54 protein-coding genes and 1 pseudogene (2 of these 55 running past the window's edge) are annotated in these 57,671 nt (G+C 58.7%); 48 read left to right on the forward strand and 7 right to left on the reverse strand.

Annotated elements, in window-relative coordinates; translation table 11 throughout:
* The 23 genes from H522_RS0106235 to H522_RS0106345 all read left to right on the forward strand — a co-directional run.
* On the forward strand, window positions 1–47 hold the end of the coding sequence (locus H522_RS0106235) for a stage V sporulation protein D (protein ID WP_483756915.1). 1,891 nt of this gene lie to the left of the window's left edge; only the last 47 of its 1,938 coding nucleotides appear in the window; the start codon falls outside the window, past its left edge; its stop codon occupies window positions 45–47.
* Window positions 48–126: 79 nt separating this feature from the next.
* Window positions 127–1,608: a UDP-N-acetylmuramoyl-L-alanyl-D-glutamate--2,6-diaminopimelate ligase gene (locus H522_RS0106240; protein ID WP_026961661.1), complete on the forward strand. Its 1,482-nt coding sequence runs from the start codon at window positions 127–129 to the stop codon at window positions 1,606–1,608.
* Window positions 1,609–1,626: 18 nt separating this feature from the next.
* Window positions 1,627–2,598 (forward strand): phospho-N-acetylmuramoyl-pentapeptide-transferase, encoded by a 972-nt coding sequence (gene mraY, locus H522_RS0106245; RefSeq protein WP_026961662.1) that lies wholly within the window; start codon window positions 1,627–1,629, stop codon window positions 2,596–2,598.
* Window positions 2,599–2,631: 33 nt separating this feature from the next.
* A complete protein-coding gene (murD, locus tag H522_RS0106250) occupies window positions 2,632–3,987 on the forward strand; it encodes a UDP-N-acetylmuramoyl-L-alanine--D-glutamate ligase (RefSeq protein ID WP_026961663.1) in 1,356 nt (451 codons plus the stop codon).
* 87 nt (window positions 3,988–4,074) lie between these two features.
* Complete coding sequence (gene spoVE, locus H522_RS0106255) at window positions 4,075–5,157, forward strand: stage V sporulation protein E (RefSeq protein WP_051343981.1); 1,083 nt, start codon at window positions 4,075–4,077, stop codon at window positions 5,155–5,157.
* Window positions 5,158–5,190: 33 nt separating this feature from the next.
* Complete coding sequence (gene murG, locus H522_RS0106260) at window positions 5,191–6,318, forward strand: undecaprenyldiphospho-muramoylpentapeptide beta-N-acetylglucosaminyltransferase (protein WP_026961665.1); 1,128 nt, start codon at window positions 5,191–5,193, stop codon at window positions 6,316–6,318.
* Window positions 6,319–6,394: 76 nt separating this feature from the next.
* Window positions 6,395–7,318: a UDP-N-acetylmuramate dehydrogenase gene (gene murB, locus H522_RS0106265; RefSeq protein ID WP_026961666.1), complete on the forward strand. Its 924-nt coding sequence runs from the start codon at window positions 6,395–6,397 to the stop codon at window positions 7,316–7,318.
* Complete coding sequence (gene murA / locus H522_RS0106270; protein WP_342664386.1) at window positions 7,318–8,580, forward strand: UDP-N-acetylglucosamine 1-carboxyvinyltransferase; 1,263 nt, start codon at window positions 7,318–7,320, stop codon at window positions 8,578–8,580. The genes murB and murA overlap by 1 nt, the downstream gene beginning before the upstream one ends.
* Before the next feature lie 114 nt (window positions 8,581–8,694).
* A complete protein-coding gene (locus tag H522_RS0106275) occupies window positions 8,695–9,480 on the forward strand; it encodes a cell division protein FtsQ/DivIB (protein ID WP_026961668.1) in 786 nt (261 codons plus the stop codon).
* Window positions 9,477–10,238 (forward strand): DUF881 domain-containing protein, encoded by a 762-nt coding sequence (locus tag H522_RS17935; protein ID WP_051343965.1) that lies wholly within the window; start codon window positions 9,477–9,479, stop codon window positions 10,236–10,238. Before H522_RS0106275 ends, H522_RS17935 begins: the two co-directional genes overlap by 4 nt.
* Before the next feature lie 16 nt (window positions 10,239–10,254).
* Window positions 10,255–10,980, forward strand: a complete 726-nt coding sequence (locus H522_RS0106285; RefSeq protein ID WP_026961669.1) for a DUF881 domain-containing protein — start codon at window positions 10,255–10,257, stop codon at window positions 10,978–10,980.
* The gene (locus tag H522_RS0106290; protein WP_026961670.1) at window positions 10,980–11,357 is read left to right on the forward strand and encodes a small basic family protein; all 378 of its coding nucleotides are present in this window, start codon (window positions 10,980–10,982) and stop codon (window positions 11,355–11,357) included. Before H522_RS0106285 ends, H522_RS0106290 begins: the two co-directional genes overlap by 1 nt.
* A gap of 164 nt (window positions 11,358–11,521) precedes the next feature.
* Entirely contained in the window at window positions 11,522–12,754 is a 1,233-nt protein-coding gene (ftsA, locus tag H522_RS0106295; protein ID WP_026961671.1) for a cell division protein FtsA, read from the forward strand.
* A gap of 164 nt (window positions 12,755–12,918) precedes the next feature.
* Complete coding sequence (gene ftsZ / locus H522_RS0106300; protein ID WP_026961672.1) at window positions 12,919–14,064, forward strand: cell division protein FtsZ; 1,146 nt, start codon at window positions 12,919–12,921, stop codon at window positions 14,062–14,064.
* A gap of 220 nt (window positions 14,065–14,284) precedes the next feature.
* Window positions 14,285–15,301 carry a sigma-E processing peptidase SpoIIGA gene (gene spoIIGA / locus H522_RS0106305; RefSeq protein WP_035452880.1) on the forward strand — a complete coding sequence of 339 codons (1,017 nt, stop codon included), beginning with the start codon at window positions 14,285–14,287 and terminating at the stop codon, window positions 15,299–15,301.
* Entirely contained in the window at window positions 15,246–15,950 is a 705-nt protein-coding gene (gene sigE / locus H522_RS0106310; protein ID WP_425387004.1) for an RNA polymerase sporulation sigma factor SigE, read from the forward strand. The genes spoIIGA and sigE overlap by 56 nt, the downstream gene beginning before the upstream one ends.
* A gap of 180 nt (window positions 15,951–16,130) precedes the next feature.
* Window positions 16,131–16,910 carry an RNA polymerase sporulation sigma factor SigG gene (gene sigG, locus H522_RS0106315; RefSeq protein WP_026961675.1) on the forward strand — a complete coding sequence of 260 codons (780 nt, stop codon included), beginning with the start codon at window positions 16,131–16,133 and terminating at the stop codon, window positions 16,908–16,910.
* Between the two features lie 214 nt (window positions 16,911–17,124).
* On the forward strand, window positions 17,125–17,418 hold the full coding sequence (locus H522_RS0106320) for a YlmC/YmxH family sporulation protein (RefSeq protein ID WP_026961676.1): 294 nt from the start codon (window positions 17,125–17,127) through the stop codon (window positions 17,416–17,418).
* A gap of 58 nt (window positions 17,419–17,476) precedes the next feature.
* On the forward strand, window positions 17,477–18,325 hold the full coding sequence (gene pgeF, locus H522_RS17940) for a peptidoglycan editing factor PgeF (RefSeq protein WP_051343966.1): 849 nt from the start codon (window positions 17,477–17,479) through the stop codon (window positions 18,323–18,325).
* 1 nt (window position 18,326) lies between these two features.
* Window positions 18,327–19,025, forward strand: coding sequence for a YggS family pyridoxal phosphate-dependent enzyme (locus H522_RS0106330; RefSeq protein ID WP_051343967.1), 699 nt, complete (start codon window positions 18,327–18,329; stop codon window positions 19,023–19,025).
* Between the two features lie 10 nt (window positions 19,026–19,035).
* Window positions 19,036–19,320 carry a YggT family protein gene (locus H522_RS0106335; RefSeq protein WP_026961678.1) on the forward strand — a complete coding sequence of 95 codons (285 nt, stop codon included), beginning with the start codon at window positions 19,036–19,038 and terminating at the stop codon, window positions 19,318–19,320.
* Window positions 19,317–20,090: a YlmH family RNA-binding protein gene (locus H522_RS0106340; RefSeq protein ID WP_026961679.1), complete on the forward strand. Its 774-nt coding sequence runs from the start codon at window positions 19,317–19,319 to the stop codon at window positions 20,088–20,090. The genes H522_RS0106335 and H522_RS0106340 overlap by 4 nt, the downstream gene beginning before the upstream one ends.
* Before the next feature lie 95 nt (window positions 20,091–20,185).
* The gene (locus H522_RS0106345; RefSeq protein ID WP_026961680.1) at window positions 20,186–20,692 is read left to right on the forward strand and encodes a DivIVA domain-containing protein; all 507 of its coding nucleotides are present in this window, start codon (window positions 20,186–20,188) and stop codon (window positions 20,690–20,692) included.
* Between the two features lie 81 nt (window positions 20,693–20,773).
* Here the strand turns inward: H522_RS0106345 and H522_RS21440 are convergent, their stop codons facing one another.
* Complete coding sequence (locus H522_RS21440) at window positions 20,774–20,950, reverse strand: hypothetical protein (RefSeq protein ID WP_155836229.1); 177 nt, start codon at window positions 20,948–20,950, stop codon at window positions 20,774–20,776.
* Between the two features lie 235 nt (window positions 20,951–21,185).
* On the opposite strand from H522_RS21440, the gene H522_RS17945 reads away from it, so the two are divergent.
* Window positions 21,186–21,788: a TraR/DksA C4-type zinc finger protein gene (locus tag H522_RS17945; RefSeq protein ID WP_035452918.1), complete on the forward strand. Its 603-nt coding sequence runs from the start codon at window positions 21,186–21,188 to the stop codon at window positions 21,786–21,788.
* A 12-nt stretch (window positions 21,789–21,800) separates the two neighbouring features.
* Here the strand turns inward: H522_RS17945 and H522_RS0106360 are convergent, their stop codons facing one another.
* Window positions 21,801–22,631, reverse strand: coding sequence for a phosphosulfolactate synthase (locus H522_RS0106360; protein WP_051343968.1), 831 nt, complete (start codon window positions 22,629–22,631; stop codon window positions 21,801–21,803).
* Window positions 22,632–22,743: 112 nt separating this feature from the next.
* Between H522_RS0106360 and lspA the strand changes: the two genes are divergently transcribed.
* The 9 genes from lspA (at window position 22,744) to pyrE (ending at window position 33,175) form a co-directional block, all read left to right on the forward strand.
* Window positions 22,744–23,229, forward strand: a complete 486-nt coding sequence (gene lspA, locus H522_RS0106365; RefSeq protein ID WP_026961682.1) for a signal peptidase II — start codon at window positions 22,744–22,746, stop codon at window positions 23,227–23,229.
* Window positions 23,210–24,145, forward strand: coding sequence for an RluA family pseudouridine synthase (locus tag H522_RS0106370; RefSeq protein WP_425387006.1), 936 nt, complete (start codon window positions 23,210–23,212; stop codon window positions 24,143–24,145). Before lspA ends, H522_RS0106370 begins: the two co-directional genes overlap by 20 nt.
* Before the next feature lie 295 nt (window positions 24,146–24,440).
* On the forward strand, window positions 24,441–25,007 hold the full coding sequence (gene pyrR, locus H522_RS17950; RefSeq protein WP_051343969.1) for a bifunctional pyr operon transcriptional regulator/uracil phosphoribosyltransferase PyrR: 567 nt from the start codon (window positions 24,441–24,443) through the stop codon (window positions 25,005–25,007).
* The gene (gene pyrB / locus H522_RS17955; protein ID WP_081411931.1) at window positions 25,004–26,002 is read left to right on the forward strand and encodes an aspartate carbamoyltransferase; all 999 of its coding nucleotides are present in this window, start codon (window positions 25,004–25,006) and stop codon (window positions 26,000–26,002) included. The genes pyrR and pyrB overlap by 4 nt, the downstream gene beginning before the upstream one ends.
* Window positions 25,999–27,285 (forward strand): dihydroorotase, encoded by a 1,287-nt coding sequence (locus H522_RS0106385; protein WP_026961684.1) that lies wholly within the window; start codon window positions 25,999–26,001, stop codon window positions 27,283–27,285. Before pyrB ends, H522_RS0106385 begins: the two co-directional genes overlap by 4 nt.
* 66 nt (window positions 27,286–27,351) lie before the next feature.
* Window positions 27,352–28,476, forward strand: coding sequence for a glutamine-hydrolyzing carbamoyl-phosphate synthase small subunit (carA, locus tag H522_RS0106390; RefSeq protein ID WP_026961685.1), 1,125 nt, complete (start codon window positions 27,352–27,354; stop codon window positions 28,474–28,476).
* Window positions 28,460–31,750 (forward strand): carbamoyl-phosphate synthase large subunit, encoded by a 3,291-nt coding sequence (carB, locus tag H522_RS17960; protein WP_081411932.1) that lies wholly within the window; start codon window positions 28,460–28,462, stop codon window positions 31,748–31,750. Before carA ends, carB begins: the two co-directional genes overlap by 17 nt.
* Window positions 31,743–32,522: an orotidine-5'-phosphate decarboxylase gene (gene pyrF, locus H522_RS0106400; protein WP_035452882.1), complete on the forward strand. Its 780-nt coding sequence runs from the start codon at window positions 31,743–31,745 to the stop codon at window positions 32,520–32,522. Before carB ends, pyrF begins: the two co-directional genes overlap by 8 nt.
* Window positions 32,522–33,175, forward strand: a complete 654-nt coding sequence (gene pyrE / locus H522_RS17965; RefSeq protein ID WP_035452929.1) for an orotate phosphoribosyltransferase — start codon at window positions 32,522–32,524, stop codon at window positions 33,173–33,175. The genes pyrF and pyrE overlap by 1 nt, the downstream gene beginning before the upstream one ends.
* 63 nt (window positions 33,176–33,238) lie before the next feature.
* On the opposite strand, the gene H522_RS17970 is transcribed toward pyrE, so the two are convergent.
* A complete protein-coding gene (locus tag H522_RS17970; protein ID WP_051343970.1) occupies window positions 33,239–33,880 on the reverse strand; it encodes a QcrA and Rieske domain-containing protein in 642 nt (213 codons plus the stop codon).
* A gap of 207 nt (window positions 33,881–34,087) precedes the next feature.
* Window positions 34,088–35,377, reverse strand: a complete 1,290-nt coding sequence (locus tag H522_RS0106415; RefSeq protein ID WP_051343971.1) for a Glu/Leu/Phe/Val family dehydrogenase — start codon at window positions 35,375–35,377, stop codon at window positions 34,088–34,090.
* A gap of 279 nt (window positions 35,378–35,656) precedes the next feature.
* Between H522_RS0106415 and H522_RS22100 the strand changes: the two genes are divergently transcribed.
* On the forward strand, window positions 35,657–37,147 hold the full coding sequence (locus H522_RS22100) for a DUF2254 family protein (RefSeq protein ID WP_026961688.1): 1,491 nt from the start codon (window positions 35,657–35,659) through the stop codon (window positions 37,145–37,147).
* A 32-nt stretch (window positions 37,148–37,179) separates the two neighbouring features.
* Here the strand turns inward: H522_RS22100 and H522_RS17975 are convergent.
* Window positions 37,180–38,880, reverse strand: a pseudogene (locus tag H522_RS17975) (Rqc2 family fibronectin-binding protein); the annotation flags it as partial.
* Between the two features lie 109 nt (window positions 38,881–38,989).
* Between H522_RS17975 and H522_RS17980 the strand changes: the two are divergent.
* Window positions 38,990–41,725, forward strand: coding sequence for a calcium-translocating P-type ATPase, SERCA-type (locus H522_RS17980; protein ID WP_051343975.1), 2,736 nt, complete (start codon window positions 38,990–38,992; stop codon window positions 41,723–41,725).
* Window positions 41,726–41,895: 170 nt separating this feature from the next.
* Here H522_RS17980 and H522_RS17985 read toward each other — a convergent pair whose 3' ends face one another.
* Both H522_RS17985 and H522_RS0106440 read right to left on the reverse strand, forming a co-directional pair.
* Window positions 41,896–43,527 (reverse strand): DHA2 family efflux MFS transporter permease subunit, encoded by a 1,632-nt coding sequence (locus H522_RS17985; RefSeq protein ID WP_051343976.1) that lies wholly within the window; start codon window positions 43,525–43,527, stop codon window positions 41,896–41,898.
* A gap of 17 nt (window positions 43,528–43,544) precedes the next feature.
* Entirely contained in the window at window positions 43,545–44,204 is a 660-nt protein-coding gene (locus H522_RS0106440; RefSeq protein WP_026961689.1) for a beta-barrel domain-containing protein, read from the reverse strand.
* A gap of 263 nt (window positions 44,205–44,467) precedes the next feature.
* Between H522_RS0106440 and H522_RS0106445 the strand changes: the two genes are divergently transcribed.
* The 13 genes from H522_RS0106445 to rsgA form a co-directional block, all read left to right on the forward strand.
* The gene (locus tag H522_RS0106445) at window positions 44,468–45,355 is read left to right on the forward strand and encodes a YicC/YloC family endoribonuclease (protein WP_051343977.1); all 888 of its coding nucleotides are present in this window, start codon (window positions 44,468–44,470) and stop codon (window positions 45,353–45,355) included.
* Between the two features lie 94 nt (window positions 45,356–45,449).
* Entirely contained in the window at window positions 45,450–45,716 is a 267-nt protein-coding gene (gene remA, locus H522_RS0106450) for an extracellular matrix/biofilm regulator RemA (protein ID WP_026961691.1), read from the forward strand.
* Window positions 45,717–45,721: 5 nt separating this feature from the next.
* The gene (gmk, locus tag H522_RS0106455; protein ID WP_425387007.1) at window positions 45,722–46,348 is read left to right on the forward strand and encodes a guanylate kinase; all 627 of its coding nucleotides are present in this window, start codon (window positions 45,722–45,724) and stop codon (window positions 46,346–46,348) included.
* A 35-nt stretch (window positions 46,349–46,383) separates the two neighbouring features.
* Complete coding sequence (rpoZ, locus tag H522_RS0106460) at window positions 46,384–46,587, forward strand: DNA-directed RNA polymerase subunit omega (protein WP_026961693.1); 204 nt, start codon at window positions 46,384–46,386, stop codon at window positions 46,585–46,587.
* A gap of 84 nt (window positions 46,588–46,671) precedes the next feature.
* Window positions 46,672–47,883 (forward strand): bifunctional phosphopantothenoylcysteine decarboxylase/phosphopantothenate--cysteine ligase CoaBC, encoded by a 1,212-nt coding sequence (gene coaBC / locus H522_RS0106465; RefSeq protein ID WP_245578038.1) that lies wholly within the window; start codon window positions 46,672–46,674, stop codon window positions 47,881–47,883.
* A complete protein-coding gene (gene priA / locus H522_RS0106470) occupies window positions 47,873–50,368 on the forward strand; it encodes a primosomal protein N' (protein WP_211230654.1) in 2,496 nt (831 codons plus the stop codon). The genes coaBC and priA overlap by 11 nt, the downstream gene beginning before the upstream one ends.
* Before the next feature lie 52 nt (window positions 50,369–50,420).
* A complete protein-coding gene (def, locus tag H522_RS0106475; RefSeq protein ID WP_026961696.1) occupies window positions 50,421–50,903 on the forward strand; it encodes a peptide deformylase in 483 nt (160 codons plus the stop codon).
* Window positions 50,903–51,856, forward strand: a complete 954-nt coding sequence (gene fmt / locus H522_RS17990) for a methionyl-tRNA formyltransferase (RefSeq protein ID WP_035452884.1) — start codon at window positions 50,903–50,905, stop codon at window positions 51,854–51,856. Before def ends, fmt begins: the two co-directional genes overlap by 1 nt.
* The gene (rsmB, locus tag H522_RS17995) at window positions 51,853–53,220 is read left to right on the forward strand and encodes a 16S rRNA (cytosine(967)-C(5))-methyltransferase RsmB (RefSeq protein WP_035452886.1); all 1,368 of its coding nucleotides are present in this window, start codon (window positions 51,853–51,855) and stop codon (window positions 53,218–53,220) included. Before fmt ends, rsmB begins: the two co-directional genes overlap by 4 nt.
* Before the next feature lie 34 nt (window positions 53,221–53,254).
* Window positions 53,255–54,310, forward strand: a complete 1,056-nt coding sequence (rlmN, locus tag H522_RS0106490) for a dual-specificity RNA methyltransferase RlmN (RefSeq protein ID WP_026961697.1) — start codon at window positions 53,255–53,257, stop codon at window positions 54,308–54,310.
* Window positions 54,311–54,325: 15 nt separating this feature from the next.
* The gene (locus tag H522_RS0106495; protein ID WP_026961698.1) at window positions 54,326–55,087 is read left to right on the forward strand and encodes a Stp1/IreP family PP2C-type Ser/Thr phosphatase; all 762 of its coding nucleotides are present in this window, start codon (window positions 54,326–54,328) and stop codon (window positions 55,085–55,087) included.
* Window positions 55,084–57,126 carry a Stk1 family PASTA domain-containing Ser/Thr kinase gene (gene pknB / locus H522_RS18000; RefSeq protein ID WP_035452888.1) on the forward strand — a complete coding sequence of 681 codons (2,043 nt, stop codon included), beginning with the start codon at window positions 55,084–55,086 and terminating at the stop codon, window positions 57,124–57,126. The genes H522_RS0106495 and pknB overlap by 4 nt, the downstream gene beginning before the upstream one ends.
* Before the next feature lie 47 nt (window positions 57,127–57,173).
* Window positions 57,174–57,671: the 5' portion of a ribosome small subunit-dependent GTPase A gene (rsgA, locus tag H522_RS0106505; RefSeq protein ID WP_026961699.1), read on the forward strand. It continues 378 nt past the right edge of the window; the window shows 498 of its 876 coding nt (coding positions 1–498); its start codon is at window positions 57,174–57,176; its stop codon lies beyond the right edge, outside the window.

Consider the following 57,671-nt stretch of genomic DNA (forward strand, 5'->3'; position numbering starts at 1 on the left):
TGCCCGAGGGGTCGACGGTACGGCTGTACCTTGGCGACAAACCGTAAGCCTGTTCTGGCAATTGACATGGTCGGATAAAACCACTAGATTGGGCATGGTAGTTCGGGCAGGTAAGGAGGGTATCGGGTGCAGCTCTCACAACTTTTGCACGTCCTGGTAAAGAAACGGTTGGTGGGCAGCGGAGAGGTGGAGATTCACGGGGTCTCGTCCGATTCGCGGACGGTGGTCCCAGGAGACCTGTTCGTCGCCCAACGGGGATATACCGTGGATGGCCATCAGTTCGCGGCCGATGCGGTGTTGCGTGGGGCCGTGGCGGTCGTCTGCGAGCGGGTTATCGAAGGGCTTGGCGTGCCACAGTTGGTGGTTCCCGATTCGAGACTGGCTGGGGCGATTCTGGCGGATCTCGTCTACGGCCACCCATCCCATCAACTCCAGGTTATCGGTGTAACGGGAACGAACGGAAAAACTACGGTGACGCACTTGATTGAACGGGTGCTACAGGCAGCCGGACATAAAACCGGACTGATCGGCACACTGGGGTCACGGATTGACGGGCGTTTGAAGGCGGGGGTCAACACCACGCCGGAAGCGGTCGAGCTGCAATCCCTGTTCTCGGAGATGGTTCAATCGGGCTGTCGCTATGGGATTATGGAGGTCTCATCCCATGCCCTCGAGGAGCGCCGGGTGGCCGGGACCCGCTTTCACATCGGCGTGTTTACCAATCTGACGCAAGACCACCTGGATTATCACGGGACCATGGAAAACTACCGGGCGGCGAAAGGGAAACTGTTTTCGCGTCTGGGCAACACATACGGCAATCGGTCGGAAGACTGTGCCTATGCGGTTCTGAACGCGGACGATCCCGCCAGTGACTACATGCGCGCGCAGACGGTGGCCGAGGTGGTCACGTTTGGGATTGAGCAGGCGGCGGATGTAAAAGCGAGAGACATTCAACTCGCAGCTGACGGGGCCCGGTTTTGGGTCGACAGTTTTCGTGGCAGCGTTTTGGTTGGGCTCCATTTGATGGGGCGGTTTAACGTCTATAACGCCCTGGCCGCGTTTGCCGTTGGGTTGATTGAAGGCTTGGCACCCGAACAGATTGCTGCGGCCTTAGGGGCGGTGGAAGGGATCCCTGGGCGTCTGGAGGCGGTCGACGTGGGTCAGCCTTTTACGGTTCTGGTCGATTATGCGCATACGCCCGACAGCGTTCAAAACGCCCTTGAAACGATTCAAGAGTTTGCCCGGCGTAGGATCATCTGCGTCGTCGGGTGCGGCGGGGACAGGGACAAGGGCAAACGGCCCATCATGGCGGAGACCGCCTGTAAATACGCGGATTGGACGATTTTGACGAGCGATAACCCGCGTACCGAAGACCCGGAGGCGATTTTGGACGACATGGAGGCAGGTGTACGCGTGGCTTATTCAGGCCGGTATGAGCGGATTGTCGATCGGCGCGAGGCGATTACACGGGCGATTCGCTTGGCTGAACCAGAGGATGTTGTCTTAATTGCCGGGAAAGGGCATGAAACCTATCAAATCATTGGACACACGAAGCACCCGTTTGACGACCGGGCTGTGGCTCGAGCCGCGATTTTAGCGCGGTCGTGATGGGATGGAGGTACATAGATGGACTTGCAGGCGTTATTCCTGACCGCCGGCGTGGCTTGCGCCATCGGCATCCTTTTAGGACCCATATTCATTCCGCTTTTACACCGGCTGAAGTTCGGACAGCGCATCCGTGAAGAAGGTCCTTCCCATCATCAAACCAAATCGGGTACCCCGACGATGGGCGGCATCATGATTCTCTTGGCGCTCGTCGTGACGACGTTGAAATTCGCGGTGAACAGCCCGGAAATGCAGATTCTGTTGGCGGCGACGGTGGCCTTTGGCCTTATCGGGTTTGCGGATGATTTCATTAAGGTCGTCAAAAAGCGTAATCTAGGATTGACCGCGAGGCAAAAAGTGGTCTTGCAGATCCTCGCCACGTTGCTCTTGTTTGCGATGTTGTGGTGGCACTGGCGGGGGATGTTGGGAGCCTTCCAAGTCGCGGTACCGTTCACAGACTTGGTGGTGCCCCTCGGCGGCTTTTACATCCTGTTTTTGCTGTTGATCTTAGTGGGGACGACGAACGCAGTGAACCTGACGGACGGCTTGGATGGACTGCTGTCCGGCTGTGCAGCGGTGGTCTTTGCCGCGTACGCGTGCTATGCGTTCTGGCACACCGAATATGATGTGGCGCTGTTTTCCGCAGCCATGGTCGGATCGCTCGTAGGGTTTCTGGTCCATAACCGGCATCCGGCGAAGGTGTTCATGGGGGATACGGGGTCGTTGGCGATTGGCGGCGGACTGGCCCTGGTGGCGGTCCTGACGCACAGCGAACTGACGCTGATTTTATTTGGCCTGGTATTTGTGATTGAGGCCTTGTCAGTGATGATTCAGGTCTTTTCTTTTCAAGTGTTTGGCCGCCGTGTGTTTCGGATGAGTCCTTTACACCACCACTTTGAGTTGTCGGGCTGGTCGGAATGGGATGTGGTGTTGGCCTTTTGGTTGTTTTCCTTCCTGACTGCCTTTGGCACACTGGCGTTGGTTGGTCATTGACGGAACGGGCAGCTGGATTGGAGGAGTTGTGGCATGGTATCGTTTGTGAACCGTCGTGTTTTGGTCATGGGGTTAGCCAAGAGTGGGGCAGCTGTGGCTCGCCTCTTGCTGGGGCACGGGGCAGCCGTTGTCATCAACGAACAGAAGCCGCGTGAGCAGGTGGAGGAAGCCCTGCTCCCGCTGGAGGCCCTCGGGGCCAAAGTGGTGTGCGGCGGGCATCCCCTCAGCTTGTTGGACGAACACGTAGATTTTATTGTCAAAAATCCGGGCATTCCGTACCATGTCCCGCTACTCGTGGCCGCACGGGAGCGGGGCATTCCGATTTATACGGAAATTGAAGTGGCATCGTGGTTTACCACCAGTCCCATTTATGCCATCACGGGTTCAAACGGGAAGACGACAACCACCACTCTAATCGGGGAAATCTTGCGTGCTGACGGACAAAATCCCGTGGTTGCCGGCAATATTGGGATTGTCCTGTCGGGGGTCGTAGAACAGGTTGCACCGGATCAACCGATTGTCCTTGAAGTATCCAGTTTTCAGCTGATGGGGACGGAAACGTTTCATCCCCGGATTGCGCTCTTGGTCAACTTGTATCCTTCGCACCTGGATTACCACGGAACGTTCGAGGCGTATCTGGAAGCAAAATGGCGGATCTTCCGCAATATGACCGAGACGGATGTGGCCGTGTTGGGCGCCGACCAAGACGTGGTACGTCAACACCTTCCTCGCGGCCCGCGTATTGTCTGGTTTGGTCGCAAGGCAAGGGATGAGGATGGAGTGTGGCTCAAAGACGGCCGAATTGTCGTACGCCGACAGGGTACCGAGGAAGTGGTGCTGGCGACGGCCGATTTGAGGCTGCGCGGGGAGCACAATGTGGAAAACGCGCTCGCCGCGACCGCAGTCAGCCTCATGGCCGGGGCGCGTTTGTCGGCAATCCGCGAGGTTCTCCAGACGTTTCGCGGGGTCGAGCACCGGCTTGAGTTTGTCATGGAGCGGGATGGAGTAGAATACTTCAACGATTCGAAGTCGACCAACCCGCGCGCGGCCCTGGGGGCGCTGCGCGCCTTTGACAAGCCGATTGTTTGGATTGCTGGGGGATTGGACCGAGGCGACGATTTCAGCGGCTTAATCGACGACATTCAGAGGCGTGTAAAAAGCGTGGTCCTGCTCGGTCAGGCGGCCGACCGATTGGGAGAAGTTTGCCGCCAGGCAGGGGTTTCGGACATTGAAAAGGTAGGCAACCTCCCGGAGGCGGTCGAGCGGGCACGCCAAGCGGCTGCACCGGGCGACGTGGTGCTCTTGTCTCCCGCGTGTGCCAGTTGGGACATGTTCAACTCGTTTGAGGAGCGAGGACGAATGTTCAAGGAGGCACTGCATACACTATAGCGTCTGACAGGTTGTCCAAAACGGGTCGGTCGGGCCCGTGATGTGCAAACAAAGGGGGATACGCCCTTGCTGCAGGCGCGAAGCAAAATGGACGTGGTCATTGTCGCAGTCACCCTCTGTCTGCTCCTGCTCGGCGTGACCATGGTTCATAGTGCCAGTTCCGTGGTGTCGGTGGAGCGGTTTGGCGACCCATTCTACTTTACCAAGCGGCAAATGTTATGGGCTGCAGTGGGGGTCGCGCTGATGCTGTTTTTGTCCGGATACGATTATCACAACTGGCGCCGCTTGTCTCCGGCCATCGCCGTCGTCAGTTTCGTTCTCCTGGTGGTTGTCCTGCCGTTTGGGCAAAGCCGCAACGGGTCCCAAGCCTGGCTGGGAATTGGGTCTTTCGGCATTCAGCCGTCCGAGTTTGCCAAATTGGCTTTAATCTTGTTTCTCGCTCACGGTCTCACGGACGCAGAAGAACGCATGCATTCCTTTTGGCGCGGGTTTGTTCCGCCTCTCGCCATGGCCATGCTTGCCGTGGGTCTCATCATGCTCGAGCCGGATCTGGGACAGAGCGTGGTCATCATCGGAACCACCGTGATTCTACTCTTTGCCGCCGGGGCCCGCGTGAGCCACCTCGGGGTCTTGTTCGGGCTCGGTTTGGCCGGATTCGCCGGCTTGGTCGCCATGGCCCCGTACCGAATCAACCGGATCATCGCGTTTTTGGACCCTTGGCAGGATCCGCAAGGGAAAGGCTATCAAATCATCCAGTCCTTATACGCCCTTGGTTCTGGAGGCATGTTGGGACTGGGACTTGGTAACAGCCGACAAAAGTTTTTGTATCTCCCAGAACCACAGACGGACTTTATCTTCTCCATCATCGGGGAAGAATTGGGGTTTCTCGGGGCAACTTGTGTGCTACTGCTGTTTGCGGTCCTGATTTGGCGCGGTTTTCGCGTCGCCTTTTACGCCCCGGATAGGTTCGGGGCGTTGCTTGCCACGGGCATCACCGGTATGATTGCGGTGCAAGTGTTGATTAACATTGGGGTGGTCACCGGTTCCATTCCAGCGACAGGAATTACACTGCCCCTCATCAGTTACGGGGGGTCCTCCCTGACGTTGATGCTTGCCGGGATTGGCATCTTACTCAACATTTCCAGCCAGTCTTCGGCAGCACCTGGGTGACCCATGGCAGGCAGCTAAGGAGTGAAGACGGGCATGCGGATTGTCATTACAGGGGGAGGCACCGGTGGGCATATCCTACCGGGTCTCGCCCTTTGGCGTTATATCGAAAAAAGACATCCTGGTGCCAAACTTCTGTATCTAGGCAGCGAGCGGGGCCTGGAAAAAGGGATTGTGACACGGGCTGGGCTGCCTTTCGCGACCGTCGAGGCGGCCGGTTTAAAACGACAGCTCAACCCGAAAGCTTTGCCCGAAACCCTGCGCACATTTTTCATCACGTATCGCGGGTATCGGCAGGCCTTGCGGAGGCTGCGCACGTTTGATCCGGACGTGGTGGTCGGCACCGGCGGCTATGTGACGCTGCCCGTGGTATTTGCGGCCCATCGGCTCGGCATCCCAAGCGTGATTTGGGAGGCCAACGCCCGCCCGGGATTGACGAATTTGTTGTGCGCGCGCAAGGCGGACGCGGTCGCCATCTCGTTTGCCGACAGCCGCAAATGGTTTACGAAGGCTCGCAAGGTGGTTTTCACGGGCAACCCGCGCGCGAGTGAAGTGGTGAAGGTTTCGTCGGACGACCTGCGTCATGCCCGAGACAAATACGGTGTGGATGCGAAGCGCAAATTGATTGTGGTCTACGCCGGCAGTCGGGGGGCGGAGACGGTCAATCGGGTGATGGTGGATTGGATTCCCAGCTTTCATGCCCGGCCCGATTGGCAGTTGTTTTATGTAACGGGGGAGGCCCATTATGACTCGGTCATGGCAAGTATCCCGAATTTGCCCTCGAATGTCCGTTTGTTTCCCTTCATCGACGATATGCCTTCTTTGCTCCCGCAGGCGGATGTCGTGGTGACGCGCGCGGGCGGCGCTACGTTGGCGGAAATTTGCGCTTTAGGGTTGGCCTCTATCCTTATCCCGTCCCCTTACGTGACCGCCAATCACCAAGAGGAAAACGCCATGCGCTTAGTCGAGCGGGGAGCAGCGGTCATGGTGCGCGAGTCGGAACTGAGTGCGGGAAGGCTGGGGGAGGAAGTGGCCAAGATCCTGGAACAGGGAGCCGGATTGACCTTGCGCGAGAACGCCAGACGCTTGGCCACACCCCGCGCCGTCGAAGACCTGTATGGCTTGGTTATGGACGTACAGGGACGGGGGCGTTTGCACCAATGACTCAGCGGCGCCATAAGATGCGGTACGGACCTGGGCACAGGCAAGAGCCTGGCGCGAAACTTGTTGGGGGGACGATATGAAACGCACCGAACTGGAATCCTGGTTTGAACGCTATCACGTAAGAAATGTAGAATACAACGCGCCACTCTCCGTACACACAACCTGGCGAATCGGTGGCCCTGCGGATGTTTTGGTCGTCCCCGACAGCGTGGAGGAAGTCCGCGGTGCGCTCTTGGTGGCCGAACGGCTGGGCATGCCGTGGACGGTCATCGGCCGCGGTTCAAACCTGTTGGTTTTAGACGGCGGCGTGCGTGGGCTGGTGTTGAAAATGGGGGGGCGGATGTCAGATCTTTGCGTCCTGGGTACGCGCGTAGTGGCTCAGGCGGGCCGTTCCTTTGTCTCGCTGGCCAATGTCGCCATTCGCAACAATCTACGTGGGCTCGAATTTGCAACGGGTATTCCTGGAACGGTCGGTGGAGCGGTCATGATGGATGCAGGGGCGCATGGCGGCGAGGTCCGGGATGTCTTGGAATGGGCCGATGTAATAACCCCCGACGGGACCCTGCACCGGTTATCCAACGCCGATCTGCGCTTTGATTACCGCTACAGTATCCTGAAGGATTGGCCAGCGGTCGTGATCAGCGCTTGTTTTCGACTGGAGCCGGGAAACGGGGACGAGCTGAAGGCGAAGGTGCGGGAGTGGTCGAAGCGCCGCGCGAGCACCCAGCCTTTGTCGATGCCCAACTGCGGCTCGGTCTTTCGCAATCCGCCTGGTACGTTTGCGGCGCGGTTGATTGAAGCCGCAGGTCTGAAAGGTCTACGCCGCGGCGATGCACAAATCAGCGAAAAACACGCGAATTTCATCGTGAATCTCGGCCACGCCAACGCAGAGGATGTGCTTTGGCTCATGCGCCACGCCCAGGAAACCGTACGAGCCAAATACGGAATCACGCTCGAGACTGAGGTGAGAGTCATCGGAGATCCCGCCTCAGGGAGGTGATGGGTGTGGAAGCTCTGGAGATCCACGGCGGCCGCCCCCTCTCTGGACAGACGCGAATCTATGGAGCAAAGAACGCAGCCTTGCCGATTTTGGCAGCTACGGTGATGGTAGAGGGCACGTGTGAAATTCAAGGTGTACCCGACCTACAGGATGTACGGGTGATGTGTGAAATCCTCGGCCATCTCGGGGCGCACGTGGAGAGACGGGGGGATACGCTGATTGTGGACTCCCGCGGTATTCGGTCAACAGAGGTGCCGCTTCATCTGATGCGGCAGATGCGCAGCTCGATTTTCCTTATGGGGCCGCTGTTGGCCCGCTTTGGTGAAGTGACCATCTCAAAGCCGGGCGGCTGCGTCATTGGACAGCGTCCGATTGATTACCATTTGCGGGGCATCCGGATGCTGGGGGTGACGATTGAGGAACAACACGGATTTATCCGCTGCACCTGCAATCGCCTCATGGGAACCACCATCACGCTCGATTTTCCTAGTGTGGGTGCGACGGAAAACCTCATCATGGCCGCGGTTCTCAGCGACGGGCAAACCGTGTTGGAAAATGTCGCGCGGGAACCCGAAGTGGTGGACCTGGCGCGTTTCCTCAACCGCTCTGGGGCCCGCATTGAGGGGGCGGGTGGAGGCACCATCCTCGTGGAGGGAGTTCACCACCTGCAGGGATGCGGGTATCGGGTGATTCCGGATCGCATCGTGGCCGGGACGATGTTGATTGCGGCGGCAGCCACCGGCGGAGAAGTGGAACTACTGGACGTGGAGTCGCGCCACCTGGGAGCGGTCATCAGTAAATTGCGCGAGGCCGGAGTTGAGATGCGGGTGGAACCGGATCGGATTGTGGTGTTGCCCGGACGGGATTATCGAGGTGTGAACGTACGGACCGCTCCGTATCCCGGATTCCCGACCGACCTGCAGGCTCCGCTCACCGCTTTTTTGACCACCGCACAAGGTATCAGCGTAGTCAAGGAGGACATTTTTGAGGCTCGTTTTAAACACGCCGATGAATTGGCGCGTATGGGTGCCGATATCACGGTCGATTTGCGTGCGGCAGTAGTGCGCGGGGTCCCCCGCTTATCGGGAGCCGTAGTTGAGGCCAGTGATTTGCGGGGCGGCGCTGCCCTGGTGATAGCCGGGTTGATGGCGGACGGTGAAACTCGGGTGGAAGGGTGCCAACATATTGATCGCGGGTACCAGCAGCTTGAGGTGTATCTGCGCGACCTGGGCGCGGCTGTGGAGCGTGTCGTCCTGCCGTAATGATCTGCGCATCGGGTGGATAATAATGGAGAGCGCCCGATGCGTTTTTTTCATCCGGAAGTGATTCACAAGATGGTATAATGTCAAGAGAATCCAACGTGCGGAGGGACAAGCTTGAACTCGCGACTTTCGGAACGGCCGCAGGCGGACTTACGACAGCGGCGCCGCGTGCGCAACCGGATCCTAATCGCTTGTTTCTTCGCGTTCGTGGGTGTCGTTGTCTTTCTGGAATCGCCACTGACCCGCGTTCGGTACGTGGAAATTGAAGGAAACACCGATGTTCCGGCGAATCGAGTCAAGTCCGAAGCGTCGGTACAGCCCGGCATGAGTTTATGGCAGGTCAATCCGTCGGCTGTGGCGGAATCCTTGAAGCGGCAGGAGCCGACGATTGAATCGGTTCAGGTCAAGACGGACTACACGCACGGCACGGTGACTTTGACCCTGCGACAGAAACATATCGTCGCCATTTTTCAATCGGCTCACCAGTTTTATACCCTACTGGCAGATGGCACGGTGTTCAAGCGCGTCTCCGCCAGCGATGGTTTTCCTCATCCTATTCTCTCTACCACGAAACACACCCAGGTCAATCTGGGGCAGCGGATTGGGAACTCCTTCGTCGTTCAAGCCTGTCAGCAAATCGCCAAGCTGTCCGATCGCCAGGTGGCTTCCGTGTCACAAATCCAGATTGACGCGTATGGCACCGCATCGGTTTTCCTTAACGACGGTTTTGAAGCCGATGTGCCGACGAGCGAACTGGCTCAGCGCATGCCGGACGTAGTGACGGCAGCCGCTTATTTTCGTAAACGCGGGTACCCGCCAGGGGTCATTGACATGGCCGGTCCACCGCCGTATCGGTACATTCCATTTGCAAATTCTGCACAAAAGGGGAATCACCGATGATCCATACGCGGGCTAGGCTCTCGCTGTCCCTGACCGTGGTTGCGGTTGTGCTCGGCTTTATGGTCACCGTGCAGTACAAGCAGATGATGATGGCGCGCGTGAGCGATGTGACGGCCAGTTACACAGATGAGCGGCAAAAGGATCTGGCCAACAAGGTCGCCAATATGGAACGGGTCAATAAGGACGCCTTGAAGCGCCTGCAGAACCTCAATGGCGAAATTGCTAACTATGAAAAAGAGTCGGCCGGGGCGGACGCCGAGTTGACCGACATCCAGCAGAACCTGGCCCGCTATCGCATTCTGGCTGGAACCACCCCCGTGGAGGGCCCCGGCGTCAGCGTAACCTTGATGGACGGGCAGTACAACGGCGTTGGCAGTGTGACCGACTATACAACCCACGATTGGGAAGTCAATTATGTCATCAACGAATTGTTTACCGCCGGCACCGAGGCCGTCTCCATCAACAATTACCGCGTGGTTGCCACGTCCGGCATCTTCTGCATCGGGCCGGTCATCATGGTGAATAACCACCGCTTGGTGGCTCCCTTTCAAATTCAGGCCATTGGCGATCCGTCCGTTCTCAAAGGGGCTTTGGAAATGCAAGGCGGGGTGTTGGACTTATTGCGGAACGTGGAAGACATCAAGGTTTCTCCGGTGAAGGTCGAGCAAAACATCCACATGCCTGCCTTTACTGCGGCGGTGACGGCCCCGCCGTCTGGCCAAGGCGTACAAAACACCGAGAGCGGTCAACAGCATTGAGGGAGGGGAGAGGCCGATGAAACGACCTGGATTCGTTGCATCGTTGACCGTGGTTTCCACGTTGATAGGGTTGATGCTGTCGCTACAAATCACCGCTCGCTCGAACGCGACTTCCGGCACAGCCAACACCTCCAGTTCATCGCTGGATTTACAGGAGGAACTCTTGGAGCAGAACCAAGAGCACAAACTTCTCCTACAGCAGATTGAAAAGGCCGAAAAGCAGCTCTTGACCTTTGAGACCTCCGGATCGAGCTATACGGACCGGAAAAAAGCGCTCGAGAAGGATGCTGCACAGCTCGAGGCGGCTGCGGGCATCACGCCCGTAACGGGTCCCGGGATTATCATCACGGTTCAGGCGGATCCCACGCTGCCAGGCTATGATCCCCATACGGTGTTCGATCCCCAGCTCAACTTGACGCCGGTGATCAACTACCTCTTTGCGCAAGGTGCCACGGCAATCAGCATCAATGGCTATCGATTCGTCGGGACGTCTTCGCTGCGCGATGTGGGGGATGCGCAAAACCCGGTGCTGCAAGTCAATGGTCATTCGGTGGCGCCGCCGTACGTCATCAAGGCGATTGGCGATGTCAGTGCGATGAAAGCCGTGTTGACCGCCAATGGGTTCCAGCAGAATTTTAACGAGATTGGCGAGGATTTCGAAGTGGAGAGCATGTCGGAGTTGACCGTCCCTGGCTACCACGATGTCCTACCTGGACGGTATGCGAAGGAGGCGACGCAATAGTGTTCTGGCTGCCCATCATTGGTTTGATTGTCGGTGTAGCCATCGGGTACGCGATCAACTTCACCATCCCCGTGGCCTTCACCAGTTACCTGTCAATCGCCATTTTGGCCGCGCTGGACACCGTGATGGGCGGCGTTCGCGCTAGTCTTGAGAAGACGTTTGACAGTTTTGTCTTTTTGACCGGGTTTTTCTTTAACACGCTGGTGGCTGTGATCCTTGCTTACATTGGCAACCAATTGGGGGTTGACTTGTACCTCGCGGCGGTCGTGGCGTTCGGCGTGCGACTGTTTCAGAACATCGCCCTCATTCGCCGTTTGGCGTTCAACAAAATGGGTGAGCGCCGGCATAAAGGGTTGGCGGAAAAACCGCGCGCCTAATCTATGCGCCGCAAGGATGGACAGGCCCGTTGCAGCGTGCGAAAAAGTCTTTATCGAGGCAGAAAAACTTTTGTCGAAGAGAGGAATGTTGACGTTCCTGTGGAATTAGACAAAGGATATTTTGTGTAACGCGGCGTAGTTGTCTTCGGGAGGTGCCACGCGCATTGGCAAAAGGGGATTACATCGTCAGTCTCGATATTGGCACTTCGAAGGTCCGTGCCATCATCGGTGAGCAGACGGGAAACACCATCAATGTAATCGGTGTTGGATCCGCGCCTGGCGAAGGGATTCGCCACGGGTCCATTGTGGATATAGATTTGACTGTGGAATCGATTCGTGAGGCGGTCGACCACGCGGAACGGATGGTAGGGGTACATATTACCTCCGCGTATGTGGGCGTCTTCGGGAATCACATTCAACTCCAAACCAGCCACGGCGTGGTCGCCGTCTCTTCACCCGACCGGGAAATCGGGGAAGAGGACATTGAACGGGTTCTGGCCCAGTCTCGAGTCGTGGCATTGCCTCCTGAACGCGAAATCATCGACGTCGTGGCCAAGGAGTTCATCGTGGATGGCCTGGGTGGAATTGCGGACCCACGAGGGATGCTCGGTGTCCGCTTAGAGGCGGAGGCCTACCTGATCACGGGGAGCCGCACGGCCATCCACAATGTGGTTCGCTGCGTGGAAAAGGCGGGTATTGAGGTTGCCAACCTCGTGCTGCTTCCCATGGCCGCTGGGCATGTGGCCCTGTCTGCGGATGAACGGAATCTGGGCGTCGCCTTGGTCGATATGGGGGCCGGGGCGACCTCGGTGTCGATTTTCGACAATGGCGGCCTGGCGGCAACCAGCATCATCCCGATGGGGGGCGACTACGTCACCCATGACATCGCCATCGGTCTGCGCACGCACACGACTGCGGCGGAGCAGGCCAAGATTCAATACGGACGGGCGACCGAATCCGCCATTGGCGGTGGCGATGGCGAGTGGTTCAAGGTGCCTCGGATTGGCAGCAACCAGGAAACCGAGTATAACCAGTATGACTTGATGACCATCATTGAGCCTCGGCTGCAGGAGATTTTCTCGCTGGTTCGAAAAGAAGTAGAGAAAATGGGCTACGGGCGTGATTTAACCAGTGGTTACGTGTTGCATGGGGGGGTCGCCGCTATCCCAGGCATTGCGGAACTGGCGAGCGAGGAACTCGATGCCCCGGTGCGCGTCGCAGTACCCGAGTTCCTCGGCGTTCGTGATCCCTCGTTTATCAACGGTGTGGGCATCATCGCCTACGCACTGCGCACCAGTGCACGCAGCACGGTCGTCGAACCGGCCACCCACGTGCGGACTGCAAGAAGCGGCGGATTGTTTGCCAGGGTTCGTGATTGGTTCCGGGACTTCGTTTGAAGTGCACGTTCGGCAAGGGGGTTAGACGACTGAGAGCCCCAGGGGCCTGATTGGCAGTGGGGCCTGGTCGCCAGTGGCGACCGTATAGGCCGGCGATAGCCCTGGGTGGCCCCTTTCCGGACAACCTCGTAAACCACGGGCATGTGAGGCAAGGAGGAACAACAATGTTAGAATTTGATTTGGAAGTGGATTCTCTCGCGCGGATTAAGGTTGTCGGAGTCGGCGGCGGGGGATGCAACGCGGTCAATCGGATGATTGATTCCGGGATTGCCGGGGTCGAGTTTATTGTCGTAAACACCGACGCGCAAGCGCTACGGTTGTCCAAGGCAGAGACGCGCATCCAAATCGGGGAGAAGGTGACCCGTGGTCTGGGTGCCGGTGCCAATCCGGAAATCGGCAAGAAGGCGGCGGAGGAAAGCCGGGAAGCGCTAGCCAACGTATTGCAGGGTGCGGACATGGTGTTTGTTACGGCAGGTATGGGGGGGGGAACCGGCACTGGGGCGGCTCCTATCATTGCGGAGATCTCGAAGGAGCTTGGGGCGTTGACGGTCGGTGTGGTGACCAAGCCATTCCGGTTTGAACAAAAACGCCGAATGACCCAGGCGGAGATGGGCATCGCCAATCTGAAGGAAAAGGTCGATACCCTCATCGTCATTCCCAATGACCGCCTGTTGGAAATTGTCGATCGGAATACGCCGGTCACCGAGGCGTTTAAAGAGGCGGACAACGTCTTACGCCAGGGTGTCTCGGGAATTTCGGATTTGATTGCCGTGCCCGGTCTCATCAACGTCGACTTCGCAGACGTCAAGGCCATCATGACCGAGCGCGGGTCTGCCTTGATGGGCATCGGCACAGCCTCGGGCGAAAATCGGGCCACGGAGGCCGCGAAGATGGCCATTTCCAGTCCGCTTCTGGAAACCTCGATTGACGGTGCACGCGGGGTTTTGATGCATGTCTCCGGCAGTGAAAACCTGAGCCTGTGGGAAGTCAACGAAGCGGCCGACATCGTATCGGCTGCGGTCGATCCGGAAGTCAACATGATCTTTGGCGCGAACATCAACCCGGACCTGCAAGATAGTATCGTGGTCACCGTGATTGCCACCGGATTTGAAGCGAAGCCGAACACAGCAGAAACAGGCGCGACTGGTTCTGCTGCCGGGGTTGCGGCGACGCGCATCCGGACCTCGGTTGCCGATAACTTCACGCAGGCCAATGTACCGTCCAACGCGTGGGATGTCCCGGCGTTTATCCGGCGTCGCGAAGAGCGTTTTCGGCGCGATCGGGAACGGGAACGGGAACGAGAACGATAAACAGGCAATGAGCCGATTGCGGACCGCCGGGGTTGCCCCGGCGCCGCACCCTTTCTTTCCATCTTTCGACCTAGTGAAACCCCTCTCTCCAAAACCAAGGCCTACTTTGCCTTTGTCATGGCTCATTCTACAAAACTTCTTCGATTTCGCAGTCAAGTTCCGACAGGGTTTGTAATAGATATGTACTATACTGTGGGCAAACTTCGGCTGGGGTGATGCCATGCCCGTCGTATATCTCGATGTGGTTTGGCTAATCAACTTCGTGATGGACGGCGTGCTCCTGGTGGTGACAGCTTGGCTGAGCCGGCGTCCCTTACGGCCGAAGCGGATTGCTGCAGGGGCCTTACTCGGCGCGATGTACTCGGTGCTGTTGTTTTTTCCGCGGCTTGCACTGTTGACATCTTGGCCGGGCAAGGCTGTCGTGTCTCTGCTCATGGTTGTCGCGGCCGTTCCTTGCCGTCGTTGGTTGGAATGTCTGCGGGTAGGGGTCATGTTTTACTTTGTGTCGTTTGTCTTTGCTGGTGCAGCCCTGGCGCTCCACTACGCCATCCCAGGCACGACACTGGCCGGTGCAGAGGTCACAGGCAGCCGCGTGGTGTTTGCCGCCAGTCTGCGCAGTTTGGCTCTGCTGGTGGCCATTCCTTTGGCCGGGTTCGTCGTTCGCTACGGGGTCTATCGAATTCAAATGGCTCGTCATCAGGGACAGTTATTCGTGCCGGTGCGTCTCGGCGTAGGTGGGCGTTCGGTGACCCTGGTTGGGCTTGTCGATACCGGCAATCGCCTCCGCGATCCGGTCTCGCGAAAACCGGTGTGTCTGGTCGAAGGCAAGGCTTGCGTCGATTTGCTGCCGAGCGAGTTGCGGTGTGCGGTTCACGAGGGGCGGGACCTCATCTATGCCCTTGAGGCTGTAACCGACGGCGATTGGCGCGGTCGCTTCACACTGGTCCCGTTTCGCGGCGCCGGCGGCAGCGCTGAGCTCGCCGTGGCCTTTCGTCCCGATGCCATTGAACTGCAAATGCGCGGTGAATGGCATGCGGGCCGCGATTGTTTGGTTGCTTTGCATCCCGGAGAGTTGTCGTCCGACCGCGAATTCCAGGTGATCTTACACACAGCTGTGATAACGGAGGCTGACGGTTTTGATGTATTCCCGACTACCCGCAAAGATTCGAATCGGATGGCGAATGCGGATGCGCCTGTGGTGGATTCGCATCCGGGCTCTGTTGGCCGGCGGTTATGAGGAGATCTACTATGTGGGCGGCAGCGAGGCGTTACCCCCTCCGCTCACGCGCGACGAAGAGGAGTATCTGCTGAATCGGCTGCCGGAGGGGGATCAAGCGGTCCGTTCGATGCTCATCGAGCGCAATTTGCGACTCGTCGTCTATATTGCACGCAAATTTGAGAATACCGGTGTAAACATTGAGGACCTCGTTTCCATCGGCACTATTGGGCTGATTAAAGCGGTCAACACATTTGACCCTGAAAAAAAGATTAAATTGGCCACATATGCGTCCCGCTGCATTGAGAACGAAATCTTGATGTTTCTTCGCCGGAATAACAAGGTCCGCACTGAGGTCTCCTTTGATGAACCGCTGAACGTGGACTGGGACGGGAATGAACTCCTCCTGTCTGATGTTTTGGGAACCGATGCAGACACCATTTATCGGAATCTGGAGGAAGAGGTGGACCGGGAGCTTTTATACGACGCGCTGGCAAAATTGTCGGAACGCGAACGGAAAATCATGGAGCTCCGTTTTGGCCTGCAGGGCGGAAGGGAAATGACACAAAAGGACGTGGCCGATTTACTCGGCATCTCGCAGTCATACATTTCTCGGCTCGAGAAGCGGATCATCAAGCGCCTGCAGCAGGAATTCAACCGCATGATGTAAGTCCGCGCCGATAGGGCCGTCCCCGATTGGCTCGTCATCCGCGCATTTTGGTTCTGCATCCTCGCTCCATGCCGCAACTTCGACCAAACGGTCGGGTTTGGGAAGCGGCTGCATAACTTGGAGACCCCCGGAAATACTGTTGACGCAGTGGTCGTCATGGATGTGGGGGGACAGAACAGCATGAAGCGGACCAAGGTGGAAATCTGCGGAGTAAACACATCGGAGCTTCCTGTTCTGAAGAACACCGAGATGCGGGAGTTATTCGTGCGCTTGCAAAATGGGGAGTGGTCAGCCCGGGAAAAGTTGGTGAACGGAAATCTGCGGCTCGTTCTCTCGGTGATTCAGCGCTTTAACAACCGCGGGGAGTATGTGGATGACCTGTTTCAGGTAGGCTGCATCGGCCTCATGAAAGCCATTGATAACTTTGACTTGTCCCAGAATGTACGTTTTTCTACGTATGCGGTGCCGATGATTATCGGCGAGATTCGCCGTTATCTCCGAGACAACAATCCCATTCGTGTCAGTCGTTCCCTTCGCGATATCGCCTATAAAGCCTTACAAGTACGAGATCAGTTGACGAACCAAAAACTTCGTGAGCCGACGATTATGGAGATTGCGGAGGTCATGAACGTACCCAAGGAAGATGTGGTGTTTGCCCTGGACGCGATTCAGGACCCCGTCTCCATGTTCGAACCCATCTACAATGATGGCGGCGATCCCATCTATGTCATGGACCAGATTCACGACGAAAAAAACCTGGACTCCAACTGGGTCGAAGGGATTGCCATCCGTGAGGCGATGCGGAAGTTAAGTGACCGAGAGAAGAAAATTCTCTCCATGCGCTTCTTTGAAGGGAAGACGCAAATGGAAGTGGCCGAAGAGATTGGCATCTCTCAGGCACAAGTATCACGCCTCGAAAAAGCGGCGATACAGCGCATGCATAAGCACGTTCAGGCTTAGAGCGCTTGTCCAGACAACTGGATATGAACGGGGCCGGCCTCCTTCATGATGACTCTGGAGTCCCTTCCGCCGCCTGCTGTCAGACCGGGCGGCGCACCTCATTTTTGGGGCTTTTCCAACGTATTTCCCAAGCTCTCAAGCATACACATACGAAAGGGACACGATTCGTGTGGTTCTGTGGGTTGGTAGGTGGACGGAAAGGCGGGAGCGTAAAATGCGAATTTCCGACCTGCAGGCGAAGGATGTCGTCAATATTGGGGACGGCAAACGCTTGGGCACCATCGGCGACCTCGATATCGACATTGAAAGCGGGTTGATTCGTGCGGTGATTATTCCTGGGGAGGCCCGCTTTTTTGGTATGGTTGGCAGTGGACAGGATTACGTAGTGGCTTGGAATCAGATTGTGAAAATCGGTTCGGACGTGATTTTGGTCGACCTGCGCCCGCCTAACGAAAACACATACTATCTTCCGCCCCAGTCCGGAAAACGAGGGACCGGGGGATATTGACCTCCGCAAAAGACGCCGCCCCCGTGGTACAATGGCGGTAGTTGGGAGGGTGTACGGATTGTTCACAAACTGGTCGGGAGGTCAAGGGACACCCATTTGGCTGGAACAAGACCGGTGGCATCGGATGGGCGCGCAGGCGGCCTTTTCCTTTCGCCTAGGCGGAGTCAGCAAGCCGCCGTTTGACTCGCTCAACGTCGCCAGTCACGTCGGTGACGATGTCACGGCTGTGGCTCACAATCGGCGGATTGTCGCTCGTAAGTTCGCTGTGCCCGTGGAAGACATCGCCTGGGCGGACCAAGTGCATGGGAATCGGGTGGCCCGGGTAGACGAGTCATGGCGACGGCTTCCGGCGGATAAACGCAGGCCATTCGCCGCGAGTGACGCTTTAGTCACCGACGTGGAAGGGGTTGCCGTAGCGGTGGTCACCGCCGACTGTGTACCCGTGCTTTTTTTCGATCCCGTCCGCCGCGTGGTGGGGGCAGCCCATTCGGGGTGGCGGGGTACCGTCCTCGGCATCGTCCAGAACGTGCTTGAGGTTATGGTGATGGATTACGGGTCTAACATTCGTGACATCCGGGCGGTTTTGGGGCCTTCGATTCGCAGCTGTTGCTATGAAGTCTCGGAAGCCGTGGCGAGTCAACTGGCGGATCGTTTCGGGCCTCGACATGTTTTTCCGCGTCCTTGCCGTCCAGGGAAGTTCCTGGTCAGCTTGGCGTCCTGTATTCGCCAGGATTTCGTGCGGGCAGGGATGTGTCCAGAATACATCGAGGACGTTGGTGTCTGCACTTCATGCCATAACGACGTGCTGTTTTCCCACCGAGCCGACGGTGGGCATACGGGTCGTCTTTTAGGAATTGTGCGCCTGTCTGCTCAGAACGAGGAGGCCTACGCCATTGGGAGGGTCTGATGTGACCGAATTGCCGGAGCGCTTAGCGCAAGTTCGAGCGGAGATTGAAGAGGCCTGTGTAAGGCGGGGACGGACCTCGGCCGATGTCCGGCTCATAGCCGTGACGAAAGCAGTCGATGCGACGGCGGTGCGCCGATTGGTCGAGAGTGGTGTCTATGAATGTGGGGAAAACCGCTGGCAACAAGCAAAGGATAAGGTGACCGTCGATTACGGTCAAGACATCGTCTGGCACTTCATCGGACGCCTGCAGACCAATAAGGTCAAGTACGTTGTCCCCCACTTCGCCTGGGTTCATTCGCTGGACTCGCTTTCGCTAGCGACCGAATTGGACAAGCGGGCCCGTATGCTGAACAAGCGCATCCAGGTTCTCATCCAGGTGAATGTGTCCGGCGAGGCCAGCAAGGCCGGGATTTCCCCGAGTGAACTCTGGTCGTTTTTGGAGCAAGTGCTGCCGTTATCAAACCTTTCTGTTCGGGGGCTGATGACCATCGCCCCGCATTTTGAGAACCCGGAGGATGCGCGTCCTGTCTTCCGTTGCCTACGCGAATTGTTGACGGAGGCCCAAGTGCGATACCCGGAGGCGCAACTGCAGGAGCTCTCCATGGGTATGTCGAATGATTTTGTGATTGCCGTTGAGGAGGGGGCTACCATGGTGCGCATTGGGCGCCGTCTGGTTGGGGTACCCAAGGAGCGGGAGTGAAGGCTAGCGAATGTGGACATACATACTCAACGTGATTTATATCTTGCTTGAGATCTATGGGTATCTACTCATTGCTGCGGCTCTCATGACGTGGATTCCGGATTTATCCGAAACCCCTGTCGGCCGTCTGCTCACTCGATTGACGGAACCGTATCTCAATATCTTTCGACGCATGATTCCCTCGCTGCCGTTTGGGGGGATTCGTCTCGATTTATCGTTCCTCGTCGCGATTATTGTGTATTTCCTGTTGGAAAACTTGGTGATGGGGATTTTGTGGAGGCTGCCGCTGACATGAGGGAGAAAGACTGGTCCAGTTGGGTGCGAGCGGATGAGCGACCGATTGTACGCCGCTGGTTGGACCTTGCCCATCGAGTGGAGCGTACTCAGCAGCCGGTGCTCACTGACTTTCTCTCCCCGCGGGAACAGTACCTGATACAGTCCGTGGCTGCATCGGTTGGGGTAACCGTGCATTGTTCAGGAGGCTATCCGGATGCGGAGCGGCAGCGTGCCTTATTGGCGCCGGAGTGGTGGGTCACGGAGGCGGCCGATTTTCGGCTGGAGGCGGTCGTCGCCAAAGCGGCAGGCAATCTTCGTCATGGACAGGTTTTAGGGGCGCTATTGGGTTTAGGGATTGACCGGCGCAAGGTCGGTGACGTTGGCGTTGCGCACGGTCGGGCTCAGGTAATCGTGGATGCCGACATTTTGGACTACATCCTGTCATACTGGCACACGGCCGGCCGCGAGGCGCTCACTGTCACCGCCCAGTCCCCCACAGATTTGGTGTGGGATGCGCCAAAGTATCAGTGGCAATGGTTCAGCCTGGCCTCGCCGCGAGTCGACGCAGTCGTGGCTGCGGCGTGCCGGTGGCCAAGGGGCAAGGCAAAGGAATGGGTGGAACGCGGATTGGTAAGCCTGAACTTCTCCCAGATGGACAAGCCGGATGAGGAGGTGGCCCAGGGAGATATTCTGTCCGTCCGTAGCTTCGGGCGCATTGCCGTAGGTGAACAGGATGGTTCCACGCAGCGGGGGCGCGAACGTTGGCTCCTCGGGATTCTCAAATCGTAAAGGCAGGAGTTATGGGCTGCGTGTCGAAATAAGTGGACGCGGCTTGGTCGAAATCATGGTGCGATTGCCAAAACGTGTCGAGTGGAGGGATTTTGATGCCCCTTTCCCCGTTGGATATTCATAACAAGGAATTTAGCCGTTCGTTTCGGGGTTATGATGAAGATGAAGTGGATGATTTTCTGGAACGCGTTATGCAGGATTACGAAGCGCTCCTTCGTCAGAACAAGGAACTGGAAGAGCGTATTGCCGAACTGAACGAACGTCTGCAACACTTTACCAACATCGAAGAAAGCCTCAGCAAATCCATTTTGGTCGCTCAAGAGACCGCTGAGGAAGTGAAGGCAAACGCCCGTAAAGAAGCGCAGCTGATTATAAAAGAAGCGGAAAAGAACGCAGACCGCATCGTGAGCGAGGCGTTGAACAAATCGCGTAAGATTGCGTTGGAAGTCGAAGAGGTTCAGAAGTATGCGGCGATTTTTCGAGCCCGTTTCCGGTCTTTGATTCAAGCCCAGCTGGAAATGCTCGAGTCGGGCGACTGGGACCAATTCGACACTGAACTGAACGCGCGCGACTTTGGCGAAACCAAAGCCGAATCGATGTGAGGAAAAGGCCACAGCGCTCTGGCAGCGCTGCGGCCTTTCTCCGCAAGCTTCGTTCAGCCCCTTTTTCATCCCATTCCCAAGTCACAAGACCCTTGAGATCACGTAAAGTACAATCCCAACCAATAAAGCCAGGAAGAAGACAGGGGTCCACTGAACCGTCACTTCAAACCAGACTTTCGCGAGGAAGCCGGCCACGAGTTCAATACCGCCAATCCACATCAGAATGAGTGCAATTGCATGCAATCGATGTCTGCGCAAACAGCCTCTCCCCATTCCTCGCGTCTCTTATCATCATACCTCGGGTTTTCGGTCGATAGATTGACATTCTTTTGAACGAAATTGCCATTCTCGCCACGTATGGCCGTCCTTACCGACTCCCAGACTAAAAGGGCGCAAGGAGGCGCCTGCATGATGGGACAGCAAGGATGAGTGGCACATATTTTCCAGAACCATCTACGCACACCAGCGTACAAAGTATCGAGGTGGTGAACATATGGACTGGTCCGACATCCGAAGACAGCTGGAGGAGGAACGGGCGCGCATCAAGGCGCGTTTCGAGGAGAGCGGCGATTACGGGATGAATGCGCCCATGGGCGACTCGCTCAGCGAACTATCTGTGTACGACAACCACCCGGCAGACATTGGCAGCGAACTGTTTGAACGCGGCAAGGACATCGCCTTACGCGATCGGGATCGCATTCGTCTTCAGGAGATAGACCGCGCCTTGGAGGCGATAGCCACAGGCCGCTACGGGGTCTGTCAGCACTGCGCACAACCCATTCCCCGGGAGCGGCTGCAGGCGTATCCGACCGCGCTGCTCTGTGTTGACTGCAAACACCGTGACGAGCAAGAACACCCCCCGCTGGGGTGGCCCGTCGAAGAAGACTTTTTGAAGCCCGCGTTTAAGCGCTCGAACTTCGACGGGACGGACGTGGTGGAGTTTGACGGGGAGGATTCCTGGCAGGCGGTAGCCCGCTACAATGAACGCCCCGAGTACCAGTACGATTACGAAATGTTTGGTCTGGAGGATAATGAGGGCATTGTGGATCCGGCGGACGCCATCTCCGACAAACAATACCGGGACCAGCTGCCCTAATCATGTACAACGTCAGCGGCCGGGGATGGCCTGTTCCAGCACCTGAATGAGCCGATCCGCCCGTAGTCCATGCCGCAGCGCGGCCACCGCGAGCGCCTCCTCGGGGGGGATGTTGCCGAGGTTGACGACGCTGCCAAAATGGTTCAGGAGCCACAGCTGCTGTGATTTCAGGGGGGCTTCCCAAATCACAGCGCGGAGAGAGGCGGGGTCGAGGGTGCACACAAAGGAGTGAAACCAGGCTTCATCGAGCTCCCCTTGCCTATCATAGAGGCCAGCCCCTCGTCCACTCTCTCGTCCTTCCAAAATGACATAACGGGCCCCTGCGGCTAGGTCACTCGCAACTTGCCGGGCGGTTTCCTCGGCGCTGCCGATGGGGGCAAACTTGTTCCCTACCTCGGTCAGGACCTGGTGGGTAAGCGCGGCTCGTTCAATCAAGTGCCGCCGCAATGCGGGGGTAAGGGGAAACGTCCCCTCAGAAATTTCCACTGTGCCTATGCCAAGCTTACGAATATATGCGAGATACGCATCGAAACGCCCTTGTTGGATGGCGATTTCCGTTAATGTTCCACCCAAATACAGCTCCACGCCGTGGCGGCGACAGATAGCAATCTTCTCGCGAAGGACGCTTTCCCGGTATAACCGGGCGCTGCCAAACCCCAGCTTTACCCAGTGCACATGCGCATCGACCATGGTCAACCAATCGTCCAGTTCGCTCGGCCCCATGCCCTTATCGATGACCATTGTCCGCCCCGCATCGGGTACCGAAACCGGTTCAGGGATCGGGTAAGCCAAAAGATTCGCAAACGCCAAGTGTTGGACATCCAGCTGCTGAGCATTAAGCAATGATGGAACCCTCCTTTTCCGAACGCTCCAACCTATGCAGTAGCACGCAATCGGTGCGGATGCGCCAGCCGCTTTGTGGTAGACTGGGCAAAGAGCGAGGTGTCGACATTCCATGTGGATCTATCTGACTGCCCTGGCTGCACTCATCGTCGATCAAGGCTTGAAATGGGACGTGCGTACGCATCTGCAGCTGGGCGAAGGATTTCCGGTGCTCGGGGACTGGGTATACATCCAATACATACGAAATCCGGGCGGGGCGTTCAGCATTTTCCCGCACGCGCAGTGGTTGTTTTGGCTGGTCGCCGTACTGGTCATTGCGGTGGTCATTTATGTACAACTCCGTCATCGACCGCACCGTCTCTTGGCGGTAGGTTTGGGGCTGTTGATGGGCGGCGCGCTGGGAAACCTGGTGGACAGGGTGGTCAGCGGGTCGGTCGTCGATTACGTGTACCTGAAGGTCATTAACTTTCCGGTATTTAACTTTGCCGATGTCTGCATTGACGCAGGCATTGTCCTGATTTTGTGGAGCATGCTGCGAGCCGACCGAGCCAAGGAAGAATGGTCGGCGGAGGGTGAGGATTCTGGACGCCATTCATGAACAACTGGTCACAGAGGAGATCGATTCAGGTCTGCGCCTTGACCGCTGGCTGACGGATCGACTTCAGGAACTTGATTATCCGGTCTCTCGCAGTCAGGTTCAGGCCTGGATACGCGCCGGGTATGTGCAGAAACAAGGGGGCAAGGTGCGAGCCAGCGACGCGATTGAACCTGGGCAAGTTTTTGACCTATCCGTACCCGCTTCCGACCCGATTGAGCTGGTGGGTGACGAGATGGACCTGACTGTGGTATACGAGGACGAGGACGTCCTGGTGGTGGATAAGCCACGGGGAGTGGTCGTTCACCCGGCTCCCGGTCACCTGCGTGGAACCCTGGTCAATGCCTTGATTGCCCGCCATACCCCTCTGTCACCGCTGGGGGGCGCTATGCGGCCCGGCGTGGTGCATCGCATCGACAAGGATACATCGGGACTCATCATGTTTGCGAAGACGGACCTTGCCTATCACCGCTTAACCGAACAGTTGCGGGAACACACCACCCACCGCGTCTATACCGCGATTGTTCACGGCGCAGTTCCGCATGATGAAGGCCGCATCGAGGCCCCCATCGGTCGCGACCCGCGAAATCGCCAGCGGATGGCGGTCACTGGCGGGGGCAAGCCGGCGGTGACGGATTTCTGGGTCTTGCGCCGGTTTGACCGTTATTCGTATCTGCAACTGCGCCTTGCGACGGGTCGTACCCACCAGATTCGGGTCCACATGGCCTACATTGGGCACCCCCTGGCGGGCGATCCGGTCTACGGTCCGCGTCATACGCTGCCCATAGAGGGACAGGCGCTACACGCACAGGAACTTGGTTTCATCCACCCGCGCAGCGGCGAAGAACTGCGTTTTACAAGTCCGCTGCCGGAGGACATAAAGCGGCTCCTCGACGGATTGGCAGCCGGGATCTGGTGATGCGCGGGCTCTTGACTTTGCGGTGCCATCTTGTTATGGTTTTAGCAATTGGAACTGCCTTTAATCCAATCCCGTGAGGTTGGAAAGGGGTCGCACAACGGCATACTGTCAATCCAACCCTTTGGGTATGGAGGGCCTGTGGCATACCCAAGAGCGGCCTAAGGCTTACTCGATGGCTTATTCCTGGATAGCCTATGGCAAACACGGTTGGATGACGTAACCTGACGACTGCTTTCCAAAATCTGGGGAGCAGTCTTTTTGTGTACTCCGAAGGCGCGAAAGGTGGCTAGTCGAATTGCAGAGAAAGACGCAAATCATGGATGCGGCTGCGATGCGCAGATCCATCACGCGGATGGCGCACGAGATTCTTGAGCGTAACCGAGGCTTAGACAATGTCGTGATTGTCGGCATCGAGACGCGGGGGGTGCCGCTGGCTGAGCGAATTGCGGATCGACTTTTGGACATTGAAGGCGTACGGCCTCCGGTATACGCGCTCAACCCGCGTCCGTACCGCGACGATGTCGACCTTTTGGCTAGACCCGAGAAACCGGAACTGCCGGCGCAAGGGGTACGCGGAAAAGTGGTGGTCTTGGTGGACGACGTGTTGTACACCGGAAGGACCGTGCGCGCCGCACTGGACGCCCTGATGCTGGTGGGACGCGCGCGGATGGTGCAGCTGGCCACGCTGGTCGACCGGGGACATCGGGAGCTGCCGATTCGGCCTGACTTTGTCGGCAAAAACGTGCCAACCGCGCGAGACGAAGAGATTACAGTGCAATTCACGGAAGTCGATGAGGAAGAAGGGGTTTGGATTTGTCGGGCCACCCCGTCGTCGAGCGATGCGGGAGGGGCTCACCGATGAGACATCTCCTCACCGCGAACTCGTTCGTGAGAAAGGATGTCGAACGGTGGTTCCGGCGGGCCGAGTGGCTGCGAGGCCTCCCGAGGCTGGAGCTGATGGCGCGGCACCAAGGCGCGGTGGTTGCGACGCTGTTCTACGAGCCGAGCACACGTACGCGCATGTCCTTTGAGGCGGCCGCCGTACGGCTAGGAGCCCGGGTGGTCTCATCGGAGAACGCGCGGGAAAACTCGTCGGCCAAAAAGGGAGAGCGGTTGACGGACGTGTTTCGGGTCGTGGGGAGTTATGCCGATGCCATCGTCATTCGCCACCACGAAGAGCACGCGATTGCTGAGGCCGCCCCGTACAGTCCCGTTCCGGTCATCAACGCGGGGTCCGGTTCTGGCGAACACCCAACCCAGGCGCTTTTGGATGTTTACACCATGTGGCGCGAATGCGGTAGCGTCGACGGGCTTACGGTTACCTTGCTGGGGGACCTGAAATACGGCCGCACCGTGCACTCCCTGCTCCCTTTGCTGTCCCTGTTTGAAGAGGTGAAAGTGCGGGTTTGCCATCCGGATTCGCTCGGCCTGCCGATTGGATTGGCTGCCCAGCTGAAGGAATACGGGCTGCCTGTAGAGCGCGTCCGCGACGTACGGGAAGCCCTGCAGGACGCGGACGTGATCTACCAAACCCGAGTCCAGCGGGAGCGTTTGATTGATGAGCGAGAGGCCAGCCAGGCGGCCGACTACCGCCTCGGCGTCGACCATTTGGCAGATTTGAAGCCGACGGCGCGCATTTTGCACCCGTTGCCGCGCGTGGACGAACTTAGCCCGGAAATCGACAAAGACCCGCGCGCGGCATACTTTCGGCAGGTGGAAAACGGCATGTATCTGCGCATGGCTTTGCTCGATGAGTGGCTACCGAACTTTGCGCAGGATGAGGCAGGGATGGAAGTCGAACCGACGGCCCTCGATTTCGAATCTCCATCCTTCGGGTTTTCGGAGGTGCACGCATGAAGACACGCATCGACGGCGGACAACTGTTGGACTTGGTGGACGGATCGTTGACCGAAGCCAGTGTCCTGGTCGACGACGAGACGGGAAGCGTTCTTGCCCTCGGGAAGGAGCTTCCGGAGGCGGACCGGGTGATTACACTGCGGGGAGAGGTCCTCTTGCCCGGGTTCATCGATGTTCATGTGCACCTACGTGAACCGGGTTTTGAAGACAAGGAGACCATCGCGACGGGGGCGCGGGCGGCGGCCGCAGGAGGTTTTAGCCAAATCCTTTGCATGCCGAACACCAAGCCGCCCCTGGACACCCCGGAACGGATCTCGTTCGTCCGGAGGCAGGCGCAGGCGGCCGGGGCGGCCCAAGTGCTGCCGATGGGGTGCATCACAGTGGGCCAAGCCGGCCATGAGTTGACCGATTTCGCCGCCCTCAAAGCGGCCGGAGCCGTGGCCTTGTCGGACGACGGACGCGGCGTTCAGCACGGCGGGCGGATGCGCGAGGCCCTGCGCCGTGCGGCAGAGGCCCATTTACCCATCGCCATTCACGCGGAAGATGAGAGTTTGTCCGAGGGCGGTGTATTGGCTCCCGGGGCGGCCGGACGGCTCGGTTTGAAAGGCATTCCAGCTGCTTCCGAGGCCGCGATGATTGCTCGGGACATCCTCCTGGCGGAGGAGACAGGGGCCCGTTTGCACATCTGTCACGTCAGTGTTGAGACCGCCGTGGCGCTGGTTCGCTTTGCCAAGGAACGGGGCGTGCGGGTGACCGCGGAGGTGACGCCCCACCACCTGTTGCTGAGTGACGAGATCATCGACTGCAATGACGCGGTGTTCAAGGTGAATCCCCCGCTGCAAAGCGAGCGGGATCGCCAGGCGTGTTTGGCTGCCTTCCTCGATGGGACGTTGGACATGGTGGCGACCGACCATGCTCCGCATACCGCCGCGGAAAAGGCGCTTCCGATTGCAGAGGCCCCGTTTGGCATGGTGGGGATTGAGACGGTCTTCCCCCTCTTGTACACCCATCTGGTACGCACCGGAATGATGAGTCTGGCGCAATTGGTGGAGCGGATGTCCACCGTCCCGGCGCAGGCGTTCGGACTGAAAGGCGGCGTGATTCGCGTGGGGGGGCCGGCGGACCTGGTGGCGGTGGATTTACAAACGGAACGGCCCATTGAGCCGAAACGGTTTTATTCCAAAGGCCGAAACACCCCGTTCGCCGGGTGGAAAGTGGCCGGGTGGCCAACCCTGACGCTGGCAGCGGGCCGCGTCATTCATCAGGAGGCAAAGCGTGCGTGACCATGGCGTTTGGCCAGCCGGCCTCACAAGCGCGGCTTGGATACAACACGTGAGGGGGAATCGGATTTGACAGCGAGAGGAAAACAACGGCGCCGTGCCCGCTTGGTCTTGGAAAACGGGCTGACCTTCGCCGGTTGGGCGTTTGGTGCGGAAGGGGAGACCCTGGGCGAAGTCGTCTTCAACACGGGCATGACCGGGTATCAGGAGGTTTTGACCGATCCGTCCTATTGTGGGCAGATTGTGACGATGACGTACCCGCTGATAGGCAACTACGGAGTCAACGTCGATGACGTGGAGTCCCGCCGCCCGTACGTGAAGGGATTTGTGGTTCGCGAGTGGAGTGAGATGCCAAGCCATTTTCAGAGCATCGGGTCCTTGGAGGAATACCTGGCCGACCACGGCATCATCGGCATCTCTGGGGTCGACACCAGGCGCCTGACCAAGGCGATTCGCAGTCAGGGCACGATGAAGGCGGTGTTGACGACACTCGATACTGCGGCCGATGAACTGGTCGCCAAGCTTGAGCAGCCGTTGGCCACCAACCAGATTGACCAGGTCACCACGCCGGTGGTGTACCGCTGCCCGGGAGACGGCCGTAGGATTGTCGCGATGGACTTTGGCATGAAAGCCGGCATTGTCCGGTCGCTCTTGGCGCGGCGCTGCGACGTGATTGTGGTGCCGGCACGCACCACGGCGGAAGAGGTCTTAAAGTGGCGCCCGGATGGGGTGATGCTCAGCAATGGCCCGGGTGACCCGGAAAACGCCCCCTACGCCGTGGAAACGGTCCGGCAACTCATTGGGAAAGTGCCGATTTTCGGCGTCTGCCTCGGTCAGCAGTTGATTGCCCTGGCTAGCGGCGCGCGCACGACCAAGATGCGCTTTGGCCACCGGGGACTGAACCACCCTGTGCAGGACCTGCGCACCGGTCGGGTAGCCATCACCTCGCAAAACCATGGCTACACGGTCGATCCGGATTCGCTCGTGGGGACCGACTTGGTCTTGACGCATATCAACCGCAATGACGGCACAGTGGAGGGACTTGCTCACCGCAAGCACCCGGTCTTCTCGGTTCAGTACCATCCGGAGGCGCGGCCCGGTCCGGACGACTCCGATTACCTGTTCGACGACTTTATGGAGATGATAGACCAGGTTAAGGAAGGGAGTTGGGTTCCCCGTGCCGAAGCGCACTGATTTGAAGAAGATTCTCGTCATTGGCAGTGGTCCGATTATCATCGGCCAGGCGGCGGAATTCGACTACGCGGGCACCCAGGCCTGTGCGGCCTTGAAAGAAGAAGGCTACGAGGTTGTGCTGGTCAACTCCAATCCGGCCACCATCATGACCGACCCGAACATGGCGGATAAAGTGTATGTCGAGCCGCTCACGCCCGAATTCCTCGCACAAATCATCCGCAGCGAACAGCCGGACGGGTTGTTGCCGACGCTGGGCGGGCAGACTGGTTTGAATCTCGCCGTTCAACTGTCTGAAATGGGCGTGCTGGAACAGGAAGGTGTCCGACTGCTCGGGACATCGCTTGACGCCATTCGTGAGGCGGAAGACCGGGAACGGTTCCGGGCGCTGATGAACCGGCTTGGCCAACCGGTGCCCGAGAGCGCCATCGTCACCAACCTGGACGAGGCGCGGGCGTTTGCGCGCGAGATTGGTTTCCCCATCATCATTCGTCCCGCGTACACACTGGGCGGCACGGGTGGTGGCATCGCTTCGAATTGGGACGAGTACGAGGAGATTGTCGAGCTGGGCTTGACGATGTCCCCGATTCACCAAGTCCTCGTGGAGCGCAGCATCGCCGGGTTCAAGGAATTGGAATATGAAGTCATGCGCGACGGCAAGGACAATTGCATTGTCGTCTGTAATATGGAAAACATCGATCCGGTCGGCGTCCACACCGGGGACAGCATCGTCGTGGCCCCGAGCCAAACCCTGTCGGATCAGGACCACCAGATGCTGCGCACCGCGAGCCTGACCGTCATTCGTGCCCTGGGTATTGAGGGCGGCTGCAATATCCAGTTTGCGCTCGATCCAAAAAGCCGCAAGTACTACGTGATTGAGGTGAACCCACGCGTCAGCCGCTCCAGTGCCTTGGCCTCAAAGGCAACCGGGTATCCGATTGCCAAAATGGCTGCGAAGATTGCGGTGGGGTACAGCCTGGATGAACTGAAAAATCCGGTGACCGGGGAGACGTTCGCGAGCTTTGAGCCGACGCTCGACTATGTGGTGACTAAGATTCCCCGCTGGCCGTTTGACAAGTTTGGCAGCGCCAATCGCCGCTTGGGCACACAGATGAAAGCGACCGGAGAGGTCATGGCCATCGGCCGCTGCTTTGAGGAATCGCTGATGAAAGCCGTGCGGTCTTTGGAAGTGGGGGTCGACTCGCTGTGGCTGAAATCGGCCGCCGAATGGGAGATGGACGAGATTGAGCGGCGCCTCAAACAGGCGGATGACGAGCGGTTGTTTGTCCTGGCCGAGGCCTTTCGGCGCAAAGTGCCGCTCGAGAAAGTGTTTCAATGGACGCAGATTGACCGTTGGTTCCTATACAAGATTCAGGGCTTGGTACAGTTGGAGTCCGAGTTGAAGCAGGCCGGCAAGCGGTACGGATCGTTTGTGAAATTAGCGGATGTCCAGCCAGACCTGATTGTGGAAGCCAAACGGCGTGGATTCCCGGATACGACCATCGCCCGCTTGACCGGCGGCGACGCCCTTGCGGTGCGTCAATGGCGGCGCGAACGCGGACTGGTGCCGGTGTACAAGATGGTCGACACGTGCGCGGGCGAGTTTGCGGCGGCCACTCCGTACTACTATAGCACGTATGAAGAAGAGGATGAGGTGCAGGATAGCCCGCGCAGGAAGCTGCTCGTGCTTGGCTCGGGGCCGATACGGATTGGCCAAGGCATCGAGTTTGACTACTGTTCCGTCCACGCCGTGTGGGCGATTCGCGCCGCCGGTTACGAGGCGATTATTATCAACAACAACCCGGAAACGGTATCGACCGACTTCAACACTTCGGATCGCCTCTATTTTGAGCCCCTGCATGTGGAGGACGTGTTGAACGTCATCGACCGCGAGCAGCCGGAAGGGGTGATTGTCCAGTTCGGCGGCCAGACGGCCATCAACCTGGCCGAGCCGTTGGCCAAGGCCGGGGTTCGTATCCTGGGCACGAGTCTGGAGGATATCGACCGGGCGGAGGACCGGGAGCGCTTTGATGCGCTGCTGCGCGAATTAGACATCCCACGCCCAGAAGGCCGGACGGTCACATCCGTCGCAGCCGCGCTCCAGGCGGCGGGAGAGCTGGGGTACCCGGTGTTGGTGCGCCCCTCGTATGTCCTGGGCGGCCGCGCGATGCAGATCATCTACTCGGACGAGGAACTGCTGACCTACATGCGGGAGGCGGTGGAGGTTTCCCATCAACACCCAGTGCTCATTGACCGCTACATGCAGGGAACTGAGGTCGAGGTGGACGCTATCTCCGACGGCGAGACGGTCGTCATCCCGGGTATCATGGAGCACATTGAACGCGCTGGGGTCCACTCGGGCGATTCGATTGCCGTCTATCCGACGCAGTCTTTGTCTGAGCCGGTGCGGGATCAACTGGTCGATTACACGATTCGTCTTGCGCGGGGACTGTCGGTCAAAGGACTGGTGAACATCCAGTTCGTGGTCAGCGACGACCAAGTCTATGTCATTGAGGTCAACCCGAGGTCTTCGCGGACCGTGCCGTTCCTGTCCAAGGTGACCCGAGTGCCGATGGTGCGGCTTGGTATGCAGGCTGTCCTGGGTGAACGCCTGCAGGACCTGGGCTGGGAGACGGGCCTGATGCCGGAACGCCCGTTGGTCGCCGTCAAGGTCCCAGTGTTCTCGTTTGCCAAGCTGCGCCGGGTGGATATTGACCTGGGGCCGGAGATGAAGTCGACCGGCGAGGTCATGGGGTGCGACGCGACCTATGCCAAAGCGTTATACAAAGGCCTTTTGGCGGCCGGCACGCGCGTGCCGGAACACGGCACGATTCTCGCCACCATCGCGGACAAAGACAAGGAAGAAGCCTTGCCGATTCTCCGCGGCTTCACGGAGTTGGGTTACAAGCTGGCTGCTACCGAAGGCACGGCGCGGTTCCTGCGCGAACACGGCTTGCGTGTGCTGGTGGTGAACAAACTGGCTCAAGGCACACCGAATCTGGCGGACGATATCCGTGACGGACGCATCCAGCTGGTCATCAACACGTTGACCAAAGGGCGCAAACCGGAGCGAGACGGCTTTCGCATCCGTCGGACGGCGGTCGAGCACGGGGTGCCGTGTTTGACCTCGCTAGATACGGCGCGATCGCTCCTGGAGGTCTTGTCGACCATCCGTTTCCGCACTCAGGCTCTGGCCTCCTTAGAAGCGGAGCGCACTTCGCCACAGGGAGAACCGGAATCGAATCTGGAGCGGGCGGCGGGGGTACGCCATGGATGAATCCCTATTCGAGCGATTGAGCTCGCCGGTGTACGATGGCGTGCGGGCTCGCACCTACCTCGCCCTAGATGTTCCCAACGTGGAGCAGGCGAGGCAGTGGCTTGCGCGGTTTGGCGACGTCCTCTACGGGTACAAGGTGGGTTTGGAGCTGTTTTACGCGGCCGGGCCCGCGTTCTTGGAAGAGTTGGCCCGGCTGGGAAAGCGCGTGTTCTTAGACGTCAAGCTGCACGACATTCCGAACACGGTGGCGGGGGCGCTGCGTTCCCTCTGCCAGTATCCCTTAGAAATGGTGAACGTCCACGCAGCGGCGGGGAGACGCGCGCTGGAAGCGGCGCGGATGGCGGTGGACCAAAGCCCGTTTCAACCGCTACTGATTGGGGTTACCGTGTTGACCAGCCTAGATGCGCCGGACCTAGGGGAAATTGGGATAGACCGGCCCCCCGAACCGCTGGTGATGCAGCTGGCACGGCTGGTCAAGGCGTGCGGACTGGATGGGGTGGTCGCCTCCGCGCGCGAGGCTGCAAAGCTCAAGATGGAGTTTGGTCCAGAATTTGAATTGGTTATCCCGGGAACGCGTCCAGCGTTTGCCGATAAAGGAGACCAACAGAGAACTATGTCGCCAGGGCAAGCGTTGGCCGCCGGAGCGACGCGTCTGGTGATGGGGCGCGCGGTGACAAAGGCCCGGAATCCTGAGCTTGCGCTGCTGCGCATATGGGACGAGATGCGGGAAGCTGTGACGCGTACAACGGACCCGAAGGGGAGTCACGAATGATGACGGAATACATTTCACGGGATGCGGCCAAGGCGTTGGCTCGTGGTTTGTTGCAGATTCGGGCGGTGGAACTCCGGCCGCACAACCCGTTCACGTGGTCCTCGGGCTGGAAATCGCCCATCTACTGCGATAACCGCTTACTGCTGGGGTATCCAGCGTTGCGCCAAGCAGTGGCGGCGGGATTTGAGCAACTCGCGCGGACGTATGTGCCCGGAACCGAGGTGGTGGCGGGCGCCGCCACGGGCGGCATCGCGCACGCCGCCTGGCTGGCCGATAGGCTGCAGCTGCCGATGGTGTACGTTCGGTCTAGTGCCAAAGGCCACGGCCAGGGACGGCGGGTTGAGGGGCGGTTGCCGCAGGGGGCCCGGGCGCTGGTCATTGAGGACACCCTCTCCACAGGTCGCTCGGCCTACCAGGTCGTGGACGCCCTCAAAGAAGAAGGGGCAGAAGTGCTGGGCGTATTCGCGATTTTCTCGTATGGATTCCAGCCAGTGCGCGAGCACGCCGAGCGAACCGGTGTGTTGGCCTGGTCTCTGCTCGATTATGACACCCTGATTGAGGTGGCGCAGGAGTCTGGCTATATCGCGCCTGACGACGTGACGGTTTTACAAGCGTGGCGGGAGAGCCCGGAAACGTTTGCTCAAGACGTCTAAACGGGAGATGGGCGGTCGCTGGACTCGCCGGCGACCGCTGCACGCTGTTTACTTGCTCTGCGGCTATTCGACAGCCGGATTTGGGTTTTCGTTCCAGGTCTCGTTGGTTCTCTGAAACGATGGACCAACCGAAATCGTGCCGTCCGATTCAATCCGGTATTGATAGAGATCCAAGGGTCGGGGTGCAGGTGAATCAGGGGTTGGAACCCCGTAAATGTTATATTGACTCCCGTGGCAGGGACACAAAAACCATTCCTTGCCGTTGCCGTATTTCGGGGCCACCGATTTCCCGTTTTCTTCGGAACCGTTTACGTGGCAGCCCAAATGCGTACAGGTATGGGACATGATCATCAGTTTCTTCTGATACTTGATGACAAACACATCGTTGGACTTCTTTTGCGAGTTCCACGCGTCATCAATGGCCACGTCATAGCTTACGTGCGTTGGAAGTTTATCGTTAAAGTCCGATGGTTTCCAGGAGGTGCGGGAATAGCTTGCACTTGCCCCGCGGTGAATCGGGTCGAAGGCGCTGATAACGAGCGGGGACGCGATAAGCGCTCCCATGAATGCACCTGTTCCACCCAAGACATATGTAAGAAACTGCCGTCGGGTTAACCCGTCCGTATCTGCGGAGGGGTCTGTTGATGCCCCGAAACGGGTTCGATGCAGTGGAGGTTGTGAATGATTCTGAAATTCTTCATCCATGACCGATTCCCCCTCGCACCCGTGAATGTGTGGCAAGGCCGTCGAATTCCGAACACCCTTTGCCATGCAAGCAGGACGCTACTTCACCCACAAACGCGTACAATAAGAATCAGGAACATATGAATTATAGCATTTCGTACTCGGAAGCGAAATATTTGATTTTTACATCTAAAAAAGAACGCCGGTGAGACGGCGTTCCTCGCCAACTCAAATCCATCCGCGCCAGCGCATGGCTTCCGCAAGGGGACGGACGCCGGCCATGTATGCGGCCAGTCGGGACGACACTTGGTAGCGCTCCGCCATTTGCAGGATGCTTTGCACCGAAGCGACCATCATTTTCTCAAGCCGCTGATTGACTTCCTCCTCGGTCCAATACCAGCCTTGATTGTTTTGTACCCACTCGAAGTAGGAGACGGTCACACCGCCCGCGTTGGCCAGCACGTCGGGGACAATCAACACGCCGTTCTCCCGCAAGATCTCCTCGGCCGCAGGGGTCGTTGGGCCATTGGCTGCCTCCACGATAATCGACGCGCGGATGCTGGCCGCGTTGTCGACCGTAATCTGGTTCTCCAGCGCGGCGGGAACGAGGATGTCGCATTCCTGCAGGAGGAACTCGTCGCCCTTCAGCACTTCGGAGAAGTTGTTCGTCACCATGCCGAAGGAGTCCCGTTGGTCGAGCAGGTCGGGAATGTTGAGGCCGTTTTTGTCATACAAGCCGCCGCCGGCGTCACTGATGCCGACCACTTTGACCCCCCATTCGTGAAGGATGGCGGCCACATTGCTGCCCACATTCCCGAATCCTTGGATAAGCACGCGCAGGTCCTGGAGGTTGCGGTTTTGTTTCGCCGCCGCTTCCCGGATGGCGATGCACACGCCGAGCGCGGTGGCCCGTTCACGGCCGGCTGAACCACCGAGGACAAGCGGTTTTCCGGTAATAAATCCAGGGGAGTCGTATTCTCGAATCCGGCTGTACTCGTCGTACATCCAGGCCATGATTTGCGGATTTGTGTAGACGTCGGGGGCAGGGATGTCTTTTGTGGGTCCGACAATTTGACTGATGGCGCGGACATAACCACGGGCTAGACGTTCCTGCTCGTGGATGGACATCGTGCGCGGATCGCAAACAATTCCGCCCTTGGCGCCACCGTATGGAAGGTTGAAGATGCCACACTTGATACTCATCCATATGGAGAGGGCCTTCACTTCTTCGACGGTGACTGCGGGGTGAAAACGAATGCCACCCTTAGTCGGTCCGATGGCGTCGTTGTGCTGAGCCCGGTAGCCTGTGAACACCTCGACCTCGCCGTTATCCATGCGGACCGGAATGCGCACCGTAAGCGTTCGCACCGGTTCTTTCAGCAGTTCGTAGACCGTTTCCGAATAACCCAGACGTGTCAACGCTGCGTGTATGGCAGCTTGTGTGTTTGTCAGCACGTTTTCCGAGGCAGCCGGGCGGTTAGCACCCGCTGCCAATCGTTTGCTGACCTGAGTACTCATGCCAAGGACGCTCCTCTCGCATCGCAACCTGATGATTTCTCAAACCCTGATACATAATAAATCAGTCGAGTCTTGTTGGAAAGTGCAGTTTTACAGGTCGTCCGGAACGGGGTCAAAACTCCCCTTTCGCATTGCTTCGCCAGCGCCCAAAATGCTCCCTCACGTACTGAAATACGTACGCTCGGCTCGCATTTTGGGCTCGCTTCCTTGCACTGCTCGGGTCTTACCTAACCCCGTTTCGGACATGCAGTTTTAAGCCGTAAAGGAGAGAACGACGACGTGCGACAGCGGCCTAAGAACCTGTCCTTCTCGTCTGTGCTTGGCCACCTACGCGGCGTCGCTTCGTCCTGGGTATTTCATTTGCTGCTGGCGGCTTTGCTTATCATCGCGGTCTTTCTATATCCGCCGGAAATTTTCTCTGGGGATACCGACACCGCCCGCAACTACCTGAATACCATCGTTTCTTCGCTTTCCACCATTTTGGCCCTCGCTATCTCCATTATACTCGTTGCGATACAGCTTGCGGCGAGCAATTATACCCACCGAGTGCTCGACTTTTATGTCCGCCTGCCGTACAACGCGTCGCTGTTTCTTCTCTACCTCGTGACCATCATGCACAGTTTCGTCCTCATGGCGAAAATTCGCGATCCACTTCGCGATCCGCTACCCAAGGCCTTGGTGCCGGAGATGAGCGCCGATTTAGTCCTAGTCATCATTTGCTTCGTCAGCATGCTCGTCTACATGTATGCGGTGGTCCAACTCCTCAAGCCCGAGCGCATTATTCATCTGGTCATCCGCGACTACCAGCGCGCCTGCCGGAAGTGCAACTGGCACGCCGCGTTGGACAATATCGAGCAGATCTGTGACATTGCCAAGCGGGCCGCCTCGGCCAGCGATTCGGTCACCGGCATGCACTGCGTGGAAGTCATGCGCGACATCGGTGCCGAGCTGCCGTTGCCTCGCGGTGAGGCCGATCCGGTCGTCAAAGTGCACGAAAACCTGGTCGACCAGTGGGTGGAGATTGTGGGGGTGTCGGTCAAAGAGAAAGAAACCGGCTTGGTCTACGCGGTCCTTGATGCCCTGCAGGCACAGGGGCAACTGTACATCGAGGGGCGCTTCTGGCCGGGCGCTGTGGTTGTCATCAAGGCGTACCGGCATCTCGTCTTCAATCACCTGTTGGCCGAGGGCCAGGTGTTTGACATCGAACAGGTCGCAGGTCGATTGTATCACTTGGCCTTTGACGCGGTGTCCCGCGGACGGCGCGGGCAGGACTTCAGTCTGCGCACGTGGAGCGTCATTGAGACTATTGCCGAATCGGTGTTCACCAGCCAATCGCAGGTCAGTTCCGCCCTGGTGGCCGGATTTCTCCTGGCCGAGCAAATTCAACCGACCCTGGCCGGGCTGCCGGAAACGGAGCAGCGTGCGCGGGCCATCACCACATATTTCGAGCTGTGGAAGTCGTTTGCCTTGGGGGCGACACGTCGGGATGCCGCTCGTTGGGCCCGTTGGTGGTCAGAACACGTGCAGGACGAGGAGCTGGTACGCGCCGGACAAAACTTGGCCTTACTTCTGGCTGAACACCTGGAACGGCAAGACGTCGTGAATACCCTGCGTTACGTTTGGGACTGGCCCGATGGGGCGTCACCCGAACTGCCGGACGATTTTCGTCCGGGGGCGGCGGGGTTGTTCGATGGCTGGCCTGTATCTTCCAACAGCGAGCGGATTCGCGACCGGTCTGGGGTGACAAACAGTGTCCGCTGCCCCTCATAAAGCACGAATCCAGGGCGTGCCCCGTTCGGTTTCCAGACGTGTCGGACCTCCGTGTAGTCGACGGGAACGTGCGAAGAGTCCCGTGCCTTACTGTAATACGCGGCGAGCATGGCCGCCTCGAACAGCGTGTCTTCGGGCACCGCCTCTGCTTGGCGGCGAATGATGACGTGGGATCCCGGCTGGCCTTTGACGTGCAGCCAGATGTCGTCCGGTCGGCTTTGGCGCAAGGTGAGACGGTCGTTTTGCTGGTTGCTGCGACCTACCAGAATCGTCCAGCCGTCCCGGCTGACAAACGTATGCGGAAGAAAACCGTTCCGCCTTTGCGCCGTTTGCCGCTGTCCTTTGTGGCGGTGTTCTGGTCGGTTTGTATGACGCTTAGGATCCGCTTTTAAGAACCCTTCCTCAACCAGTTCGTCCTTGAGGGCAGAGAGTTGTTCCGCATCGGCGTCCTGTACCTGAACCCGGCAGGATTCCAAATAGTGCATATCCGCCAAGGTCTGATCCAATTCCTCTCTGGCCAGCGTCAACGCCCGTTTTCGTTTGCTGGCCTGTTTGAAGTAGGCCTGCGCGTTTTCCGTCGCCGACTTGGCCGGATCGAGCGCGATGGTAATGGGGCGGTTATTCTCGTAAAAGTTTTCGAGCGTTACTTGGCTCAACCCTTTTTCCACCTGGTGCGCAAATGCGGTTAAAACTTCGCCCTGAATTCGCAGCTGTTCGTGTTCTTTTGCATTTGCCAGCTCCGCTTCCAAACGGGTGCGTTTTCCACGCAGCTTATCTAGCTGTTCAGAGAGGGCCTGCATGAGGCTGGCCTTTTGTCCCGTCACCACTTGTTGCGCTTTGTTTTCCTCGGCAAAATCCGCCAACGCCGCATCGAAAGAAGGCACTTCCCGCAAACGAGGGTATGCCGTCAGGCGAAACGGAGCGCACGCCACGGCACGCCCCAGCTCGTCCAGACCGACGCTGGCTGGCTCACCCCCGGACATTGCGAGCATCGCCAGTTCCTTCAGCACGTCTACAGTGTGACGTGGGTCGGGCAAATCCGGGGCGTCCAGGTTGCTGCGCGACCGTGCACGGTGGAGGACTTCGCGGGCGCTGGCCGGGCCGATGCCTGCGACATGACGCATCAACGCTTTCGCCCAGGTTTTCTCATCCGTAATCTCCTCGTTCGCAAACGACGCCAACGCTTGGGGCGTGGCTGCGGCCGCCGGTATGCGGTCTTGGGCGGGGGGGCGGACGTAATCGAGTCCCGGGAGAATCTGACGGACGCGACTGAGGTCAGCGGGCACTCGGACCACGGCATCGATGATGCGCAGCGGTCGCCCCTCGTTGTCCGCACGGCATAAGATGAGATTGCTGTGTTTCCCCATTAGTTCCAAAGTGAGCGTATACACCGCTGCGTCGCCAATCTCATCCACCGTGTCGATGACCAGTTCGAGGATGCGGTCCCATTCGTGCTGGCGCACCGAGCGGATCCGCCCTCCGGCTACGTATTTGCGCACAAGCATGCAGAACATGGGCGGATCTTGCGGGTTGTCGGGCCGAGCGGCAAACACGGTATGGGCGCGCTCGCGCCCGCGTTCGGCCGAGAGCAACAGCCGCTCTGTCCCTGCCTTGCGTACGGTCAAGACCAGCGTCCGTTCGGTTGGCTGGTGCACCTTATCAATTCGCGCTCCACGGTACTTCGCATTCCATTCACGGACCAGTGCGGCCACTGCCAATCCATCCATGTTCATCCCTCCACCAAAGCCTATGGCTCGGACATGTTTCCCACCGTACAAGCATATGCATTACAGGACAAAGGGTAAAGAGGGCACTGAAGCGGTAGGCGCGCACCGCCTTCAGATGCCAGAGGTTAAAGGGGTGGCTCCGGTGGAGAAGAATTGGCACGCGCTGGCCGCCAGCGATTGTCTGGCAATTCTTGAGGCGACACCTTCCGGTCTAGCCCTGGAGGAGGTCGAGAGGCGACGTCAAAAGTATGGCGTCAACCAGCTGGTCGAGGGGCAAAAGGTCTCACTCTTAACGGTGTTCTTGAACCAGTTCCGCGATTTCATGATCTTGGTCTTGATTGCGGCCACACTGATTTCCGGACTGCTCGGCGAGTACACGGATGCAATCACCATCATCGCCATCATCATCCTCAACGGCGTCCTTGGGTTTATCCAGGAGGTGCGGGCGGAAAAGTCGCTGGCCGCGCTGAAGGCGTTAACCGCCCCGAACGCCCGCGTGCGCCGGGCAGGCGAGGTGGTCACGGTGCCTGCCAAGGAATTGGTGCCTGGGGACATCGTGCTCTTGGAGAGTGGGGACCGGGTGCCAGCCGATGGACGCCTGTTGTCGGCGCAAGCCTTATCCGTCGAGGAGTCCTCGCTGACGGGGGAATCGGTGCCGGTCAATAAACAGGCGACTCTCTTTGTCGATCCGGTCTCGAGTATCGGCGACCGCCGCAACATGGTGTACATGGGGACGATGGTCACCCGTGGCAAGGCGGAGTTTGTCGTGACGGAGACGGGCATGGCCACGGAAATGGGCAAGATTGCCGACCTGATGCAGCAGTCGGACGAGACGATGACACCGCTTCAGCGTCGGCTTGACCAACTCGGCCGCGTCCTTGTCTGGTTGGCACTGGGCATCACTCTGCTGGTGGTCGTGGCGGGGGTTCTGCACGGACACAAACTGTACGAAATGTTCTTGGCTGGGGTGAGCCTCGCGGTCGCGGCGATTCCAGAGGGCTTGCCGGCCATCGTCACGATTGCCTTGGCGCTTGGCGTGCAACGGATGATTAAGCGGCACGCAATTGTCCGCAAACTCCCGTCGGTCGAAACCCTCGGCTGCGCGACCGTGGTCTGTTCCGACAAAACGGGAACGCTGACTCAAAACCGCATGACCGTCCAACGGGTCTGGGCCGACGGAGAATGGTTTCGGGTTACGGGTGCCGGCTACACCCCGGTTGGCAACTTTGTCTACGAGGACCGCTCGATTCAGCCGCTGCGCCGTCCGGCCTTAAAGCGGTTGATCGAAATCGCGGCGGTTTGCAACAACGCCACCCTTAAACCGCAAGGGGATGGAGAGGGTTGGCAGCTAGATGGCGATCCGACCGAGGGTGCTCTGCTGGTCATGGCGGTGAAGGCCGGGTTTGGCGGGCAGGAAGCTGGATTCGAGCGGATCGACGAGATTCCGTTTGAGTCGGAGCGCAAGTTGATGTCGGTTCTTGTGCGGCATGGGAACGAGGTCTTGTTGCTGACCAAAGGCGCCCCGGACGTCCTCTTGGATCGCTCGAGCAAGGTGCTGACCGGGGGACGCGAAGAACCGCTCTCGCAAGGCTTGCGCAAGCAAATCCTAGCGGCCAATCAACAAATGGCCACCCAGGCCTTGCGCAATCTGGCCTTTGGCTACCGGCGTTTTCCGAGCGTCGAGGCGGCCAAGGAAGCGCGTGACCCAGAATCAGAGCTGGTATTTACCGGTATGGCCGGGATGATGGACCCGCCGCGCGAGGAGGTCTACCAGGCCATTGCAACCTGTCACCGCGCCGGCGTGGCGACTGTCATGATTACCGGCGACCATCAGGAGACGGCAACGGCTATCGCGCGCCAGCTGGAAATCCTTCCTGAAGGTGGACGCGTGGTAACGGGAGCGCAGCTGGACGCGATGTCGGACGACGAGTTGGCACAAAAGGCGCGGGATATCTATGTGTACGCGCGCGTGTCGCCCGAACACAAGCTGCGCATTGTCCGCGCCTTACAAAGCCAAGGCGACATTGTCGCCATGACGGGGGACGGCGTGAACGATGCACCCGCCATCAAGCAAGCCGATATCGGCATTGCGATGGGGAATACCGGCACGGACGTGGCCAAAGAAGCGGCTGCCCTGGTGCTCGCGGATGACAACTTTGCCACCATCGTGGCGGCGATTGAGGAAGGCCGGGGGATTTACGACAACATCAAGAAGTTTATCCGGTACCTTTTGGCCAGCAACGTCGGGGAAATCATCACCATGTTCTTTGCCATGCTCGCCGGGTTACCCCTGCCTTTGCTGCCGATTCAAATCCTGTGGGTGAATCTCGTGACCGACGGCCTGCCGGCGATTGCCTTGGGGGTGGACCCGATTGAGAAGGATATCATGGATCGACCGCCTCGCGACGTCAGCGAAGGCATCTTTTCAGGGGGCTTGGGAATCAAGATTCTCAGCCGCGGTGTGCTCATCGGCCTCGTGACCCTGGCGGTGTTCTTCTGGTCTTTGCGGCAAAACCCGCAGAACTTGGCCCAGGCGCAGACGATGGCTTACGCCACGCTGACGATGGCGCAGCTAATTCTCGTTTTCGACTGTCGGAGTTTGGAAGGGGGCATTTTCAAACGCAACCTGTTTGAAAACGTATGGCTCCTGTTGGCGGTGGCATCTTCGGTGGTATTGTTTCTCATCACCTTGTACGTCCCGTTTATCGCCAAGGCGTTCAACACGGTGCCGTTGGGAGCTGTAGAGTGGGGGATTGTCCTCATCGCCGCGGCCATTCCGACGTTTGCGCTGTCCTTGCGCAGAGCCGGCCGCAGGGCGATGCGACCGAAGGTTTCCATCCGCGAGGTTTAGCTTCAGCTCAGTCTGAACGCGCCGCGAGGCTACGAGCGCCTCGCCTCGACGCGCCAGCAAGAAGGCCACGCCGAAACCCATCCGGGCTCGACGTGGCCGTTTCGCGTTCTTCCTCTGGTGTCTCGTTGTTCTCAATCCGCCATTGCCCTGTCGTTGCCGCGGCCGCTCAGTTAATCGACTGGGGCCGGCTGTGGCAGCTCGGCCGCCTGCTTGGTCTGTGGCACCAAGGCGGTCGTTTCCGCCTGCTGTTGTTCCTTCGGCGGCTGAACGCGGCGAATGAACAAGGACAGAACTAGCGCCACGGCGACAATCAGCGTCGCTACCAAGAATGAATCGTTGATTCCGTCGATGGTTGATTGCTTGCTGGCCATACCGTACATCAGCTCGGCGGCCAGGGTTTGGGCCTTATCCCCGGTAACTCCCAATGTCGCCCCTACATGCTGAATGAACTGCTGTACGGTCGGGTTGGTGATGGTCACCGAGTTTGCGTATTGCCCCATATGCACGTTGGAACGCGTGGTCATCAGCGTGACCATGATGGCTGTCCCCAGTGAGCCCGCCACGGTGCGAGCGGTGTTCGCCGCTGCCGTCCCGTGGGCGTTCAGCTGTCGCGGCAGCTGATTCAGGCCTGCGGTCATGATGGTCATCATGATAAACGACATTCCGAACATCCGCGCCGTGTACAGCCACATGATGTGCGCGTAGCTGGTCTGCATCGTCAGGCGGCTAAAATCCCAGGTGGTAATCATCGTGATAATCAGCCCGAAGACGACCAGTGGACGCGCTCCGATGCGGTCAAACAAGGTACCGGCAATCGGCGACATGATCCCCATCAGAAGGGCCCCAGGCATCAACAGTAATCCCGATTTGAAGGGTGTAAAACCACGGATGTTTTGAATGTAAATCGGCACTAAAATCATGGCGGCGAACATCGCCATATTGACCACGCAGCTGACGATGGTGGTCAGCGAAAACATGTCGTAGCGAAATACCTGCAGCTTCAACATTGGTTCGCGCGCGGTCAATTCACGCCAGATGAACAGGATGATCGCAATCACCCCGATGACAATCGAGCCCACCACTCGCGCATCTGACCAACCGTTGTTTCCGGCTTCACTAAAGCCATACAAAAGGGCGCCAAACCCAATCGTCGACGTGATGAAGCCCAGTCCGTCAAAGCGCGGGTAGGTACGTTCGGTCGCGTTGCGGAGCAGGAACACCGCAAGAATGATGTCAATGACAGCAATCGGGATGACAATCCAGAACAGCACCCGCCATGTCCAGGTTTCAATCACCCAGCCAGAAAGCGTCGGGCCAACGGCCGGGGCGAAAATCATGGCAATGCCAATCATGCCCATGGCCTTACCGCGGCTTTCCGGCGGAAACAGGTTCAACACAACCGTCATCAACAACGGCATAATCACGCCGGCTCCCAGCGCCTGTATGACGCGCCCAAGGAGAATCACGGGGAACGACGGTGCGACGGAGCACACAAGTGATCCAACCGTGAACGCGGCCATGGCGCCAATGAACAACTGCCGGGTGGTGAATGTCCCGATAAGGAACGCAGTGATTGGGATGAGTATCCCGTTGGTCATCATGTAGGCGGTTGTCAGCCATTGGACGGTGTTGGCGCTCACGCTAAAGTCATTCATCAGTTGTGGCAGCGCCACGTTTAACAGCGTCTGGTTCAAAATGGCCACGAAGGCGCCGAGAATCAGCGTGAACAAAATCGGCCCGACGTGTGCGTTGCCTGCTCGCTCTACTGGCTTGGTGGCCGCCTGGGCAGCTTCTACGGACACGTCACTTCAGCTCCTTGTCACTTATGGATGCGTACGCTCACGTTCATACCCGGAACCAGGCGCATTCCCTGATAGCCATCGAGAGAGATTTTCACCGGAATGACCTGTGTCACCTTCGTATAGTTGGCCGTGTCGTTGGATTGCGGCAGCAGCGAGAAGGTGCTGGCGGTCGCGTAACCAATTTGCGTCACGGTGCCGGTCAACGACGAACCCGGAAACGCATCGACATAAACGTCCACCGTTTGTCCAACCTTGATGTCATCGATCTCGGTTTCCTTGATGTTGGCTGTCACCCACAGGTGCTTCAAATCAAAGGAATAGGCCAGCGGTGTTCCGGCAGCCACGAACTGATTCTTGACCGCCATGTCCTGAACCACCGTACCGTCGGTGGGGGCCGTGACCTTCACGTCCACGGGAGACCGCTGTCCTGCGCTGGGCGGCACTTCCACGGTGCCAATCGTGTCCCCGCTGCTGAACGTATCGCCTAAGGTTCCTTTCCAATCCACCAGTTTTCCCGTTGCCGGCGCGCTGATTACGACTTCCTGGCCGGTTACCTGCGCGTTATCGGTCTTAATGTACTTGTTACGTTGGTCAATCCAGTAGTAGCCACCAAACAAGATCGCGATGATAACAATCAACGCAACGATGTTAAAGATGAGTAGCCGTCTCGTTCTCACGCGTAGTCCTCCTTAGTGGATGTCTTCTGCGACTGGTGTTTCCAGTCCAAAATAGTATAGATCCTAAAATAATTTTTCACGCGCACTAGTCTATCTCGCTTCATCCAGAATGTCAATGCAACGTTCATAGTGTGTACAAGCGATTGTAGACGAATTCCTTCGTAAGCGCAGGATTGCGTGAGGAAATCCGAGCTATCGTGTGATAACCTTGTCTCCATGGGGATTATTGGGGTAGAATAATGGTACGCTTGGAGGATTGGGTCGTGGATTGCCGAAGTATGACCGGATTTGGACAGGCTGTCGTGACGGCGGGAACGATACAGCTGTCAGCAGAGGTGCGTACGGTCAACCACCGTTTTTGCGACGTGGTGGTTCATTTGCCGAAACACCTTCGCGCACTGGAGGACGAGCTGCGTCACCTGGTAACTCGGCATATACGCAGAGGACGGGCAGAGGTCACGGTCACGCTCAGCCAAGAACTAAAAGACCCTGAGGAAGTCATCAATTGGCCGTTGCTTGAGCGCTTGTGGAGTCTAGAGGGCGCGTTAATGGAACGGATGAGGACCTTGGGACGAACGGAAGTTCGACCGGCGCAGCCCTTTGAATGGTTGACGTTCCCGGGCGTGGTCCACTCTCCGGAAACGCGGCTGCAAATTGAGGACGTGCGGGTGCACGTCATGGAAGCGGTCGAACGAGCCTGTCAAGACGTCGTGGCCATGCGGCAGCGGGAAGGAACTCGTATCTGCGACGATTTGCAGGGCAAGCTGCGGGAATTGGAGGGGTTCATTCGCGACATGCGCCAACGGGCTCCGCAGCGACTGCAGATAGAGCGGCAGCGCTTAGAGGCGCGCCTGAAGGAGTGGACCGGCGCGGTTCATCCGGATAGACTGGCTGCCGAATTGGCTCTGTATGCAGACAAAGTCTCTATTGATGAAGAATTAGCTCGCTTGGCAAGCCACCTGCATGAATTCTCGGCGTCGCTGGCAGCGGGCAGTCCCATCGGACGGAGACTGGACTTTATCGTTCAGGAGCTGCACCGCGAGGTCAACACGATTGGCGCCAAGGCAGCGGATGCGGAGATTTCCAAGTCTGTCGTCGATGCCAAAACGATTATTGAACAGCTGCGCGAACAAGTGCAGAACATCGAATAAGTGCGTGTCCGGGACGGGGTTCGGTTTAGGACGGGCGACAGCTCCAGGAGTTCTACCCCCTTTCCGGACAACCTCAAATGCAGGAGGCGTGGCCATGTCCATCAAGTTAATCAATATTGGGTTTGGGAACATCGTCTCGGCCAATCGTATTGTCACCATTGTCAGCCCTGAATCTGCCCCTATCAAGCGCATTGTTCAGGAGGCGCGGGAACGAGGCAGGCTGATTGATGCCACGTACGGACGCCGCACGCGTGCGGTCATTATCACAGACAGCGACCATATTATCCTATCCGCGGTTCAGCCAGAGACGGTGGCACACCGCTTGACCGCGAAGGAACAACTTTTGGAAGATGAGGAATGACGACGATGACAGCCCCGAAATCGGGAATCCTATTTGTTCTCAGCGGTCCTTCCGGTGCCGGAAAGGGAACGGTTTGTGCGGAATTGATGCGGCGTGGGCTACCGATACAGGTTTCCATCTCCGCTACGACGCGCGCCCCGCGATCTGGGGAGCAAGACGGGGTCAACTATTTTTTTAAAACGCGCGTCGAGTTTGAACGGATGATTACAGACGGACAGTTGCTGGAATGGGCCGAAGTGTACGGCAATTATTATGGTACACCAAAGACGTTCGTCGAAGAGACGCTCGCAAGTGGCCGGGACGTCCTGTTGGAGATTGATATTCAAGGTGCGATGCAGGTGAAGCGCCGGTACCCAGCAGGGGTGTTTATTTTCCTCATTCCGCCCTCGGCGGCGGAACTGCGGGCGCGGATTCTCGGGCGTGGAACGGAGACGGAGGAATCGTTCCAACGTCGGTTTGGCGCTGCATGGAAAGAATTGCAGATGATGCGCGAATACGACTATGTCGTGGTCAATGACGAGGTGCGGCTGGCCTGTGAGCGTATCGAAGCCATCGTTGCGGCAGAGCACTGCCGAGTCTCGCGGAACCTGCACCTGTTGTCTGAATGGGAAAAGAGCAGTACAATGTTCTGATGCAATCGGGATTCTCGATGAAAAGAGGGATCGACTTGCTATATCCGTCCATTGACGAATTGGTGGCTTTGGTGGACAGTAAGTATGCGCTGGTTGTGGCAACCTCCAAACGGGCTCGTCAACTCCAGGAGCGAACGATGAACCAGCCCGGTTCTTCGACGACGAAAAACGTCAGTCGCGCGCTGTGGGAGATTCACAGCGGGAAGGTCCGCTATGTGCGTCCAGACGAGGTTCGCTAACGTACGGGGACGCAGGTGTTCTAGGCAGGGCGACCCAGTGAGGTTGTTCTGCCTTTTCTGATGTACAAGAAAGGACGGATGCACTTGGCACACTTTATCCTCGTCGGCGTGGGCGGGGGCATCGCGGCCTATAAGACGGCGGCTTTATGCAGCCAGTTGGTCAAACGCGGGTACGAGGTTCAGGTCTTGATGACCGAACATGCGACTCGTTTTATACAGCCCTTGACATTTCAAGCCTTGACCCATCGCCCGGTGTTGGTGGACACGTTCAACGAGCCGGACGCGTCCGAAATCGCCCACATTGCGGTGGCGGATCGGGCCGATTTATACGTGATTGCTCCCGCCACGGCAAACCTGTTGGCGAAGCTAGCGGTCGGGATTGCCGATGACATGGTGACGACGACGGCGCTTGCCGTGACGGCGCCGGTGATGGTGGCTCCGGCCATGAATGTGCACATGTTTGAACACCCAACCGTGCAGCACAACCTGGCGAACCTTAGGCAACGCGGGGTTCTCGTCATCAATCCCGGCGAAGGGCCATTGGCCTGCGGCTATACGGGCAAAGGACGATTGGCGGAACCGGAAGACATTGCGGATGTCATTGATGCCCACTTCGCGGCGAAGGCCGACTTGGCCGGGGTGCGGGTGATGGTCAGCGCAGGTCCGACTGTGGAAGACATCGATCCGGTCCGTTATTTAAGCAACGCGTCTTCTGGAAAGATGGGCTATGCCTTGGCTGAGGCCGCTGTGGCGCGCGGGGCGGAGGTCGTTTTGGTCAGCGGGCCCACTCATTTGTCTCCGGTGCCCGGCGCGCGGCTGCTGCGGGTGCGGTCCACGGAGGATATGCTGCAGGCAGTTTTGCAGGAGTTTCCGCGCGTCGACGTGTTCATCAGCGCGGCGGCACCGGTCGACTTCCAACCCGTACAGCGCTACGAGCATAAATGGAAGAAGACGGACGGGGTGCCGACGCTGGAATTGCAGCCGACGCCCGATATCCTTTCGGCCGTGCGGGAGATTCGCCGGCCTGGCCAGGTGGTCGTCGGCTTCGCCGCTGAGACGCGCGATGTCACAAAATACGCCCGGGATAAACTGGTGCGCAAGCAACTCGACCTCGTGGTGGTCAACAATGTGGCAGAACCAGACGCCGGGTTTGGGGTGGATACCAATCGCGTGACGTTTGTTCGTCCCTCCGGCCCCGACGAGAGCCTGCCGGTCCTCAGTAAGCGTGAGGTGGCTGACCGCATCTTGACCGAGGTCGCGGCACGCTTGGCTGAGGTGAGAGACGGTGAGCGGTGAGCAACAACCCAACCTGGTGGCGGAAATTGTGATTGACCTGCGCGGCAAAGGGGTCGATCAGTGTTTCCATTACCGGGTTCCTCCCGCGCTCGCCGCGCGCATTCGTCCCGGCCAGCGCGTGGTGGTTCCGTTTGGCCGACGGACGCAGCAAGGGTTCGTGATGGCGGTTTTGGAGAACCATCCGGCGGACGACGCGGCTCTCTCCGGACGTTTACGGGACGTTGCTTACCTGGCGGATGACGAGCCGCTGCTCACCGAAGAGTTGATTGACATCTGTCGGTGGTTGCGTTGGCGCTATGTCTGCTCCTGGATTGAAGCCATACACGCCGTCTTGCCCGCGGCCTATCGAACCCGGACGGTGGAGCGAATTGCTGCCGTGGAGCCACAAGACTCGAAGGAATCCGGGCAACCCTCGGCGCAGTTGAACCCGTTTGCGGCGGAGGTGTGGGCGTTCATCCAGCAGCAGCCGCGGCGCCCAGAGGTGCTTGAGAAACGGTTTGGACCGGAAGTCTGGCTGGCCCTTAGGCAGCTGCAGGCCCTGGGGTATGTCCGCGCGAATGTGGAACGGATCGACAAAGCTCGAGCACGTACAGTGGCCTGTCTGGAGCCACGGAAACCAGCGCCCGAATTGGTGGCTCTAGCCGAGCAGCGCCATCGCCGGGCCAAGCGCCAGGCAGAACTGCTGTTTACCCTGGCGGCGAACGGCCGTGTTGTCTTAGCGGACGTGGGTCTGCGTCCAGCGGACAAACCGGTTCGCGCACTGGTGGAGGAGGGGGCGGTCCGTCTGGTCCACGAGGAAGTGGGCCGACGAGTGGAACTCTCCGCGCGGTTCTGTGAGAACCCGGAGGCACCCCCGTTGACAGACGCACAGCAGCGTGCCTTAGCCAAGATTGAGGCCGCGCTGTCCGGAATGCTCCCTACACAGGAACTGTTGTTGCACGGTGTCACCGGCAGCGGCAAGACGGAGGTTTTTTTACAGGCGATTGAATCGGTCCGCAATCAGGGTGGTGGGGCCATCGTCCTCGTTCCCGAAATCGGCCTCACCCCCCAGATGGTGGGCCGGTTCGTGGCGAGGTTCGGACAGCAAGTGGCCGTCTTGCATTCCGGGCTTTCGACGGGTGAGCGACGTGATGAATGGGTACGCATCCGGCGTGGGCAGGCGCGGATTGTGGTTGGCGCGCGCTCAGCCATCTTCGCTCCGGTGGAGGACTTACGCCTGATTGTGGTAGACGAGGAACATGAACCTTCATATAAACAAGAGGATGCTCCTCATTACGACGCCCGGGAAGTGGCCCGGATGCGTGCAGGGCAACCCGGCCGGGTGGTCGTCCTCGCTTCCGCCACGCCGTCGCTGTCGGCGATGCACCGGGCGGAGACGGGCGCGGCTCTGGTCATGACGCTGCCCCGGCGGGTCGGCAATCGACCGATGCCGAAGGTGGAGATTGTCGACATGCGACAGGAGTTTAAGGACGGAAATCGTTCGCTGTTCAGCCGTGCCTTGGCCGACGGACTGACGAACGCCGTGGCGTCAGGGCAGCAGGCCATCTTATTCCTGAATCGTCGCGGCTTTGCCCAGTATGTGCAATGCCGTAACTGCGGCGACAGCCTGGAGTGCCCCCATTGTGACATCACCCTGACCCTGCATCGGTCTGAGGCGGGGTGGCAGATGCGCTGTCATTACTGCGGATATCAAAGCCATCTCCCAACCGCTTGCCCACGGTGTGGGGAAAGGGCGCTGCGCTCGTTCGGTATTGGCACCCAACAGGTGGAGACGGCCGTCCGCGAGCGCTGGCCGAACCTGCGTGTGTTGCGCATGGACGTGGATACCACGCGCCGTAAAGGCGCGCATCAAGATGCCATTGAGCAGTTTGTTTCGGGACAGGCTGATGTTTTGATTGGGACGCAGATGGTAGCGAAAGGACTGGACTTTCCTGGTGTGACCTTCGTCGGCGTATTGGCGGCGGATACCCTGTTAGCCGTACCCGACTACCGAGCGTCCGAGCGCACGTTCGACTTGTTGGCGCAGGTGGCGGGGCGCGCGGGTCGCGGCGAGACGCCGGGACGGACGGTGATTCAAACGTTTCGGCCTGAACACTTTGCCATTCAGGCGGCGGCTCGTCACGACTATGGGTCATTCTATCGTCAGGAAAAACCGGCGCGGGAGCAGTTCTTCTATCCGCCTTTCTCGGAGCTGGCGGTACTTCTGGCCAGTCACCCGGAGGAGCGGTTGGCCCGTTCGGCCGCCGCCCGCTTCGAGCGGGAACTGCGACGACGCTTGACACCCGATTGCGCCACGGTGCTGCCGGCGCATCCGGCGGGCATTGCCAGACTGGAAGATCAGTATCGGTATCAAGTTGTGGTAAAGTATACGCGTTGGCAAGACGTTGCGGAGTCCGTTGCAGACGCCTTTCGGCTCGTACGCGAAAAGATGCGTCGTGTGGGCGGCGTCTGTGTGTTGGATGTGGACGCTGGTCGAATCGCCTGAGGGCATCCCCGCAAAGCGGTGTAGATGCCGCGCACCTGTAGGAGGAATTTACATGGCCATCCGAATCATTCGAAAGGGAAACGATCCCATTCTTCGTCAAATAGCAAAACCGGTTCCTGCTATCACTAAGGCGATTGAGAAGCTGTTGGATGACATGGCGGAGACCATGTACGACGCAGACGGCATTGGACTGGCGGCCAACCAGATTGGTGTGGCCAAGCGTTTGGTGGTGATGGACGTGGGGCAAGGACTGGTGGAGCTCATTAATCCAGAAATCCTGGAGCGATCCGGAACGCAAACGGCGCCGGAGGCGTGCTTGTCGCTGCCTGGGCTGAGCGGAGAAGTAACGCGGGCGCGGCACGTGAAAGTGAAGGCTTTGAACCGGCGGGGGGAAGAAATCATCCTGAATGCCAGCGACTTGTTTGCCCGCTGCATCCAGCATGAAATCGACCACCTGAACGGGATCTTGTTCACCGATTACCTGAAACCGTCTGAGATTGTGCGGCAACACGAATCCGGCGCGAAGCAAGGGTGATGTCGGTGGCGCGAGTTGTGTTTTTCGGAACCCCTCAGTTTGCTGTACCCTCCTTGCTGGCCTTGGTGCGGGCTGGGCATGACGTGAGTCTCGTCATCACCCAGCCGGATCGTCCAGTGGGGCGGAAACGGGTGTTGACCTCGCCGGCGGTGAAACAGACAGCGCTGGAATTGGGATTGCGTATCCTGCAACCAGAGCGGGTGCGGGCCGAGGAGGTCCTGCAGCAAGTTGCGGCCTGCGCTCCGGATGTGCTCGTCACAGCGGCGTACGGCCAGATTCTCCCAGAACGGCTGCTGGCTTTGGCCCGCATGGGCTGCCTGAATGTACACGCTTCGCTCTTGCCGCGTTGGCGCGGGGCAGCTCCCTTGCAACGGGCGATGATGGCGGGGGATACGAAGACCGGCGTGACCCTCATGGAAATGGTTAAGGAACTGGACGCAGGGCCCATCGTGGCGGTGCGGGAAACGGCTATCGGTGAAAACGAAACCTGGGGAGCGCTGGAGGCGCGTATTGCTCAGTTGGGCGCCGAACTCTTGGTCGAGGTCTTGCCACGTTACCTAGCGGGAGCAATCCAGCCGATGGCGCAACCGAGCGAAGGGGTGACGTATGCGGAGCGCATTGTCCGCAGGGATGAATGGATTGACTGGAACCAGCCGGCTTGGTCGGTTCACAACCGGATTCGCGCACTCTCGCCAGCGCCGGGGGCGACCTGCACGTGGAACGGCCGTCCGTTTAAAGTTCTGGAAACGCGCTGGCCCATAGAATCGTGCATGACGGGAGACGGTGAGCCGGGCGACGTGCGCGTGGTGGCGGGGACGGTATCGGTTCGCTGCGCGGACGGTTGGTTGACGTTGCTCTGCGTCCAGCCGGCCGGAAAGCGAACCATGGCGGCTGTCGACTGGGTGCGTGGCGCGGGTGCAAAGGTGCATCTGACCGCAGGTGGACAGCCATGAATGTTCGCTTTTGGGCTTGGCAGACCCTATTAAGGGTGGAGCGGCAGGAAGCGTATGTCAATCTCGCGCTGCAGCAAACGTTGAAGGAAAACGCCCTGGCGGGGGCCGACAGGCGTTTGCTGACCGAGTTGGTCTATGGCACGGTACAGCGCAGGCGCACGATAGATTGGCTGCTCTCTCCGTATCTGCGGCGGCCTATGGAGGAACTCGACCCCGAAGTCCGGACCGTGCTTCGCATGACTGTGTATCAATTGGCGTTTTTGGACCGGATTCCTGCGTACGCCGCCGTGGGTGAAGGGGTTCATCTATGCAAGCGGGCCAAGCCTAAGGCGGCTGGGTTCGTCAATGCGGTTCTACGCGCTTACTTGCGTGATTCGCGGAGCGCTCCAGAACGACTCGCCGCCCACCGATTCCGTGACGAGGTGGAGCGTCTGGGTGTCTGTTACTCCTATCCAGACTGGGTGGTTGAGGCGTTTGTCAACCAGTTCGGTGCGGAGAAGGCGGAATGCGTGTTGGCGTCCGGTAACCAGCCAGCGGCGCTGTCGGTTCGCGTCAATCGCCTAAAAGCGGACGTCTGTGAAGTGGTGGCGGATATCAGGGAGCGTTACGGATCGGTCGTGCAGCCATCGCAGTTGTTCCCGTTTGGGCTCAGGCTGTCCCGTGGGCTGCCCATTGAGAGCTGGGACTTGTACCAACAGGGCCAGGTGACCGTTCAGGACGAAGGCGCCATGCTGGTGGCGCCGCTGTTAAAAGCGGAACCGGGTCAGCGGGTGTTAGACCTTTGCGCAGCGCCAGGAACCAAAACTACCCATATAGCGGAAATTATGGATGATGCCGGACGCATTGACGCCTGCGACCTTCACCCGCACAAGCGGCAGCTGATTGAACAGGCGGCGCAGCGGTTGGGTCTAAAATCCATTCAAACCTTGACGGTGGATGGTCGCCTGTTGCCGCATTTCGAGGAGCATCGCGGCCAGTACGACGCCGTGTTGGTCGACGCTCCGTGCAGCGGATTGGGTGTCCTTCGCCATCGGCCGGACATTCGCTGGCGCCGTACACCAAAGGACATCCCAGATTTGTCCCGTGTACAGCGGCAGCTGTTGACGGCGGCGGCGCAACTGGTTCGCCCGGGTGGCTATATCGTATACAGTACCTGCACATTGTTGGCTGCGGAAAACGAACAGGTGGTGCAAGCCGTGCTCGCGGACGCGTCCTTAGACCTGGAGCTAGAGGATGTGCGCGCTGACCTACCTGCATCCATACGCCCTGTGGATACCCGGCGTGGGTTTTTATTGACCCCAGATACCTTTGGCACCGACGGATTCTACATGGTACGCCTGCGCCGACGCGCGGCTAGCGGTTGAACACTGCCCATCGAGGCAAGGGGAGGAAAAAACGATGCCGCGGCATGCGTATGACCTGCGGAGCGAGGAATGGGTGGATTGGCTCCGCGAAGTGGGCCAGCCCGCCTATCGGGCTGAACAGATTTACCAATGGCTGTATCAAAAGCGGGTGCGCAGTTTCGCCGAGATGAGCAATCTGCCGAAGACGCTGCGCACCCGTCTTCAGGAAGAATTTGTGATAGAGACCTCCCATGAGGTGACCCGCCAGGTGTCTCGGGATGGCACGGTCAAATTCCTGTTAGGGTGGCCGGATGCCGTGACTGTGGAGACGGTCTTGATGCGCCACGATTATGGGAACAGCGTCTGCGTCTCTACACAGGTCGGGTGCAAGATGGGCTGTACATTTTGCGCCTCCACGTTAGGCGGCATGATCCGTCCCATGAGCGCTGGCGAGATGGTCGAACAGTTGATGCACAGCCAACGGTTGCTGGATGAACAGGGGCAGCGCGTCTCGTCGGTGGTACTCATGGGCTCGGGCGAACCGATGGACAACCTCAATGCTTCCTTAAAATTTATGGATATCATTCATCACCCTGAGGGCTTAAACATCGGATTTCGACATATTACCATCTCGACGGTCGGGCTCGTTCCAGGTATCATTCGGTTAGCGGACGATGGTCGGCCGGTGACCTTGGCGGTGTCCTTGCACGCGGCGACGGACGAGCAACGTTCGCGGATGATGCCGGTCAACAAAGCCTATCCGATTGCCAAGTTGATGGAGGCATGCCGATATTATTGCGAGAAGACAGGGCGGCGCATCAGTTTCGAATACGCGCTGGTAGGCGGAGAAAACGACTCCCTGACCGATGCGCGCAATCTGGCAGAACTCATCCGCGACCTGCCCTGTCACGTGAACCTGATTCCGGTCAACTATGTCCCGGAGCGGAATTACACCCGGACCCCGCAAGATCAGATTCAGGCCTTCTTGCGGGAACTGCGCCGACTAGGCATCAACGCGACCATTCGCCGCGAGATGGGGCACGACATTGCGGCGGCTTGCGGTCAGTTGCGTGCGCAGCATGCCGAGCGTAAAGGGTCAACCACCGTTTGAAGTGGGGGAATGTAGGTGTTCTATGCAGTCCGGAGTCACGTTGGGCTTGTCCGGCAGACCAATGAGGATGTATGCGCCGGTTTCACCGACTTCGAACCAATGCAGTTTATGGTCGTGGCGGACGGGATGGGGGGAGCTTCCGCCGGGGAGGTGGCCAGCCGATTGGCGGTCGATACCGCGGCGCTCTATATCCGCGACGGGCTCAGCAACCCGGATGTAGACCCGATTGACCTCTTGCAGGAGGCGGTGGCGGAGGCGAATCGGAAGGTCTGGGAGCTCTCCCAGAGCCGCAGCGAATACCATGGCATGGGCACGACCTTTGTTGCGGCGTTGTACGATGCTGCGCGGGTCTTTTTTGCTCATGTCGGCGACAGCCGGGCGTACTTGCTGCAAACGGACGGACTGCGTCAAGTGACGCGCGACCACTCGCTGGTCGCCGAATTGGTGCGGCGAGGGCAAATCACGCCGGAGGAGGCGGCTCACCACCCGCAGAAGAACGTGGTGACCAAATCCTTAGGAACGGCGAGTATCAGTCTCCCGGATATTAACGTGGCCCGGTGGCAGTCGGGGGACCTGTTTCTTCTCTGTTCAGATGGATTATCGAACTTGATTTCTGAGGAGGAGTTGGCGCAACATTTGATCCCGTTGGGGAATGCGCGAACGAATCATGAGGTGGAAACCGTGGCGGATGGCTTGATTGAGCGGGCGTTGGCTGCCGGAGCGCCGGACAATGTATCGCTCGTGATTGTGGTCAACCGAGAGGAGGGCGGGCAATGAGCCGTCGACTGGGAGACCGGTACGAGTTGCGGGAACAGGTCGGCGGCGGTGGGATGGCGGTCGTTTACCGCGCGCTCGACACCCTTCTCGGACGGACAGTCGCTGTCAAAATGCTTCGTCCACAGTACGTAGAGGACGAGGAGTTTATCAGTCGCTTTCGGCAAGAGGCTCAATCGGCCGCCAGACTTTCACATCCGAATATCGTGAACATTTATGATGTCGGGATGACAGACGGCGAGTATTATATCGTCATGGAATTTGTCGACGGCCCGACGCTGAAAGACTTGATTCGCGAAAAGGGCGCTTTGTCGCCCGAACAGACCGTGGCCATCACGTGCCAGATCTGCGACGCCTTGCAACACGCGCACAGTCATCATATCGTACACCGCGATATCAAGCCTCATAACATTCTATTGACCAAGTCCGGCCAGGTGAAGGTGACCGACTTTGGGATTGCTCGGGCGCTCACCGGCAATACCGTGACTATTGACCATTCCGGGTCGGTGCTCGGGTCGGTTCACTATCTGTCTCCAGAACAGGCACGGGGTGGGGCGGCGGACATTAAGAGTGACATCTATTCACTCGGTGTCGTGATGTACGAGATGTTGACTGGTCGGCTTCCGTTTCAGGGGGACTCGGCAGTCAGCGTGGCACTCAAGCATTTGCGGGATCAATTTGTCGAACCGCGTCAAATTCGGCCGGAAATCCCCCAGAGTTTGGAGAACATCGTGCTACGCTGCCTGGTCAAGCAGGCGGACGAGCGGTATCCCGACATGAAGGCATTAAGGAACGACCTGGATGAAGCTTTGGCCAACCCCGACGTACCGAAGTTTGAACCGCCGCACGACGTGTTGGAAGCGACCATCGCCATTCCCGCCATCACGGAGGATGTGGCGCCTTTCAAAGCTGCGGAGGTGAAGGAGCGTCCGGCCGTGTCCCGCCAGGCGGCTATCCCGGATGAACGGCGGAGCGGCCGGCGCTGGATTCGCACCAGCCTATGGCTGACCCTATCTGCGGTCATGGTGGCGGCCGGAGCGGTCGCGGCCTACTTCATCGTCATGCGGCTGCTGGAGGTGCCGAACGTCAAGCTGCCAAACGTGGTGGGGAAGCCAGAATCCAAAGCGATTCAAATTCTCGAGCAGGCAGGCTTTCAGCGCGGTCAGATTCAGGAGCAGCGCCAGATATCCAGCAAGCAACCGAAAGGGATTGTCATCAGGCAGGATCCTTCCGGATTGACCGAGGTCAAGCAGGACCGACCGGTCACCTTGTACGTTTCCGCCGGTGCGCCAAAGGTGAGTATGCCGGACCTGACCGGCGTGACCGTGGATCAGGCGATGCAGCAGTTGGTCAACCTTGGATTTGCCAAGAATCATTTGCAGACCAAGCAGGTGGATAGTGACGAATACCCTGCGGGCGAGGTCGTGGCGACCCATCCATCGGCGAATCAGATGGTCTCCACGGACAGCCAGGTGGTGCTCACGGTCAGCCGGGGCCAGGCGGAAACGACGGTCCCCAGCGTCATCGGTAAGTCGTTGGATGAAGCGAGCAAGATGCTGGTGGACGCCAAGCTGGTGGTGGGGCAGATTATTCCGCAGGCCCAGCCGGGCGTGGCCAATGGAACGGTCGTGAACACGGCGCCCAATCGCCCCGGCGATACGGTAAAGCCGGGGACGGCAATTGATTTGTACATTGCCGATAACGGGCCGGATACAGGCACGGACAATTCGACCGACAATGCGACAGCGCCGACGAACGGATCGTCGACCGACAACAGCAGCGATGGAGGGAACGCTTCGACGCCGACCAACACCCAGGAACACGATGTCACGGTCCAGGTGGATGGGGCAAAAAGCGGAACTCACGTGGTCATTGTGAAATCCGATGCCACGGGTAACAACCAGCAGGTGGTGGATGAGACCATCGAAGGACATAAAGAATACCCAGTGGTTCTCTACCTGGCTCCTCATCATGATGGCGAAATTGACGTGTATGTGGACGGAAAGTTGGTCAAGCGGCAAAAGGTCAAGTACAGCTCCTGACCGTCGCGCGATACGTGTGTAAGGGCGAGGCGAAAGGAGACGGGATGATGCTGGAAGGACTGGTGGTGAAAGGGACGGGGGGCTTCTTTGACGTGGCCCAAGGTACCCAGTTGTGGCGCTGCCGCGCGCGCGGGGTGTTTCGCAAACGCGGGGTGACCGTGCTCGTGGGTGATCACGTCCGTTTCCATGAAACCGGCCCCGGAGCGGGTTTGATTACGGAGGTCTTGCCGCGCCAAACCGAATTGGTGCGGCCCCCGATTGCCAACGCGGACCAGGCGTTGTTGGTGTTTTCCATCAAGTCGCCGGATTTTCATCCCGGGCTGCTGGACAGAACGTTGATTGCTGTGTCCGCGGCAGGCCTCCGGCCGATTCTTGTGGTGTCGAAGGTGGACTTGGCAGACCATGAGACCGTCCGCCAAGCCGTGGCGCCGTATGAGGGGGCTGGCTATCCGGTCTATCCGGTAGCACCGCTTTATCGACAGGGGATTGACGCGTTGGTGAAGGAGTTGACGGGGCACATCACGGTGTTCGCCGGACCTTCGGGT

The sequence above is a fragment of the Alicyclobacillus herbarius DSM 13609 genome (genome assembly GCF_000430585.1).
In the GTDB taxonomy this organism is placed as follows: Bacteria; Bacillota; Bacilli; order Alicyclobacillales; family Alicyclobacillaceae; genus Alicyclobacillus_G; species Alicyclobacillus_G herbarius.

Bases quoted from the DNA above. Each gene is read 5' to 3' on its own strand.
- mraY (WP_026961662.1), top strand. From the start codon at position 1,627: ATGGACTTGCAGGCGTTATTCCTGACCGCCGGCGTGGCTTGCGCCATC.
- murD (WP_026961663.1), top strand. From the start codon at position 2,632: ATGGTATCGTTTGTGAACCGTCGTGTTTTGGTCATGGGGTTAGCCAAG.
- spoVE (WP_051343981.1), top strand. From the start codon at position 4,075: ATGGACGTGGTCATTGTCGCAGTCACCCTCTGTCTGCTCCTGCTCGGC.
- murG (WP_026961665.1), top strand. From the start codon at position 5,191: ATGCGGATTGTCATTACAGGGGGAGGCACCGGTGGGCATATCCTACCG.
- murB (WP_026961666.1), top strand. From the start codon at position 6,395: ATGAAACGCACCGAACTGGAATCCTGGTTTGAACGCTATCACGTAAGA.
- murA (WP_342664386.1), top strand. From the start codon at position 7,318: ATGGGTGTGGAAGCTCTGGAGATCCACGGCGGCCGCCCCCTCTCTGGA.
- H522_RS17935 (WP_051343965.1), top strand. From the start codon at position 9,477: ATGATCCATACGCGGGCTAGGCTCTCGCTGTCCCTGACCGTGGTTGCG.
- H522_RS0106285 (WP_026961669.1), top strand. From the start codon at position 10,255: ATGAAACGACCTGGATTCGTTGCATCGTTGACCGTGGTTTCCACGTTG.
- ftsZ (WP_026961672.1), top strand. From the start codon at position 12,919: ATGTTAGAATTTGATTTGGAAGTGGATTCTCTCGCGCGGATTAAGGTT.
- spoIIGA (WP_035452880.1), top strand. From the start codon at position 14,285: ATGCCCGTCGTATATCTCGATGTGGTTTGGCTAATCAACTTCGTGATG.
- sigE (WP_425387004.1), top strand. From the start codon at position 15,246: ATGCGGATGCGCCTGTGGTGGATTCGCATCCGGGCTCTGTTGGCCGGC.
- sigG (WP_026961675.1), top strand. From the start codon at position 16,131: ATGAAGCGGACCAAGGTGGAAATCTGCGGAGTAAACACATCGGAGCTT.
- H522_RS0106320 (WP_026961676.1), top strand. From the start codon at position 17,125: ATGCGAATTTCCGACCTGCAGGCGAAGGATGTCGTCAATATTGGGGAC.
- H522_RS0106335 (WP_026961678.1), top strand. From the start codon at position 19,036: ATGTGGACATACATACTCAACGTGATTTATATCTTGCTTGAGATCTAT.
- H522_RS0106340 (WP_026961679.1), top strand. From the start codon at position 19,317: ATGAGGGAGAAAGACTGGTCCAGTTGGGTGCGAGCGGATGAGCGACCG.
- H522_RS0106345 (WP_026961680.1), top strand. From the start codon at position 20,186: ATGCCCCTTTCCCCGTTGGATATTCATAACAAGGAATTTAGCCGTTCG.
- H522_RS17945 (WP_035452918.1), top strand. From the start codon at position 21,186: ATGGACTGGTCCGACATCCGAAGACAGCTGGAGGAGGAACGGGCGCGC.
- lspA (WP_026961682.1), top strand. From the start codon at position 22,744: ATGTGGATCTATCTGACTGCCCTGGCTGCACTCATCGTCGATCAAGGC.
- pyrB (WP_081411931.1), top strand. From the start codon at position 25,004: ATGAGACATCTCCTCACCGCGAACTCGTTCGTGAGAAAGGATGTCGAA.
- H522_RS0106385 (WP_026961684.1), top strand. From the start codon at position 25,999: ATGAAGACACGCATCGACGGCGGACAACTGTTGGACTTGGTGGACGGA.
- pyrF (WP_035452882.1), top strand. From the start codon at position 31,743: ATGGATGAATCCCTATTCGAGCGATTGAGCTCGCCGGTGTACGATGGC.
- pyrE (WP_035452929.1), top strand. From the start codon at position 32,522: ATGACGGAATACATTTCACGGGATGCGGCCAAGGCGTTGGCTCGTGGT.
- H522_RS17970 (WP_051343970.1), bottom strand. From the start codon at position 33,880: ATGGATGAAGAATTTCAGAATCATTCACAACCTCCACTGCATCGAACC.
- H522_RS0106415 (WP_051343971.1), bottom strand. From the start codon at position 35,377: ATGAGTACTCAGGTCAGCAAACGATTGGCAGCGGGTGCTAACCGCCCG.
- H522_RS17980 (WP_051343975.1), top strand. From the start codon at position 38,990: ATGCCAGAGGTTAAAGGGGTGGCTCCGGTGGAGAAGAATTGGCACGCG.
- remA (WP_026961691.1), top strand. From the start codon at position 45,450: ATGTCCATCAAGTTAATCAATATTGGGTTTGGGAACATCGTCTCGGCC.
- gmk (WP_425387007.1), top strand. From the start codon at position 45,722: ATGACAGCCCCGAAATCGGGAATCCTATTTGTTCTCAGCGGTCCTTCC.
- def (WP_026961696.1), top strand. From the start codon at position 50,421: ATGGCCATCCGAATCATTCGAAAGGGAAACGATCCCATTCTTCGTCAA.
- fmt (WP_035452884.1), top strand. From the start codon at position 50,903: ATGTCGGTGGCGCGAGTTGTGTTTTTCGGAACCCCTCAGTTTGCTGTA.
- rsmB (WP_035452886.1), top strand. From the start codon at position 51,853: ATGAATGTTCGCTTTTGGGCTTGGCAGACCCTATTAAGGGTGGAGCGG.
- rlmN (WP_026961697.1), top strand. From the start codon at position 53,255: ATGCCGCGGCATGCGTATGACCTGCGGAGCGAGGAATGGGTGGATTGG.
- pknB (WP_035452888.1), top strand. From the start codon at position 55,084: ATGAGCCGTCGACTGGGAGACCGGTACGAGTTGCGGGAACAGGTCGGC.